Here is a 56,781-nt window from a genome sequence, read left to right on the forward strand (position 1 = left end):
ACCTCCTGAGCCGTTTTCACGACCACTGGACTCAGCCGATCCGGCAGCGAAAGAAAAATCGGGTTCACTTTGTCACGGGGAACGCGAGGCTCTTCGCTGATGAGCGCGAGATACGAATCCAAGAGCGACTTGCCGTCCCGCTCGACGATTCCATTGGAATCCCGCTTCACCGATTTGCAGTCACACGCCAGGACACTCGTTCCCAGCGGAAGAAAGAAATGCGCCGAGGAAAACTCGTCCAGCGGCCAGACCGTCATGGTGGAGTAATCGTCCGGCCATCTCTTCTGAAGCAGGTACACGGACTCATCCGGATACAAGGCGCGAATAGGAGGAACCTCCGCCTGCGGAGTGAGAATTTCTGAGGGCTCGGACGCCTGCCAGTTCCGATACGAAAACTGAGTGAAGACCCGGCCGCGCAGATACCCTGGATAAAAAGAGGCATCAATCTTCAATGCCACTTCATCCCCGCCCATCTGCTTCAGATGCGAGATATCGTGCAGCCCCCCTTTGCCGGAAAACCCGTTCCCCGGGTGCCCCACCCGTCCCTGGTAAAGATATTCCGACATCCAGAATTCCAGGCGGTTGGCATATTTCAGATACAGGTTCGCCAGAAACCAGCCCGACGCCAGGGAGGAGAAGATGACCCCCGTGAGCGCAATGCGACGCAACCACTCGCGACGACCGGCCGCCGAGGGGGTCTTCGTGCGGCAACTGATGGCAAACAATGACCAGCAGGCAAAATAGACCAGCACCAGCCAAAGCATCCAGGCACTGTTTTGGTAGCTGACGCGGATGTCGCCCGCGAACACCAGACTCGTTCCGGAGATCGCCAGATACCAGATGGGGAGCTGGCGTTCATACTTTTTGATAAACAACAGGATCAGCTGGCAGGCCGTGCAACATAACGTCACCTCATAGGCCACGTTGCTGCCGATGAACCCCATCGCGACAAACTCTTCTTCGCGAAACTGGTGCTGAATCACGAAGTACGTGATGACGACCGCAAACGCGATGCTCACAGGGATGGGGAACTGCAGTCGCAGACGGGGAGCGATCCATCCCAGCAATGCGAACGCTGCAATGGGCATCAGCACCGACTTCATCAGCAACGTGATCGCCGCACCCTGAATCAGCAACAGGGCCACCGCGGCCGTCCGATTCAAGTTCGGCCAGATCGAACGCGAACTCGCATCCATTACAATGTACACACTTCCCCCTGGAGAACCTGTCTCGACTGGAAGTGTGAATAGTATTCATCAAGCGGGAAGGGGCGAGTCGGGGGACGGTCACGCACCAGCAAGACCCGTAATGCACAGCCGCTTTGAATGATGCGATTGACCAGCTCTTCCCGGGATTCATCCCAGTCCAGAAAAACGCAGACAATCACAGAGATCGATTCCAGCGATTCTCCGATCGCCGGCGTGAGCTTATCGAACGGATTAACGTTTGTGGGATCGACTGCCGCCAGGATTTCCAGAATCGATTCCAGAAACGTCTGGGAAGCGTCTCCCGACTGAAAGAAAAACAGGTCGGGCCCAGCTGCGAACAATTCAATGGTCGTTCCGATGCGGTCCAGCGAATCCGCCACCGCGGCCGTCAGACTGATTGCCGCTTCCAATTCGTTAGTCGCGATCTGCCTTTTGAAAAGCGGAGTTTTGGAAACATACGTATCGAGCACGATGGCCACGCGCGAGCAGAATTCGTCCTGATACTCACGAACGATCGGCTTCCCGACGCGAGCCCAGGCTCGAAAGTCCAGCCGCTTTGTCGGCTCGCCGGGAATGTAGTCCCGGTTCCCGACATACTCCGCTGCGTTTCCGGAATGTGAATCCAGCAGAATTCCCCCGTGTTGATAGCGGTGAGAAATCGGAATATCGAGTTCTTCGAGAGAATGAAAAGCTGGAACAACACTGAGCTTGTGCGGGGGAACCGGTGTCGCCCCGGTGCGCATAATGTTCAGCGGGAATGTGCTGTGAACATAGACGTCAGAGAGAAGAAATTCGCCCCGCTGATTGGCTCGCAGCTGAACCGGCAGCGTCGCAGATTTTCCTCGCCGGATCATGCGGACCGTAGTATCCGGAGCGATGTGCTGAACCCCGGAAGGAAGGATGAAGCAGCCGCAACAGATATCAAAGACCGGCAGGAAACCACGATTCTCGACTGTCAGCAATCCAAGCGCGGTATCGCCGGCAGTCATTTTCTCCGGAAGCGAGCCCGTGATCGTCAGCCGGGGGCGAACCATCGCTCCGCAGATTTCCGCGACACCGAACAGCGCAACGATTCCACAGAAAATCTGATAGATCGGAATTTCGGTGGTGATGATTCCGATGGCACTCAGAAACATCAGAAACACTGCCATCCGCCCGACAGGGGTCAGCTTGAACTGGAAAAAGAATGCGATTTTTCTTGCCAGCCAGCTGGGCTGCCGTTTCATGTGGGCACCGGAAGCTGTTTCACGATTTCCTGAATAATCTGATCCTTGGTCACACTTCCATAGCGTGCCTTGGGAGTCAGAACCAACCGATGCGCCAGAACGTAACCGGACATCCGCTGCACATCATCGGGAACGGCATAATCCCGTCCCGCGAGATAAGCACATGCCTGCACCGCACGGAAGAACATTAACGATCCACGGGGACTGACCCCGAGTTTCAGCAACGGGTGGATGCGGGTTTTGGCGACAAGGTCGACCATGTACTCCGCAATCGAACGTTCCACTCGAACATTGCGGACTTCGGTCTGCAGTTGAATCACAGACTGCATCGAGAGAATCGGTTCGATCTCGTGCTCATCCACCTCGACAGCACGGTCATAAAGGATTTCAACTTCCATGTTCCGGTCCGGATACCCCACTCTCAACAGGACGAGAAAGCGGTCCAGCTGGGCTTCCGGAAGTGGATAGGTCCCATGAAAATCGACGGGATTTTGCGTCGCCAGCACCAGGAATGGATGCGGCAGGCGATGGCGGACCCCTTCAATCGTCGCCTGCTCTTCACTCATTGCTTCGAGCAGTGCTGACTGTGTTCGGGGAGAAGCGCGGTTGATTTCATCCGCGAGCAGGATGCTGCAGAAAATCGGCCCCTTCTTGAAATTGAAAGAGCCGTCTGCGGGATTGTAGATCGATGCTCCAAGAATATCCGAGGGGAGCAGGTCCGGCGTGAACTGCACACGGCGGAACTCCGCATCCAGCGCCTTGGCGAGTGTTTTTGCCAGAGTCGTCTTCCCCACCCCGGGAACGTCTTCCATCAGGACAGAGCCGCCAGCCAGCAGGCTGATCAGCAGAATATCAATGGTGTCTTCCTTTCCGCGAATGGCTGCATTGAGCCGATTTCGCAGAAGATCGATCGCCCCTTGACGTGAGCCTGGCTGAGGTGGGCCGGCATGACGCGGCAGACCGGTAGCATGATGCGGCTGTTTGGGCCGCGAGTGCGCCAAGTCAGGTGAGTTGCTGGAAAGCGCAGAAAATTCCATTCAGACCGACTTTTCCGGTTGGACTAGGTTCTATCGCGGGCCCGTGACATTCACAGCAGATTGCATGAATGTTAGCCGAAGAGACGCCGACGTTTCCAACGCTTGCGGTGAATTTCATGCAGAAACGACCGAAAACTGGCGCCATGACATGACAACTTATGAAACATTCTGAAACATACTGCTTGAAAATGCCACCAATGGGCGATATCATTCTCTGATCACTTGTGAATATACGGGCCTTGCGGGGACAGGAGACTTCGGATGTTGCTGGACCAACGCCGCACGAGCGTCCTCGACATCATTGAAAACAAAGGATTTGCGTCCCTCAAGGAGATCGCGGACGCCATTTCCGTGAGTGAATCCACTGTCCGACGAGATTTGGAACATCTTGAAAGTATTGGGCAGGTCCGGAGGACGCGAGGTGGAGCTGCCTACGTCGGAGAGTCACTTTCCGGTTTTGAGGATCGGCGCAGTCAGGCGCTTCGGGAAAAACAGAGGATTGGCCGCTGCGTCGCTGAACTGATCGGGTCCGGCGAGACGATCATTTTGGATGGGGGAACAACCACTCTGGAAGTGGCGAAACATCTCTCGGGAAAGTCGCTGCAGGTCGTGACGAACTCACTGCCGATCGTCAATCACCTCGTCAGCGTGTCCGATATCGAGCTGGTGTTTCTGGGAGGGTATCTCTATCCCAAGACCGGGGTGGCCTTGGGGGGATTGACGGTTGCGGCGCTGAAACAGATTCAGGCGCGGCGACTGATCATGGGGGTTGGCGGGATCACCGAGGCGGGGTTGTTTAATTCCAACTCTCTCCTCGTGGAAGCAGAACAGCAGATGATGGCTTCTGCCGATGAAGTCATTGTCGTGGCAGACAGCAGCAAACTCGGTCACTCCGAACTGACCCGGCTTTGCGGACTGGACAGCATTCATCGGCTGGTGGTGGATTCCGGAATTTCCGCCGAATGGCGGTCACGGATCCGGGATTTTGGAATTGAACTGATTGTTGTTGAAGAGTGATCGCACTTTGTGCGGGACACGGAGCGGATGGAATGTCAGCAGTCGAAGTGAACGGCCTGTCCAGAAGCGACATCGAAAGCGTTGTGCGCGCGGTCCTCTCCAAGCACGCGCCCGCTTCGGCGAACAAGTCTGCCCCGGCAGCAAAAAATCAGGCTCCTAACCCGCTCGTGGTCAATATCTCGGCCCGTCACTGCCACCTGACGGATGAACACATCGAGATCCTCTTCGGCAAAGGGCACAAGCTCAATCCGACGAAGTGGCTCTATCAGGAAGGCTACTACGCTGCGGAAGAAACCGTGGCCATCGTCGGCCCGCGCCGCCGCATGCTGCCGGAAGTGCGCGTGCTGGGACCTTCACGCGGTGCTTCCCAGGTGGAACTCGCGTTTACGGATTCAATCTCTCTGGGACTGGACCTGCCCGTCCGCATCAGTGGTGATGTCGCGGGGACACCCGGTTGCCTGCTGGTCGGCCCCAAGGGAAGTCTCGAACTCAAAGAAGGTGTCATCCGCGCGATGCGGCATGTGCACATGTCCCCCGCAGACATGGCCTGGTACGGCGTGAAATCCGGTGAAGCCATGCAACTGCGAGTGGAATCTCCCGCCTGTACGACGGTGCTCGAGAATCTCGTTGTGCGTGGCGGAGACGACAAGATCAAACTGGAAGTCCACCTGGACACCGATGAAGGCAATGCAGTGAATCTGACCAAGGCCACGAAAGTGGACTTGCTGAAAGTGACCGGCAGCGAATGTGGCTGCCACAAATAGTTGTCGGCCCACAGCGATCAGCTGTCAGCAAGCCGACCAGAGATGCATTGGCTGCTGACTGCTGAAAGCCGACCGCTGATATCCCCCTTTTAACTCTTCGGAGAATGACAAGATGGCTCGCGTGAATGAAGCGCTGGGAATGATTGAAACCAAGGGTCTGGTCTGCCTGATCGAGGCCGCTGATGCAGCTCTCAAGGCTGCAAACGTGACGATGGTCGGCTGGGAAAAGATCGGAAGCGGAATTGCCACGGTCTTCCTGACCGGTGACGTCGCTGCCGTCAAGGCTGCTGTGGACGCAGGTGCCGCTGCTGCCAGCAAGATCGGTGAAGTGCAGAGCGTGCAGGTGATTCCTCGCCCGCACGAAGATCTGGGATCGATCCTCCCGAAGAAGAAGGAAGGCTAAGTCCGGTCGCTGTTCCAAGGATGGACCTGTGATTTCAGAAGTTCCGTGGATTGCGCCGAAGCCGTCTTCGCCCGCGCCCCCAAGCCCTCGCACGATTATTGCTCCCTTAGGAAGTCGTCCCATGAATGAAGCCATTGGTCTTGTCGAAACGAAAGGACTGATCGCGGCGATCGAAGCCTCTGACGCGATGCTCAAGTCCGCCAACGTCACTCTTGTCAAACAGGTCAACATCGGCAACGCCTTTATCACCACAGTGATCCGCGGCGATGTCGGTTCCGTCCGCGCCTCGGTCGACGCCGGTTCCGCCGCCGCCAGCCGGGTCGGCGAACTGATCTGCGCCCACATCATCCCCCGCTCCGCCGACGGACTGATGGAAAACTTCTAAGAGCCCGAAGAGCATTCAGCGGCCAGCTGTCAGCCAGATATGCCAGGTGCGAGATCGGTGAAAGGTTGTATTCGCGGAGTTTTTAGAATGAGAGACTTCCGTCAGTTCAGTGTGTGGCGTAAATCGCACGAATTGACTTTGTCTGTCTACCGCGAGACCGCATTTTTCCCCTCCCATGAAGTCTATGGTCTGACAAGTCAGCTGCGACGGAGCAGTGTCAGCATTGCTGCCAATATCGCGGAAGGATGCGGGCGACATTCGGATGCCGATTTTGCTCGTTTCCTTTCACTGTCGGCAGGGTCTGCGTGTGAAAACGAGTATCACCTTTTGCTCGCAAGAGACCTTGAGTACCTGCCTGCGGATACTCACTCTGCACTGGGCGACGTTGTCGTCGAAGTTCGAAGAATGCTCGCCGGGTTAATCAAGAAACGCAGATTCATCCATAAACTTCCTCAGGAGCAGCTTTCAGTTTTGCTGAAAGCTGACCGCTGAAAGCTGACCGCTAATGAAGGTGCTCGTTGCCAATCTGGGGTCTACCAGCTTCAAATACCGGCTGTTCGACATGGAGTCGGAAGAACAGCTGGCACGTGGAGCCATCGACCGTATCGGCCAGCCGGCGGATTCGGTCTGCGTGGCCGAGATTGGCAGTCACAAGCAGGAATCGACGCTGCGAATTCCGGATCACGCTGCTGCGGTACGAATGTGCCTGGAGCAGCTGACCCATCCGGAATTTGGTTGCCTGATCTCCGTGGATGAAGTCTCAGCGATCGGGTTTAAAGCCGTTTTCGCAGGTCGCCTGAGCGGGATCCGCCTGGTGGACGATGAGCTGCTGAAGACCATGGAAGACCTGGCGGATGTGGCACCTGCTCACAATCCGCCCTACGTCAGAGCCATGCGGCAGCTGCGGGCGTCCTTCCCCGAGATGCCGCTCGTGGCAGCTCTTGAAACAGCGTTTCACGAGACGATTCTCCCGGAATACCGGACCTATGCGGTCCCGTACGAATGGACGGAACAGCACGAGATCCGACGTTGGGGGTTTCACGGCGCCAGTCATCGCTTTATCGCGACCCGGACAGCTCAGCTGCTGGAACGCGAAGACGCGAAGATCATTTCCTGCCATCTGGGGGGAAGCAGCTCGATCTGTGCGATCGAGGCAGGCCAGTCCCGATCGACATCGATGGGGATGACTCCGCAATCCGGATTACCGCAGAACAATCGGGTCGGAGATTTTGATCCCTTCGCCCTGCGACTTCTGAAGAGCCGGACAGGCAAAGATTTCGAGACTCTGCTCAACGAACTTGCCAGCCAGGGTGGACTTCAGGGTCTGAGTGGAATTTCTCCGGACCTGCGGGACATCGAGAAAGCAGCTGAGCTCGGAAACGAACGGGCCCAGCTGGCGATTGGAGTTTATGCAGCGGACATCAAGAAGTACGTCGGGCAATACCTGGCGGTGCTCAACGGTGCAGACGCCCTGGTTTTCACGGGGGGGATTGGAGAAAACAGCTCGCTGATCCGCCGACTGGTCTGCGAGAACATGACCTACGCGGGCATCGAGCTGGACGTCATCAAGAATCAGACATTGAAAGGAGAGGTCAACCTCTCAGCACTCAACAGCCGCGTGCAGATCTGGATCGTGCCGACGAACGAAGAACTCGTCGTCGCCCGCCAGACGGCGAGGGTGGTTGAAGGTTGAGGGGTTTAAGGTTGAAGGTAGAAGGGCCGCTGCGATGTTTGGTTTTGAACGACTGGAAGCATGGCAGTTGGCGATCGAACTCTCCGATTCCGTTTACGCCGCGACTCGATCCTTTCCGTTGGAGGAACGGTTCGGGATCACAAATCAGATGCGACGTTCATCTGTTTCAATTGCAGCCAACCTCGCAGAAGGGAGTGGTAGAGGAAGTAACCGTGAGTTTGTTCGATTCATCCAGATTGCTTTTGGTTCACTCATGGAAACGATTTCGCACCTAACCATTGCTCGGCGCCAGGAGTTTCTACAAGAGTCCGACTTCGAACGTCTCTACAGTCAAATGCAGAGGCTCGCCAAGGTCCTTTCTGGCTTACGAGCAAGTCTTTCCAAAGAATAAGCCCCCTTTCCTAACTCAACTTTAAACCTTCAACCATAAACCCTTCCACCCATGTTCCTCGCAAAAATCACCGGCAATCTGACAGCCACTCAGAAGGTCCCCAGCATGGTGGGGCAGAAGCTGTTCATTGTCGAACCGCTGCGGGTGGATGAGCAGGCACAGGATTCACTGAAGTCGACCGGCCGCACGTTTATCGCTGTCGATACCGTCGGGGCCGGCGAAGGAGAAGTGGTGCTGATCGTTCAGGGATCGAGCGCCCGCTTCACCGATGAAACCAAGACACTCCCCATCGACTGCGCGATCATCGGCATTGTCGACAACGTGCAGATGGGGACCAATTCAATTTACAAGTCAAACTCGTAAACGTTAATCGTCGAGGATTGAGCGTTTCACGAGATCGAACCCCGTCCATCGCATGAACGGGAATGAAGGAGCAAGAGATGCAAGCGAACGAAAACACCATCCGCGCCGTTGTGGAAGAAGTTCTTTCGGAACTCGGCAAGAAGCCCAAAGTCAACGGAATCCCCGGCCGCATTTACGGCCAGGGTCCCAAGAAAGACAGCGGAATCCCCGTTCTCTCCGCCGGGACAGCTCTCCCCTCGGGCGGTTACCACTCCAGCAGCCGCGGGAATTACGGCGTTTTCGACAATGTGAATGACGCTGTCGCCGCCGCCAACGAAGGCTACGCACAGCTGCAGAAAAAGACGATGGCCGACCGCGCCAAGGTCGTGCAGATCGTCAAAGAGATGTGCGAGAAGAACGCGGAAGCCTGGGGACGGGCCGAGATCGAAGAAACGAAAGTCGGCCGACTCGATCACAAAATCGAGAAGCTCAAGATCATCAAGCTTGTTCCGGGAACCGAGTTCCTGAAGACCGACTGCTACAGCGGCGACAACGGACTGATGATCGAAGAGTACGCCCCGTTTGGCGTGATTGGAGCCATCACACCGGTGACTCACTCTCTGCCGACGCTGGCTGGGAACATCATCAACATCGTGTCCGCTGGAAACTCGGTGGTGTTCAACCCGCATCCCAGCGGAGCGAAGATTGCCTGTGCCGGCGTCCAGGCGTTCAACAAAGCTTTCGCTGAAGCGATCGGCATTGAAAACCTCGTCACGATCATCAGCAAGCCGACCATCGAAACCGCGAACGAAGTGTTCAATCATCGCGGTGTCAAAGTCCTGCTCGTGACCGGCGGACCGGCTGTGGCTCGTGCCGCCCTGCAGGCATCCAAGAAAGCGATCGTCGCTGGCCCCGGCAATCCTCCGGTTGTCGTCGACCATACAGCGGATCTCGAAAACGCTGCCAAGTGCATTGTTCAGGGTGCCTCTTACGACAACAACCTGCTGTGCATCGGTGAGAAAGAAGTCTTTGCTGTCGAAAAGATTTTCGAACCACTCATGGAAGCCATGAGCCGTCATGGCGGATACCGGCTGAATGCTCAGCAGGTCGAAGCCCTCACCAAAATCGCGTTCATTCCCGCCAAGGAACCGGGCGCTCACCCCGGTCTCAACCGCGAGTTGCTGGGACAGGATGCTTCCGTGATGGCAGCCAAGATCGGCATCAAAGTTCCAGCGGGAACTCAGCTGCTGTACGGGGAAACGGACACCTCGAATCCGTTCGTCCCGGAAGAGCAGATGATGCCCTTCCTGCCGTTCGTGCGGGCGAAAGATACGAATCACGCAATCCAGCTGGCTCACGAGTTCGAGCATGGATTCGGGCATACCGCCATCATCCACTCACGTGACGTCCACACGATGACCCAGATGGGCCGACTGATGAACACCACGTTGTACATCAAGAACGGCGCGAGCATGGCTGCCCTGGGCCTGGGCGGAGAAGGCTACCTGTCCTTCAGCATCGCCACTCCGACCGGAGAAGGGGTGACCACCCCGCTGACCTTCACACGCAAACGCCGCTGCTCGATGGTGGGAGAGCTGCGAATCGTTTGAAGTGTTGAGTGACGAGAGTTGAGAGTTGAGTGTTGAGTGTTGAGTGTTGAGTGAGGGCCAAATGTCTGGAAAGTTTCGTTTTTATGAGCTCGATGTCTGGCGAAAAGGCATTGACTACGCAGAGCTCATTTACCAGATCACCTCTCGCTTTCCGCAGGAGGAGAAGTTTGGACTGGTGAGTCAATTGCGTCGAGCGGCTGTTTCAATTTCTTCAAATATCGCCGAAGGAAGCAGCCGGTCGTCAAAGGCGGACTTTGCAAGGTTTATAGAAATTGCATACGGGTCGACAATGGAGTCCGTTTCGCAACTTTGCATCTCTGTGAAGTTGAATTTCATCGGCAGAGAGGAATTCGATCACGCGACACGCCTTGCGGAAGATGTTTCCCGAATGCTGAGCGGCCTGCGAAAAAATCTTCAGACCTCTAAATGAGACCTGTATCTTCACACTCAACACTGATCTCTCAACACTCAACTCTCCATGAACTTAGCCCTTGTCATCGGGAACGCGACTTCCACCGTCAAGCATTCATCCATGAATGGCTGGCGGTTGCTGGTCGTTCAGCCTTTGACCGCTGACGGGGGAGATGACGGTGAACCGTTGCTGGTGATCGACAGCCTGGGAGCCCGCATCGGCAGCGAAGTCATCATTACCTCCGATGGCAAAGAAGTCAGTGAAGCCATGAAATCGAACAACACCCCCGTCCGCTGGATCGTGATGGGTCAGCCGGATGGTTGAACAGAGAAACGCATTCCCTCGGGATTGCAGCTCAACGAAACACACTCAACGAAAGATCTGCAGTTTCGAGATTCGAATTCCGAGTTTCGAATGTCCCTAAAATGTCTCTTTCTTCAGAAGCGATCGACCGGATTGTCGCCAACGTGCTGAGTCAGCTCAGCCCGGCCACTCCCGCTGCCACTCCCCGGCCTCAGCCGTCAGCAACACCCGCCAAGCCAACAGGCGGACAGATTTCATTCACAGGTTCTGTGATTACTGCTGACGTTCTGGAACAGGCTGCGGAACGAAGCATTGTCACGGTCCACCCGAAAGCGATCATCACCCCGGCTGCCTGGGACACCGTCAAACTTCGTCAGCTCCAGCTGCAACGGGGAGTGGCGTCCGGATCAAAATCACAATCGGTAGGCGACGCAACGGGTGTCACTCCCGCTGAGACTGGCATTCAGCCGTTGCTGATCGTCGTTCGCAACACGAAGCCGGTCGAACAGCTGTGGGAAGGGCTTGCGGGAAGATGGAAGAAAGAGCTGCTGGGTTGTCCGGACGATGCAGCCAAGCTGGCGATCAGTGAAATCAGCCGCGGTGGTGCCCAGGCTGTCGTGATTCTGGCCGAGCAGACCCATCGGGCCGCCTGCCTGGCCAATCGTCATGAAAAAGTGAAGGCAGTGGCGGTCCGGGATGTCAGCGACGTGAAAGCGGTTCGAAAGGAACTCCGGGCGAATGTCTGGTGCATTGATTCCGGAAGCCGTTCCTACTTCGAATTGAAGAACTTGATCCAGCAGATTCAGAACGAGCCCAAGAAGTAAACGCGTCCAGGTGGGACTGCGGCTGAACAGCGATACGAACTCCTTATTTCAAAACATCAAAAATGCGAATCGGCGAAGTGATCGGACGAGTGACTCTTTCCCGCTGTCATCCAGCGGTGCAGGGAGCGGTCTGGAAACTTGTCGTGCCGCTGAGCCGAAGTGGACTCAAGGGAGATGTTGCGGGCCGCGGCGAGCCGATGATTGTGTACGACGAACTGGGTTCCGGACCGGGATCGTTGATTGCCATCAGCGACGGAGCAGAAGCCTCCGCCCCGTTCTACCCGGAAGTCAAACCGTTGGATGCCTATTGTGCAGCGTTACTGGACGAAATTCGAATCCCGTAAATGAAAAATTTGAACCGCAGGCACAACGCGCATACAATGCAGGCATGAAACGCATGCAGTACACAATTCGATCCGTACCAGAGCACGTTGACAGGGCGCTTCGAGAGAAAGCCGAGCTCGAGAAGAAGAGTCTAAATACCATTTTGTTGGAAGCGCTGGAACAGGCAGCACATCAGCCAGAGCGACCAGTCATTCACCACGATCTCGATTTTTTGATCGGGAGCTGGGTCGATGATCCCGAGTTTGACGAGGCCATGAAGCAATTCGAAAAGATCGATGAGGAGATCTGGAAGTGAGACTGGCGCTGGACTCAAACGCCTACACTGACTACGTCCGGGGAGTTCCGGCGCGAGTTCAGGCAGTCCAATTTGCCTCCGAGCTCCTTTTCCCTGTGATCGTGCTGGGAGAGCTGCTTTCAGGGTTTCGAATGGGGAAGCAGGCAGCAGCAAATGAGTCAGCATTGCAGCTTTTCCTTCGATCGCCTCGAGCTTCCATACTGCCAGCGGACCAGGAGACAGCGAAGCATTACAGCTACCTCACTGACCTGCTTCGAAGACAAGGAACACCCATTCCGACCAACGACATCTGGATCGCAGCCATCGTGCAACAGCATGGGCTGGTCCTCTGCACCTCGGACACACATTTTCGGCACGTGCCGCACTTACCGACCTGTTAGATCAAATCAACCTGAATTCACCATTAACGACCCCGGGCAGTTCGCCCGGACAAGCAAGGACAGACGACATGTATCACCCCCTCTTCAATAATCCGGAGATCAAGGAATGGATCTGCGAGATTGGTCGCCGCGTTTACAACAAAGGTTTCGCTGCTGCCAATGACGGCAACATCTCCTATCGCGTCGGCGAGAACGAAGTGCTCTGCAGCCCCACCATGATCTGCAAGGGGTTCATGAAGCATGAAGACATCTGCATGGTGGACATCGACGGCAAGCAGCTGGCTGGAACCAAAAAACGCACCAGCGAAATCCTGCTGCACCTGACCATCATGAAGCATCGTCCGGACGTGAAAGCGGTCGTCCACTGTCATCCGCCTCACGCCACAGCCTTTGCCGTCAGCCGGGAAGCCATTCCTCAGTGCGTGCTGCCGGAGATCGAAGTGTTCATGGGCGAAGTGCCTCTGGCTCCCTATGAAACTCCGGGAGCACAGGGTTTTGCAGACACCGTGGTCCCATTCCTGAAGTCCTCGAACACGATCATCCTGACCAATCACGGGACCGTCACGTTCGGGAAGACGCTGGAAGAAGCCTACTGGAAGACAGAGATTCTGGATGCGTACTGCCGCATTCTGATTCTCTCGAAGCAGCTGGGTGGCATCACCTACCTGAACGAGCAGAAGTCCCGCGAGCTGCTGGACCTGAAGAAACGCCTCGGGTTCGACGATCCGCGATTCCATCTGGAAGACTGCGACCTGTGCGGAAACACCGCCTTCCAGGAAGGGTACAAGTCGGTCAACGCTCCGCAGCCGCAGACGGTCGCTTTTGATCCTCCGCCGAAGTTCCCGGGCTATTTGAAATCCGCATCCAACTCTGTGGGTGCAGATCCCGAACTGCTGGTCAAAGCGATTACTGATGAAGTGCTGGCGGCCCTGCGTTCGAAGTAACGTAGCCGAGACCTGAAGGAACAAAAAAAGCCGCACACGTCATGGTGTGCGGCTTTTTCGTTTTATCTTCAGTTCCGTTACGCAAACTCGGGTCGGCGTCGGCGAAGTTGATCTTTCAGGCGGGCGACGATGCTGGAGTGCATCTGGCTGACGCGGCTTTCGGAAAGTCCGAGCGTCTGGCCGATTTCCTTCATCGTGAGTTCTTCGTAGTAGTACAGGATGATGATCAGCCGCTCGTTCCGGTTGAGCCCTTTGGTGACGAGCTTCATCACATCCCGCTTCTGGATCCCCAGAGTCGGGTCTTCACCCTTCATGTCTTCGACAACGTCGATTTCCCGCACGTCTTTGTAGCTGTCGGTCTCGTACCACTTCTTGTTGAGACTGACCAGACCGACGGCACTGGCTTCGGTCTTGAGCTTCTCGAAGTCATCGAGGCTCATTTCCATCTTGCGGGCAAGTTCCGGATCGGTGGGGGGACGTCCCAGACCCGCTTCCAGTTCTTTTCGGGCGGCTTCCAGCTTGCTGGCTTTGCTGCGAACCAGACGGGGAACCCAGTCCATGGTGCGGAGTTCGTCCAGCATGGCCCCGCGGATACGTGGCACGCAGTACGTCTCGAACTTGACTCCACGGTCCATATCGAAGGCTTCGATGGCGTCCATCAGTCCGAAGACTCCCGCGGAAATCAGATCGTTCAGATCGACTCCGTCAGGAAGTTTGGCCCAGACACGTTCGGCATTGAAACGGACCAGCTGGAAATAGTTCTCAATGAGACGATTCCGCAGATCCTGATTCATCTGGTCTTTTTTAAACTCTTGCCAGACCGTCTGGATGTCTTCTTTGACCCTCATGGTCATAAAACTCCTCCGTGACCTCATGTCGTCGCCGGAACCGAAAAGATCGACGCACCCGGTTGCCCGACGAAGTTCGTCGCAGCGAGCGCAGGCATCCTTGATCCTAATATCGGTTCAGCGAGAAGAGCAGTTGAATGCGATTGTTACAATTGTTGTGATCGTTACAGATTGACTGAAAACGCCTGTATGAACGACTGGTTGCGGGATGGAATTCCGAGGTGGGGTTGCGATGGACTTCCAGCGCCAAATTTCGGGAGGTCAAGTGCCGACCGCAGGGCTGCCTCTGGTGAGATGCAGTCACACGGTCCTCATCTGGATTCGAAAATGCAGGGTGGAACGGCACGTTCTTGTGCCTTTGGCCCGTCTCGTCGATTCCGCAACAGGTTGTGTCTGGCGGAGGCGGGTAGATATCGGAAGCAGCGGGCGGCTGTCCAGTTGCCTCGTGAGAAATTCGTTACGGACCAAAGCGGGTCCGCAAAAGCTGCCGACCCGCAGATCCAGAAAGGACTTGCGGGTCGGAGAACAAGCGAAATCTGCTGGTTGAACGATGGGGGCTGCCGCACTCAGCGGGCGGCCCCGTCGTGATCCTAATAGCGGATCCGGACAACGCCCCGGCGGGGGTAGACCCGGACGCGGGCATAGGGGTCGACCACTGGCACGACCGGGGTGACCACGGTCGGGACGTAGTAGCTGGTCTGGGTGACGACCGGGACAGGAGCCACCACCGGGCTCGCCACGGTCGTGGTGGTCGTCGTGACAGCTTCAGTCGCGACGACCGGAGTGATCGTCTGAACGTTGTAGCTGTAGGCGGCCGGCGTCACGTATCGATAGGCAGGTGCGTACTGCACGCCGGTCGGAACCGGTGAGTAGACCGGGCCGGCGACCACCGGGAAGCCGATGTAGCCGCTCGGAACATAGTAGCCCTGGGCATTTGCCTGCCCCGCCCACAGACCGACGACTGCTGCACACAGCCACAATTTCGATCCTCGCATTGTCTCTCTCCTCAACTTGTGAAACTCGGGTGTTTGAGCAATTTGTATCGCTCAGCAGGATACTCCGGCAACTTCTGCCTGTCGAATCTGAAATCGCCCCTGCCCAGGAGATTTTCACGGATCAAATCGAGCCTCTGTGAGATCGACCGTTTTGCCACGCACTTGAAATGTGTGGCAAAACGGCATCACGTTCCGGACAACTCAATTCCCTTCCGCAGACTTCGGGAGATCTTCAATCCGCAGCTTCATCTCGTCCGAGTTCGCTCGCAGTTCCGGAGCGTACATCGCGTGGGCCTGGGTCGGCAGCGCGCTGAACTGTCCCGGGATTTCCGCACGAACACGGTAAGAGACGGAATGTTTCCCGCGAGCCAGCTGGCGGAGGAAGAACGCGACCTTCTGATCGCGAAACTCCACGTAGGCTCCCAGTCCCCCGGAGGTATAACCGCTCTGCAGGTCGACCGATTCACAACCGGCAGCCTTCATGTCTTCGAAGACCACATACTCGTAATCGTTCTTGGAATCGATCTCGAGTTCGATCTCGATCAGGTCTCCGCTGACGACTTCCTCCAGACTCTTCAGTTCCTCCCGCTTGTACTTCAGGATCGACTGATCGATCACCTGGCCCCGGTCGCCCGCAACCGCTTTGGTGGCCTCTTTGTCCTGAACCAGCCGGTAATACTTCCGCCCGACCTTGATCTCCAGACCCGCAGCGGTGATGAATTCTTCCTTAGTGAAGTTCGTCACGTAGGCGTTGTAGTAGAGAGGAGACAGGGAATTGGGGTCAGGGGTCAGGGATTTTCGTTTGAGTTCCAGCTTGTGTTTGCCGGCGGTAACTGCTTCCCCTTCCAGGATGAAACCGTTCTCAAAGGTGAAGAGGACTTCCGGGGTGATCTCAACGGTCTGTTTGAGTTCCCCATCCAGCCAGACTTCAACCTGCATGTTCGGTTTCCCTTCCCCGGAAGCAACCAGATATTCCGCCAGAGCTTCGATGCAATAGGCGGTGTCGCGAGTGCTGTTCCAGTAGGTCCCGTGCCGGCGGTTGTTGATCAGGTATTTGACCAGTCCGGAAGCTTTCGGGTCTTTGACATTCACCCGGGTGAGCAGCTTCAGGTACTGGGCATTCGCTTCGACGGTATTCCCGTACCAGTACCACCAGTAGTTGTTGTTCGGCAGATCGAGGAACGCGGTCTGGTTTTCCTCATCCACTTTGATGAACTGATCGATGTTCTTGACGATCATGTCCCGCTGTTCGATCGCTCCGATCTCGTGCAACGCCAGCCCGAGCAGAGCCTGCGAGTACAGTGAGACCTTCAATCGATCACGGTACAGGAACCGCTGCATCTCGGCTTCCACCACTTTGCCGTCGACCAGCACGGAGAAGACCATGGCATCCATGTCGTCGCATTGAGTCTTGAATCTCTCTTTGCGTTCCGGATCCTTCTCATGGCGTTCCCCTTCCTGCAGCAGTGCGATCTGCTCAGCCTGATACTTCTTCAACCAGGCGATCCCGTTTTCCAGCACCCCTTCGGTCAGGGCGACGTCGTTCTTCACCGCCAGCTGCAGACCGTGGACGACCACAGCTGTCGTGTGGGCGTACGATTGTTCCTGGAATCCGGAGAACCAGCCCCACCCGCCGTCGCTGTTCTGCATGGCGGTGAGGTCTTTCACCCCGGTCTTGACCATCGCTGCCACCTCGTCGGCATCAAACACGGGATTACGATCGAACCGTTTCCACTGCTTCGCCCGCTCAGCTGGATCGCCGATCTCTTGAGCGTTCAGATTCGTTCGCTTTTCCTGAATCGCTTTCAGGTCGAGTCCCATATCCAGCAGGATGTGCTGCGTGATCACCGTCGGCACGAAGCGATTCAATGTCTGCTCGGTACAGCCATACGGATAATCCACCAGATACGGCAGAGCGTCCACCATCGCCCCGGCCAGTGTCGGCAAGTACCGAACTTCGATGCGGGACTGCTCCGGCTGTCGGTCTTCCGGCACGGTGAATTCCACAACGCCAGTCTCAACGTCTGGACGAATCACCCCGCTGAACGATTCTGTCTTCAGGATGCCATGCACGATCACGGGGAAAGTCATCTGCATCGCGTCCGACTCTTCATCGGTGAGCGCCTTCATGGTGATGGTCGCGTTGCCGGGTTGAACTGCTTTGACTCTCCAGTCCACGCGGTGTTCGCCACCAGCGGGAATGGTGATGGTGGTTGAAGGTTTAAGGTTGAAGGTTGAGTCGCCTACAGCGTCCATCAGCGTCAGCGTTTCCCCTTCCAATGCCAGTTCGACTTTCACTTCCTTCTCGGTCTTCAAGTAGTTGTGAACGACGGCGGAAAGGACCACTTCATCTGTTTCCACGAAGAATCGCGGAGCCTGCAGACGGACCACCAGATTCTTGGCGGTGACGACTTCGCGGGTTGCTTCACCGACGTCGGTTCCGCCGCTCAGTCCCCAGGCGCGGATCTTCCAGCTGGAAAGATTCTCCGGCATGTCGAAGGTCACCTTCGCGATGCCGGACTTGTCCGTGACGATGTCTGCCTTCCAGAACGCGGTGTCTGCGAAGTTGGTGCGGACCGTCGGTGCGACCATGTCGCCTCCCCCACCCGCAGCAGCTCCGTTGGCGGATTTCTCCATGGCAGCGTCGGCGGCGAAACTCGCCAAAGGAGCGGCTGCTGGGGCTGCCATTTCGTTCATCATCTGCATGCGGCCGCTGATCCCTCCTCTCAGACTTTTATCGAGGCTGCGAACCGGAACTCCGGCCATGGCGATGTTTTGATCTCTATCAGCAACCTCTCCTCCGAACACTCCCAGGTTCTGCATGCCCGTCTCGTTATTCGCGAGCAGCTGGTGGAACCAGTGCTGCAGGTTCGTTTCGGAATTGGGATTCGTCGACCGACGCCATTTCCAGAAGAACTCCTTGATCTCCGTGACGTTCGACCCGCCGGAGATGTATTCGACAGCCCGGTCATACACGCTGAGCAGCACCGCTCCGACGACCGGTTCCCCTTTGAGGTCGGTCACTTTGACTTCCACTTCCGCCTTTGCTCCGGGCAGATAACTTTCGGAAGAAGAGACCACTTCGACATTCAGAACTTTCTGAGTCGGCGGGACCATCAGCTCCTGAATCTGATCGTAAAGTTTCCCCTGGCTGACGGTGATCGCTTCCACGAAGAAGTTCGGCATGTAATTCGCCTCAACGTCGATTTCCACCAGCGTGCTCTTGCCGGTCAGGGTCAAGACCTTCGGCACCGTTTTGGCAATGCCGTTGGTTGGGCGCACGAACAGCAGCACGGTCGAACCGACACGATTGGTGTTGACCATCAGCCGGACTTTTTCACCCGGAGCATACGTCTTCTTGTCAGCGACAAGCTCGAGATCGTTGAATTCGAACTGTGATCCGTCGAAGCCTTGTCCGCGAATCACGAACAGGTAGCCCCCTTCGATGAACTTCCCTTCTTCACCGCTGGGGAGTTTGAAAGAGAGTCGATACTGCCCCCCCTCGCTGGCAGTGATTGTCTGTTCGGCGAGCCCCTCATCATTGGTGGAAAGATCCCATTCCTGGGCCACGGTCTCGACCGGCTTGTCGTCCTTGTAAGTAATCTTCAACAGCTGCAGTTTTCCGGCACCAGCGATTCCTTTCCCGTCCAGCGAACGGGCCTGGAACTTCGCTTCGATCTTGTCGCCGACGTTGTAGTAGCCGCGATTCGTCCAGGCGAAGATCTTGAATGGCTCACGAGAGACCAGCACCTTCCCGCTGCCGACAATCGTGCGGCGCGAGGCATCCGTCACTTCCGCGGAGATGGAATACTCATGGTCCTGATCGCTGTGCAGAGCCTTGGCAAGCGACGTGTCGATTTCAATCTGGACGGTTCCATCCGGCCCGATCTCCACTTCCTGATCGAGGATCAGTTCCGGCGGATTCTGATTCCAGTGGATCCAGCTGGGGCGGGGAGCAATGCAGCCCCACGCACGGAAGCCGGGGTACCAGTTGTAATCCGGGGAGAACCACCAGTACCCATTGCCGTACAGCCAGTCCCAGGGGTCATACGGGAACCACGTCGTGTCGTGCGTCGATCGTTCGACTTTGTATTTCACACGGGCGCTGGTGACCGGTGCCCCGTAATAGTATTTCGCCTTGATCGTGGCGGTGATCTTGTCCCCCAGCTGCACCGGCTTCTCTGGAGCGTCAACCGTCACTTCAAATTCCGGCTTCTTGTATTCCTCGACACGAAACTGGTTTGAGCCATGGACCGGTTGCAGACCAATTCCTAAGCCCGTAAGTCCATTTCGAAAATTGGGATCCAGGTAGATCTGATAGCTTCCCAGCGCGGCCTGTTTAGGAAGTGCATACTCACCAGCCAGCCCACCGAACTCATCCGTTTCGAACACCTGGCTGAAGACTTCTGTCCCTTGCGGGTCGTTGATCTTCACCTGGAACTTCTGTTTGGCGAACTTCGAACCTTGGTTCTGATCGTACTTCACCTCACGGATCCAGAATTTGAACTGCACTTTCTGGTCAGGACGGTACACCGGTCGATCAGTGACAATGTAGGTTTTGGCTTCGTTGTAGCGAGGATCATCGATCTTCGAGTACCAGATTCCGCTGAAGCCCAGATATGCAAATCGTCCGTCATCAGTCTTCGCCGTCGCGAGCCACTGGTAGTTCGGCTGGGCAATCTTTTCGTCCAGCACGATCATGCCGTCCGGATTGGTGAACTCCGCGAATTTCTGGGTGAGTATCCGGGGCTTCTTGGCGTTCTGGTCATATTCCTGCTTCCCGCCGAAGAACTGCACGTGAGCATGGTTGACCGGTTTGCCGGTGACGGCGTCCGCTACGTAGTAAAGCATCTTGTTGGAGAGAGGCTTCTTGACGATCGCGGTATCGTTCAGCCAAAGAATGATGCGGGTCGTATTGCCGTCCGCAATTTTGGCGGTGACGAGATAGGCTCCCGCCTTCTGCAGCGGAGTCGTCACGGTGATCCGACGATCGAAATGATTCTCACGCGGCTGAAGTTCAAGAGACCAGTCGGCAACTTTCTCGCCCAGATACTTCCGGTCGTTCTGATTCACCAGCTGGTAGCCGATGTTGCCGATCTGCATCTTCTGCCAGTCGAGTTCCTGCGGCTTCGTCTCCAGATACTTCTGAACGTCGCCGATCAGTTCCGGGATCTTGATGCGGTGGGCTTCGAAGGAAACAGACTTCGCATTTCGAAACTTGAAGTCGACAGTCGCCCCACTTCCGGCAGCGGTACTCATCACCGGTTCGAACTGTCCCCAGGCTTTGATGATCTGGTCAAGACGGGCCTTGCGTCCTTCAGGCTGCTGGGGGAAACGTTGCAGACTCGCCTGCCAGTATTTGGCGGCTGTGGGGTACTGCTGCCGGTTTTCGAAGATGCTGGCCAGAGCATCCAGCGACTGCTGCTGATAACTCTGGTCCGAGCCGTTCGCGTCTCCAGCGATGTCCTTGAAGATCTTAATGAAGTTGAACTCATCCGGCAGAGAAAATCGCTTCACACCATTTGCCAGACGGGCAATCGTTTCATCATCTTTCAGACCGGGAAGTGACCATGTCCCCTCATCGTCTGGTTTGCTGCTCTCGGAACTTCTCGGCAACGAGATGCCCCACTGCTGCAATGTCTGGACACCGAACTGTCCATGAAGAAATGTCGCGAACAGATACCGGGACTGGTTCTTCATGGCGGGGTTGAATTCCGCCATCTGCTGCAGGCACCAGCGCCATCGTTCACCATCTGTCTTCGCAGCATCGAACGATTCGGGGATCTGAATGAAGATGGGGTTGCCTTGCTCGTCGACCGGAGCCCCGCGAGATTCGCCTCCTCCGTAACCTCCGAATCCGCCGCGGAAGCGCCCACGTCCAGTAATGGCTTCCGGGTAATCGGGGAGCGTCTCAAGACTGGTCAGGTCCTGCAGCTGCCAGGCCTGCTGCCCTTGCAGTGCGAGCAGGTTCGCAAACTGGAAGTAAAAGTTCGCCTTTTCGTTTCCAGGGAGATCCTCCGGGAGTTTGAGTCGCGCTTGATTCATCCAGATGATGGCCTGAGCGCGATCCCGCTCCCAAGTGTTCACAAACGCTCCACCCCCACGCTGATTTCCCCGGGAGAATTCCCCAGCCACGATGAAACCGTAATGTTCGGCGTTGTCAATGAGAGATGCTGCCTTGGCATAAATCCGCCAATCCTCAGGATGAGCATCGATGGCCTTCTGGAATAAGGCATCATACTCCGACTGTCGCTGAAGCTGTTGAAGACAGTTCACAGCCTGCCGCAGATCTTCGGGAGCCAGGAGTGGATCGGTTTTCGGATCGAGAGCGAGTTTCTCGAAGATGACATAAGCATCCTGGTAGTTCCCGTCCTTCTGGAGCTTCTCCGCCTGTTGACGTTGATCCTGAGGTGAGGGCTCGGCAGCCATGAGGAAGATCATCCCGGTGCAGGCAAGGGTCAGGGTGACAGCAGACAAGCGGACCCAGGCAGTTTTGAATCCCGGGAAACTGAGCAGCAGCGACATGGCTTTCCTTCGCAATTCGACTCCATCACAACGCGAAAACGCGACTGGTCACGACTTGAAGCGATGTTCGCCTGCCCGCGTTTCACCGTCGCCGGGAAGCGGACGGGAAACGGTCTCTTCAGTCATGACGGCTCCAACAGCCGCGCACTGACCTCTTAGATAAACCTTCCCGCCGAAAAGTTCCATGAGTTCGTGTCGGATGCGGGAAAGAATTTGGGTGAAATCCGATTCTGCGTCCGAGCCCTTGGATACAGAATTTTCCCACGTATTGATTGACATCGTCGTGATTGTCGGCGACGATTGACGAACGAACACCCACAGTCTGTCTCGAGCTTGACGAATATTCCGGCAAATCATGATCGCACGTTGATCAGCTGTGGAGCAGAGTCAGGGAGACTCATGACATCACGCCGATGAGGGCCCCCTGCCGGTCGAAGTCACTCGATTCACCAAACTGGATCAAAGTCAGTATTGTTCCCGGCCTGCGATGGCGGATTCAATCTGACGGTTGTGCGTGAGAATCAAAACCCATCTCGTTTCACTCCGTTTCGATATCCCCACTCCCCACTATTCAATAAAGAGGCAGATATGTCCGCCGCGCGGATTCCGGTCATCGGAATCGTTGGTGGAATCGGTTCAGGCAAGTCCGCCCTCGCGAATGCATTGATGCACCATTTTCAATGCGGTCGACTGGATGCGGACAGTGCCGGTCATCGTGCGCTGGCCCGGCCAGACGTCATTGCAGCGTTAAAGACGGCATTCGGCCCGGAAATCTTTGACGAACATGGAAACGTCGTCCGGTCAAAGCTGGCCCAGCGGGTCTTCGGGGCGGAAAGTGAGCAACTGGCAGCGCGCAAACAGCTGGAGTCAATTGTTCACCCGCATATCCGACGGGATATCGTCGAACAGCTCGAAGGGCACCAGAGCCGGATGGATTGCGACATTATTCTCCTGGATGCCGCTTTACTCATTGAAGCGGGATGGTCCAATGATTGCGACGCCGTCATTTACGTCGACGTCCCGGATGCGGTCCGCCAGGCTCGGGTCGCCTCACGAGGCTGGTCACCTGCGGAACTTGCCCGTCGCGAGTCCAGTCAGTTGAGCCTGAAGGAAAAGCAGGCCAGGTCCGACCTGATCGTCAAAAACACAGGGGACATTGAAGCAGCGGCCACCACCGCTGCAAACTGGATCCGTCAACGGTTTCACCTCGTGAATGAGGCCGAAGCCGAGCCGGCATCCCGCGAAAGATAAACAACACAGACATTTCAACTCATTCAACACTGATGTTTCCGGGGCAGTTCTTCAGCAGCTGACCGAACACCCGCACCTCAAGACTCCTACCGATTCGAATTGTCGAGGACGACATGCCTAAGACCACATCTTCCAACAATCCGCGTCCCAAACCGACTTCCACGGAGCAGCCTGCTCACTCGACGCTCGAACAGACTCAGCACGACGGAGATCTCGAGGGGGTATACGACCCCGCCGACGAGCGCTATGAAGACGCCAAACGGGGGGACATCCATATCGCTGCGCTGCAGCGGATGACGATGAAGGAACTCATCGACCTGGCCCGTCGTGAGAACGTCAACGAAGTCGCTGGTCTGAAGAAACAGGACCTCATCTTCCGCATTCTCAAAGAGCGGACAAAGATGAACGGCCTGATGTTCGGCGAAGGAACGCTCGAGATCCTGCCCGACGGTTTCGGCTTCCTCCGCAGCCCGGACTATCATTACCTCCCCTGCCCGGACGATATTTACGTGTCGCCCAGCCAGATTCGACGGTTCGGACTCCGCACCGGAGCGACTGTCGCCGGACAGATCCGTCCCCCTAAAGAAAACGAACGCTACTTCGCATTGCTGCGGGTCGAAGCGATCAACGGAGCCGATCCGAATCTGGTTCCAGAGAAAGTTCCGTTCGATGACCTGACACCGCTGCATCCGAAGGATCGCTTGCGCCTTTCGAATGATCCGGCCGAACTGAGCACGCGCACGGTCGATATCGTGGCCCCGATCGGACTGGGCCAGCGTGGACTGATCGTCTCACCTCCGCGAGCCGGAAAGACGGTGCTGCTGCAGAAACTCGCCAAGGCTGTGCTGGAAAACCATCCGGACGCCTACGTCATCGTTTTGCTGATCGATGAGCGGCCCGAAGAAGTGACCGACATGGAACGGCAGGTAAAGGGAAGTCACTGTGAAGTGATCTCCAGCACCTTCGATGAACCGCCGAGCCGGCACATTCAGGTCTCCGAAATGGTGATCGAAAAAGCCAAGCGCATGGTCGAGTACGGACACGACGTCATTATCTTTCTGGATTCGATTACACGCCTCGCCCGCGCGTACAACACGGAATGTCCCAACTCCGGAAAGATTCTCACTGGGGGGGTCGATGCCAATGCCCTGCAGCATCCCAAGCGGTTCTTCGGAGCAGCGCGGGCTGTTGAAGAAGGGGGCAGCCTGACCATCATCGCGACTGCTCTGGTTGACACCGGATCCAAAATGGACGAAGTCATCTTCGAAGAGTTCAAAGGGACCGGCAACACCGAGCTGCACCTCGATCGACGCATGGTCGAGAAACGCATCTGGCCGGCAATCGACGTCAACAAGTCGGGAACACGCCGGGAAGAACTGCTGATGGGTGAAGACGAACTTCGCCGCGTCTGGATTCTCCGCCGCGTGCTCAACGATATGTCCCCCGTCGAAGCGATGGAACTGCTGACCAACCGCATGCGGCGCAGCAAGACCAACGACGAGTTCCTGAACTCGATGAATCTCAGCTGAAGCGAATGTTCTGCTTTTCAGAGCACGCTGCGTCAGCAAGTGCATTTCACGTGGAGGTGCACTCGCTCACGCTTCGTGCTCTGATGAGCATTTTCTCTCACGAGACTATCGGTTCGCGGGTTCGGCCCGGCCGGCGGCATCGGCGATGTCAATCACCTCGACCTGCAACGGGGACAACCGACCGGCTGGAATCTCGACTTCAAAGCGTTGACGGCCAGCCGGCAGATCGACTTCCACGACTTCCCCTTGCCAGGTCTGATCCAGTCCCGGACGAGTCAGCTTCAGTCCCGCAGGATCATGCACCTTCAGGCCAATCTTTCCGGGAGTCGAAACTTCCACTTCAAAGGCGACTTTCCCCCCGGGTAGATCAGACATCGGCAGCGACCCGTTCACGCGGCTGAGCACGACGTTCTGATCTTCTGTCAGCCACCGACGAATGAACCGGTTTTGCGGGACCTTGTAAGGACCTTCTTTCCCCAGCGAGGACAGGAAGACCACAAGATCGAGCAGTTCGTTCCGGTTCAACTTGGCGGTCAGGTCAGCGGGCATCAGTGAGGTTGGGCTGGTCGCACGCTCATCGATTTCATCCTTCGGAATGGCGATTTCCTTGTTCTGGGCGTCGCGGATCACGATCTCCGTGTCCCCTTCGCGAACCATGATTCCGGATACGATCTTGCCATCTTCCAGGGCGATGGTGTTGGTGTGATACCCTTCCTTGATCTTCGCTGAAGGATTGAGGAGTGATTCAAGGATGTAATCGACCGGCGAACTTGCTCCCAGTGAAAGCATGTCCGGTCCAGCCTGCCCCCCCGCTCCGCCAATGGAATGGCAGCTCAGGCAGGCCAGATCCTTGCGTCGATACAGGACTTCACCGTTGGCCGCGTTTCCGTGCGTTTTCACTCGTGCCAGAAGTTCGGCAATCTCCTCTGGAGTCATTTTCGGGGCAGCGGCAGGCATCCCTGCTCCCCCATTGAGGGCTCCCTTGAGCTTCTCACCACGAGCCCCGGCGGAACTTGCCTTCCGCAGCACGGTTGTTGTGACAGCTTCCGGCAACTGAGTCCCCTGCAGCGCCTTCGCGAGTTGATCCGGTCCATCCTTCGGAGCCAGGATGCTGTCGAGAAACGCGTTCAGTTCTGCTTCATCATCCGGCGTTGCAGCTGCCAGCAACTTCACAGCCAGAGCAGCTCCGGCAGCCGTATCGAGTGACTGGATACCAGCGACGGCTCGCTGCCGGACGGCAAACGAAGTGGCAGGATCCGCAGCCAGCTTCTCCAGTGTTTCACGGGAGTTCATCGAGATGAGGCCGCGAATGGCGGCGAACCGCTGTGGCAGCGGAGCAGTGGCATCTTCCGCCAGCGCGATCAGTCGTGGCTGCAGCTTTTCGAGCTTCCAGAGTCCAGCCAGGACAACAGCCTGTGGATTATCAAACAGGGTTTCGATTGCAGACAGGTCTTCTGCTGGAGTGATCTGTCTCTTCTCGGAGAGTGTGATCAAGGCCCCCAGCAGCGAATCCCGCTCTTCAGGGGTCGAGACAGCACGGTCGAACAGAACACGAGCCTCACCCGCTCTGGCGTACTTGCCAATCATCCCCAGAACGGCCCCTTTCTGATCAGCGGGAACTTTCCCGGATGTGAGGAGGTCCATCAGCACCGGTGTGAACTTCGCTTGCTCGGTCGACTTCAAGGCGAACAACAACTTCGCAGGTTCGCTGGAGAAGGCTGCTGTCCCTGCGATGACCTGTGGCCCCCAGACCGGTTCGAGTGTGCGAATGGTCGACCAGAGTGCAAAGTCGAGCCAGCTGTCCATAGGCTGATCGAGAACCGCCAGGGCGAGAGCGGCTGACTTCGCATCGGGAATCTGGCGCAGTGCGTTCACGGCTTCCAGTCGAACCTGAGGATGCGAATCTTTCACCGCCTCCTGCAGCAAGGAGAGTGCATCAAAATCAGCGGGAAGTCCGTAGTTTTCGTACGTCGACTGAGAGAGCACACGAACGGCCGCCGCGCGGGCGTGGTGATCGGATGACTTCAGAATCGCCAGCAGGAATTCCTGCGGAACACTCCCCTGTGACTGGTAGGTCCACAGCCCTTCGAGGCGAAGCTGTTCAAACTGGGGATCGTCCGGCTTGATCCCAGCCAGCCATTTTCCAAGAGCCTTTGCGACATCCTCTGGATCCTTGTGTCGCAGATAGACCCGGGCCAGATGACGTGTCCAGGTCTCAGGAGACTTGAGGAGTTCAACCAGTTGATCGACTGTTGCGTCCGAGAAGTTCGGACGGGCGGGAGTCTCCCGGCCTTTCTCTGTGATTCTCCAGATGCGGCCATGCCGGTCGTCGCGACGTGGATCACGGAAATCGACTTCGCCGTGGTTGATGATGGGGTTATGCCAGTCCGCGATATACAGTGCTCCATCCGGTCCCATCTTTTCATCGACGGGACGAAACGCGCGGTCCTCGCAGGACAGCAGATCGTCCAGCTGACGAGACACGTAACCCGAACCTTCTTCGGACAGGCGGAACCGGCAGAGTCTGTTCCCCCGGAAATCGGCCGCGACGAGCGTGTCTTGATATTCGTCCGAGAAATGACGCCCGTTGATGATCTCCAGCCCGCAGAACTTCGGCTGTCCTGGATTGAGCCCCGGCATGATTCGGTCAAAACCGACTGCCGTCTGGTAGGCCGCTCCGGGGAACACGTAATAAATCCCCTCGCCACCGGCCCCGTCGGTGGACTGACTCTGACCCCAGCGGTCGAAGATCAGCCCCCAGGGATTCACCATTCCGAATGCCACGGTATTGGCGCGAGCTGTCTCCGGGCGGTAACGCCAGATGCCGGATCCCAGCATCGTTTTCACCCCATATGGAGTTTCGAGATGGCTGTGTATGTAGATCGATTGATTGAAACTCAGCAGCGCATCGGGACTCCAGCGGAAGGTATGGAGAATGTGATGCGTATCTTCGGTTCCGAAACCGGAGAGGAGCACGCGTCGCTCATCAGCGCGGCCGTCGCCGTCACGGTCCATCAGATGCAGGAGTTCGGTGGAATTCGCGACGTAGGCTCCCCCCTGTTCATCAGGCAGAACCGCGGTGGGGATCAGCAGATCGTCGGCAAAGACCGTGCACTTGTCCGCAACGTGATCCCCATCGGTGTCTTCCAGAATGATGATCTCGTCGCTGGGCTGAGCCCCCGGGCGGATCTGCGGGTAGATCGGACTGGTGGCAACCCAGAGCCGCCCCTTCCCGTCAAAATTCATATGAATCGGATTCTTCACCATCGGCTCGGAAGCAAACGGTGCAATCTCCAGACCTTCAGCAATCTTGAACTGCGCCTGCTGTTCCTGCGGCGTCAGAGCTTTGAAATCCAGTTCCCGTGGAGGAAGCGTGGGAGCTGTCACAGGAACCGACTTTCCTTGAACGTAATCTGCAATTCTCTCTTCGGCAGCTTCAATCAGCGGTTCAAAGGCAGCAATGTCTTTTGCATTCTGCCCCTGCTCATGCTTGCGGAATCCCCGCAGATACGTTTCGTTCTGCGGCCGGTACTGATGAAAATACAGGTCATTCTTCAGGCGGATCAGTTCCCGCAGTTCTTCCTGCGAATCCGGACCGGCAAACCCGCTTACGAGCAGCGCGCCGAGTGTGGCATGGGCGGCTGCGGCATAGCCTTCCCGATTGTATCGCAGCGTATCGGTGGTGAGATGATCCCCACCCGCTTCGCTCAGGGCGCGTTGCAGCGGAGTGAAGATGTCGATGTATTGCAGTTTTTCTTTCTCGGCAATCTCCTTCAGGACCGCCGCATAGGCTGCGCGGTTCTGGTTGATCTGCTGTGGATCCGGCAGTGGAGCTGCCAGTTTCTCAGCCGGAGGTGGAGAGACCAGAATGATCCGGTCGGTCAGTTTCCTGAGATCCGCGATCAGTTTCTGCATCTGCTCTTTGAAGGCAGGAATCCCTGCCTCTCCGTCATAGGCAGAAGTTTCCCCGTATTCCAGGAAGATCACGGTCGGCTTGAGACGGGTCAGCTCTTCCTGCAGGCGTCTGTATCCTTCTTCCGCACCGTTGAAGTAGCCGCGCGCGACTGCGGTCGGGTTGTCGCCCGCCCAGCCAAGATTGCGGAAAGTGATCCGGCGTTCCGGCCACCGGGCTGTCAGAGTCGCTTCGACGAAGTTGTGTTTCGTGGCCTGTTCGGTGAATTCCGAGCCGATCCAGACGACCCGGTCACCATCTTTCAGTTCGAAGGGGGTTTGAGCAAAAACGATCCCGCTGGAAACGAACACAGCTGCCACAGCAGCCATCAGCACACTTCGGAAACACTTCATGGACACATCCGCTTCGAACTCAGTGCAATTTCAGAACTCATACAATATTCTGCGTGTCGACTGTATGAGGCAATGCAAGAAGGCGTCAACAAACCCCACCGGGGGATTGAAAGATTGCACGTGCATTCAAATCTCATCACACTTTCAAGTCTCCCCCGTTCACCGGGGTTTCGGTTCAGTTGAAGGAATTTTTCGATGCAAGTGCTTTCCGGGATCCAGCCGACAGGTCGCTTTCACCTGGGAAACTATTTCGGCGCCATCCGGCAGTACATCGACCTGCAGCACAATGACCAGGCATTCTATTTCATCGCGGATCTGCACGCGCTGACAACCGTCCGCAATCCGGCAGAACTCAAGCAGAACACGCTGGACGCTGCTCTGGACCTGCTGGCACTGGGTCTTAACCCGGCACAGGCGACGCTGTTTCGCCAGTCGGATATTCCCGAGGTCTCCGAGCTGATGTGGCTGCTGATGACGGTCACACAGATGAGCCTGCTGGAGAAATGCCACGCGTACAAGGACAAGATCTCCAAGGGACTGGCTGCGGACGCAGGGCTCTTCACCTATCCGGTCCTGATGGCGGCCGACATTCTGGCCTACGACAGCAATCTCGTTCCCGTCGGACTCGACCAGGTCCAGCATCTGGAAGTGACCCGCGACCTCGCGTTGCGTTTCAACCACATTTACGAACGCGAAGTCTTCGTGCTGCCTGAAGCCCATGTGATCGCTGCCACCTCCAAAGTGCCAGGAACCGACGGCGAAAAGATGTCCAAGAGCTACGGCAACACGATTGGAATTTTCGAAACTCCCAAACAGCTTCGTAAGAAGTTCATGTCAATCAAGACCGACTCTACCCCCGTGGAAGGAGCCAAGGACCCGGACAACGACTCCATCTTCGACCTGTACAAACTCTTCGCAAATCCCGAAGAACAGGCAGCCCTCGCAGCCAGATACCGCGCTGGGGGAATGGGCTATGGTGATGCGAAGCAGACGCTCTACGACAAAGCGATGGAATACTTCAGCGAAGCCCGTGAGCGCAGGGCCCAGCTCGAAGCCCGGCCGGACGAAGTGGAAGACGTACTCCGAACAGGTGCCGCCAAAGCCCGGGCAAAAGCCCAGGAAGTGCTCGCCCGGGCCAGAGCTGCGTGCGGCCTGCGAGTCCACGAAACGAAGTAGCAGCCCGCCATCGCTTCCCTGACCTTCGCCCGCAACGAGACCGATTTCGAATCACTCGTCTGCAGGCGTTGGTGCGGTGAGTGTTCTGGCCAGTTCCAGAAACAGCGGCTTCAGAGCAGCGTAGTAGTCATCTTCGTTCATCGTTGATTTCCGTTTCTTCAGCTCCGCAATCTGTCGCTCGAGTTCATGACGTTTCGCCAGAACTTCGGGAGAGAGAGACAGATCGTCCGCGCCGGGAGCAAGAACCCATTGGTGTGCCACCACTCCATCCTCGAACACTCCGGCAACGGCTTTTCGACTGACCGGATGAATTCCCTTGAAGCTGCTTCCGGGAACTGGCTGAGCGTCGCCGTTGTCATCCAGAACAGCATGTTCTGTCGCCAGCCGCCCATCGGCCGTATAGAAGTTCTCCGTCAAACGTGTTGCCCGGAGAAATGCTTCCAGCAACGAGACCTGTCCATCTTTATCCACATCCGCTTCCGGATGCTGAAGTGACTCTGCGAGGAACCCTCCGAATCGCGAAAAGTTGATCTCATTCCCGTTGCTGGTAGAGGTGATCACGACCCGCCCCGGCGCCGACAACTGATTCACGAACGGAGCACTGGCAGAAGCACAATTGAGAATTGCCAGCGGACGCTTGAGCGGCTCGATCATTTTTTGAAGGTCTTCGGGCTGCAGGTCCGCTTCGGGAAGATTGAACTTGCAGACGAGGCCGTCGAACGTCCCATGTCCGAGCAACACGATCCACGCAGGCAGCTGTTCTTCTTCCTGCAGACTCGCAATCGCTTCACGCAGCCGGGGGAGCGTCGCCTCATCCGCTCTTCCGCCCAGAAGACGAAATCGCATCTGCCCGGCACTCGCCGCCTCCTTCCAGTGATCTGCCCAGCGCAGAAACTCAGCGTGATATTCATCCGTTCCAGGCGAGCCGATGATCACCAGCACATCTCCACGCTGCGATGGTTTTTCGTCTTCGCAGGACCCCGGTGACGATAGCGAAAGCCAGAGAAACAGCGTCGCAAACAATGTCCGCAGGCAGGAATGAAGTGAGAACATGTGCTGATTCATGCCAGTCCCTTCCAGCGGCGGATTCCCCATTCGCCTGCCAGCAGTCCCACGACGATCGCCAGAAGCCAGGGCCTGTGCCACAGCGGAACCGTTTCGGTTTCCATGACGGGGAGATCACGTTTCTGAAAGTTCGAGACAAACGCATCCATCTGATCAGGAGCGATCAGCTTGCCCCCAGTCTTTTCAGCGAGTTCTCGGAGCAACGGAAGGTTCACTCTGGGGCTCGCAAATTCGTCGGCAGTGGGATCGCTGGCCCAGCCGACCGCGCTGGTGAGTTGTGGGTCCCCCTCATCAGCAGCCACCATCACTTCAGCCACATAGGCCCCGGGAAGTCTGGGAACATACTGGGACTGATACAGTCCCGGTTCTTCGGAACTCAACTGCGTTTCCAGCTCCACCTGCGTTCCATCAGGCTGCGTCACATTCACGGTCACCTGACGTGTCTCACTCGGCAGGAACTCTCGATCACGCACCCGCACTTCAATGGACTTTGCCAGGGTCCCTTCGTGATCAGAGTCCCCGAGCGTGACGGCGAGCCGTCTTGGAACGTCGCCGACCAGCCATCGGGCCAATTGCCGCCAGCCTTTGGCAAGGTCATCCTGACTCGACTCCGATGCATGCAGGCTCCACTTCCACAGATCCCCCACCAGAAGAGCCCCGGATCGACCTTGTCCATAACGCTGTACTACCACGGCTGGGACCATGTCTCCGTTCCGGTCACGAAGTTCCGCCAGCAGACTTGCTCCCGGTTTAATCTGAGTCACCGGGTTCATAACGGCAAGCTCCGGCAGTTCGCGAATTCGATCCTCTTCAGCCTGCTCCGTCTGGCGGAGCCGCATCCAGGATTCCAACCGGCCTTCTTTCGACAACTTCCAGCGCAGTGGACCCACTGGCGTTTCTTCGGTCCGATTGAAATAGACAGGCATCGCATCCGCAACGGGAGTTCGCTCCCATTTCCCGTTCCGAAAACTGTCGACGCCGCCGAGCATCAGCAGCCCACCCCCTCGTTCCGCGACAAAACGGTCCATCAGCGACTGCTGCTCGTGTGTGAAGAACGCAGCTTCCACATCATCCAGAATCACAGCATCATACTCGAAGAGCTTCGACTTCTCCTTCGGAAACCCTTCGCTCAATTCCTGACCGTCGCGCATGTTCAACCGGATCAACACCGGCTGGCTGTAGTCTTCTGTTCCCTCATCGGAATCCGATTTGAAACCGCGAAAGAGCGGGTTGCTGGAATCCCCGGTGCGTCCCCGAAACTCGAACCGGGCTTCCTTCCGGGCAATGCGAATCAGCGTCGGCAGCTGTAATTGCGGGTCTTCCGCCAAAGCCCGGTTGAGGAATTTATACTCCCAGTTCGGTCGCCCACCGACATAAAGAATCCGCGACACGTGCCGATCGCGATTCACAGCGATCCAGCGTTCGTTGTTCTTGAGAGTTGCTTCACGACTGCTTTCCGGTTTCTGAAACGCCTCAGGCTCGGACTGATCACGAACCTGCAGCCGGTAAAAGAGTGTCCCGGCCTTGGACGGTTTCACCGAGAAACGGACTGTCCCCTCCGTACCCGGACTCACCCGCAACGACTGCGTGAGCCGTTCCGCGGAATTTAATCCCTCCATCGGTTCGAGACTGACGATCACATCTGCAGGGCTCTCACCTGTGAGCGTGACAGCGGCCTGCACGGTGACAGGTGCATCTTCGAAGTTTGTCTGGCTGACGAAGAGTTTTCCCACTCCAATGTCGAACGGGGCAGCCTGCGAATCATCGATGACCGGAAAGATGGGGACCCCAAGCTGCTCCAGGTTTTCAGGAAGCGGGTCTGTGCTGTTGCCATCGGTCACCAGCAGGATGCCCGCCAGCGGCTGATCCTGAAACCGGTTGAGAACACCCCGCAGGGCGGCCCCGAGCAGAGAGGAAGTGCTTTGGGGCTCGAGCTGCTGAAAGTTCTCCGCCCGTTCCAGCGACGTTCCGAAGGTATAGCTTCGGACTTCGAAATTCTGCGACAACGATTCTCGCCAGGACTGATTGGGATCCAGCAGAGACCTGGCGAACTCCGCCCGGGTGATGTTTCCCCCGGGAGACTGGCGTATCCCCATGCTCGCGCTTTGGTCGGCCAGCAGCACGACAAGATTCTCCCCGGGCTTGGCTCGACTGCGAGAGACCATCGGGTTCAGCAGGCAAAGCAACAAGAGCAGAACAGCGGCCGCCTTGAGCGAAAAGAGTCCCCACTTCACGCCAGAGGAGACAGGCGAACGAATCGCGGAAACGAGCAGCAGTACAAGAAAAAGACCACCGACCAGCAGCAGGAATCCGATCCAACCGGGACTCTCGAACATCACCGAGCCGGCTGCAATTCCGCTTTCTGAATTCGTAAGCCCGTTCAAACGTCGGCACCCCCGCCTGTCTTTGCGAACTCACAGAAAGAGCGAACAGGGATGGCACTGCAGCGAAGCTGGAACACCTGCACCGCACGCTTTGGCGAACGGACGTCGCCGACCATCTGATTATGATTCGGAACCGACTCAGGATTCAACCTGAACGCCGCATTTGCCTTGTCCGAATCATCAGGACTTCTTGGCCAGTGTCCTGGCGAGTCCGTTGATCACCCCCGGAAGAAACGCGCCCAGATGCTCGGAAGCGTCAATCGCTTTCTCGCGCATGGACCACAGGTCTTTGACACAACCCGGCCGTTTCAGGATCGATCCGAACAAGGCACCTGCCCTCACGGTCCCCTTCGGTCCCAGCAGTGCCAGAACTTCCCGGGGAAGGTCCTCCGACAGGTCGTCGGAGATGACGCGCACGGACATGAAGCGGGTTCGTCGTTCCTGGCAGACTTCAGCCACTCCCAGCGATTCCATGTCGACGGCAATTGCTCCAGTGGCAGCAGCCAGATCCCGCTTTTCCTGCACCAGCCTGACAATTTCATCAGTCGCACACAGGTGCCCCACGTGCAGCCCTTTTTCCGGGGCAGGCTGCATTTTCAAATCGATCGCGAGTCGCTTTGACCCGGTCCGATCGGTCACGCCGTCAGCGACAACAATGTGACCAATCTTCAGATCATCGACCAGGGCACCTGAAAATCCGACGGAGAGGATCCAGGGAGGCTGAAAAGCGTCGATGAGAGCATGCGTCGCCTGACGGGCACGGTTCCTTCCCGTTCCCCCTTCGACGACACAGATGCGGGTGCCGTTCAGCCGGCAACCGCGAAAGGTGAACCCATTGCCTGACTCCGCCTTGAACTGTTCCGTCCGCTTCAAAAACGGAGCCACTTCCAGATTCAACGCGCAGACGATGCCAAGCACCGGCTCCTGATCTTCCTGGGATTCCACTGAAGGGGCTTCTGCAGAATTCACGAGTTTGAAGACTCCCGCTGGGTCGCCAGCCTCTCCAGATGCTCGATGCGACTGACAATGAGATCGATCGCATCGCGCCGCTCAAGGAACTTCGCAAACACTTCATACGCAGGAGCGTCGAGCACGGTTGTCACCATCGGCGAGAAGAAGTGCATCGCCTGCGAACCCAGAAAATTCAGAGGACGCGACATCTCCAGAAACGTGAGCGCCGGTGTCGTCAATCGTCTCCGGACCACCTCGTGTGCAATGCGCTCGACGACCTGCAGCTGCTCCCGCGTGGGAGGCGGCAGCGGAGTGTTAACAGCAAACGCGTGTCTGAGGATTCGAAACATATCTGGCGAGCGGGAGACGTCAGTCTCCCGATAAAACGACGTTTCATAACCATTTAAACTCAAAGTGCTTGCCGGCATTCTAGCGTCTGTTCGACCTACTTGCTCGCATGATGGTTCAACCAGTCACACGGAACTTCACCGTCTTTATATCGGGCCAGCCAAGCCTGCTGATTCCAAACATAGGCGACGGCGTTTTTCACCGCCTGTTCACCCGGCAATTTTCTTTTCGAACCAGACTCCGTCCACCAGATCGGCCTTACCTCTGCTGGCCATTGTTGATTCAGCGCACGACTCGCATAACCTTTCAAGTCTCGCAGCAATGTGGCCGGCTCGGGATCACCGGAAACGGAGAGAACCGCATGGAAATGATTTCGCATGCAGGAAGTGGCGACCAGCGTCCAGTTACGGAAACGGCACGTCTCAGCAAACTGCCTCACAATGGTGTCTGCCTGTTGCTGATTCAGGTAAACAGGTGCCGACTTCAAAGTTGACCGAGAAACTCGCTGAAGTCGCGGGTGATCAGATTCGATGGGTGACTGAAAAACATTGCGCGTGACCAAACTCCCATCAACGTCTCGAACGGGACTCACGAATCCTCGTTGATCGCCGGGAAGCCATGTTCCGTACGTCGTGGATGTGATTAGCCAATTCCGATCCAGCAGACGAATCATTCATAACCCCGGCGAGCGGGAGACGTCAGTCTCCCGATTGAGCTGAACGCTGCGATTCCATTCAAACAGATTCCGTTGGTTCACAACAACGTCATCGGGAGGCTCACGCCTCCCGCTCGCCGAACTCTATTGTTACTTCTTCGCAACGATCCGATCGGTGCCCACCCACTTGCGGAGGACTTCCGGAACGACCACGCTGCCGTCGGCCTGCTGGTAGTTTTCTAAAATCGCAATCAGAGCCCGCGTGCAGGCGACGGCAGTTCCGTTCAGCGTATGCACGTACTGCGTTCCCTTCCGGTCCGGCGACTTGCTTCGCACTCCCAGCCGCCGGGCCTGATAGTCGGTGCAGTTCGATGCGGAGGTGACTTCCCCGTATTCCCCTTCAGTGCCCCGACCGGGCATCCACGCTTCCAGGTCAAACTTGCGATAGGCTGGTCCGCCCAGATCTCCGGAAGCAATATTCAGAACCCGGTACGGAATCCCCAGCCCCTGGAAGATCTCTTCTTCAATCCGCACGATCTGTGCATGAACTTCGTCTGAAGCCTTTAGATCACCTGCTGTGAAGGCGAACATCTCGACCTTGGTGAACTGATGAACGCGGTAAATCCCGCGAACCGCTTTGCCGTGGCCACCTGCCTCAGTCCGAAAACAATGCGAGATCCCTGCCATCCGGATCGGAAGGTCCGCTTCATTGACGATCTGGTCCCGCAGCGATCCCCCCAGCGTAATCTCAGCTGTGGCGACCAGCGAGAGATCCGTTCCATCCACAGAGTAGATCTGTGTCTCGTTCCCACGCGGCGAGAACCCGATCCCTTCCAGGACTTCGTCCCGGGCCAGGTCCGGCGTGGTGTACAGCGTGAACCCTTCCGACCGCACCTTCTCGATCGCATATTGAACCAGTGCCAGTTCGAGCAGCACTGCTTCGTTCTTCAGGAAGTAGAAGCCGGATCCGGCGACCTTTGCTCCCGCTTCGAAGTCAATCAGATCGAGCTTCGCAGCCAGTTCCACATGGTCCAGCGGCTTGAAATCGAATTTCGGCTTGCGGCCCCATTCCCGTACGGTCACCGATTCCGCTTCACCGCCGATCGGAGCATCGGGGTGCGTCAGGTTCGGGATCCGTGTCTGCTCTGCCCTCAACTCGGCTTCGACTGTCCGCAGAGCTGCCTCGTTGACAGCCACCTTGTCTTTGAGCTGCTTCCCCTGTTCAATCAGCGCCGGACGCTCGGCAGCAGTCGCTTTGGGGATCTGTGCAGCGATCTCCTTCTGCTCATGGCGCAAGCGGTCCCCTTCGGTGATCAGGGAACTGCGGCTGGCACGCAATGTCAGCAGGTCAGCCAGATTCATCGCCACGCCCCGGTCGCGGCAATTCTTTTCGATCAGTTCCGGGTTGTCGCAGATGAATTGAAGGTCAAGCATGGAAGGTGAGTGTTCTGAAAAGAAGGTAAAGCCGCTCACGGCGGACAAGTGTTTTCTGTCGAAGAGTTTAGCTGCAAGCTGTCAGGAATGCGCTGGTCGCTGTGGGAAAACGAAATCTTCAGACGCGTCTAAAATCGAATTCATTGCCTCAAGCTGAATCAGAACAATCTCCCTTGATCTCTCGCCTCGTGGAGGACTCGCACAACTTCGACAATTTGGGGAGCTGACCTGAGGCGGTAAAACACGATATAACGACCTTTCGAGATTCCACGCAGCCCTCTCAGCAGATCATCGCGACTCTCTCCAATCAGAGGCTGTCGTTCAATCATCGAGAAAGTTTCGAAGAACTCTCGCAAAGTGTCTGAAGCCGCCGCGCGACTGTCAGCAGCAATGTATTTCCAGATCGCCACCAGATCTTGCCGGGCAAGTTCGGAAATGTGGTACCTGGCCATTAATTCGCGGCTGAATTCAGAGGAGTTTCCGTCGCTCGCTCGAGTTCCTGGATGAAAGCATTCTGGGCTTCGATGGAACTGATTTCGAGATACTTTCCAGCATCCAGTTGATCAATTCCCGACTGGAGGTCCTGCCTCAACCGATTGGACATCACCTCGCGACGACGCAGCAACATCAGAGCTTCCTCAACAGCCTCGCTCCGCGAACGAAATCGGCCTGAAGCAACCTCTTGGTCAACGAATTGTTCTAACTCGGTTGGAAGGCGAATGTCCATACAGCTGACTTTCCGGCGAATGCTGAACTCGGAATGTGCCCGCAACCAGTTTACCAGACGTTCTTCAAAGTCGAAAATCCGAGAGCATTGTCAAGCGGAAAGCTCCGACCATCGGTCACTCAAAATCTCACTCACCCAGCATCTGCCAAAGCCAGGCGCTGGACAGAATCCCGCGATGGTAGGCGTCCAGGCTGAAGTGCTCGTTGGGGCTGTGCAGGTTGTCCGTATTCTGTCCCCAGCCCAGCAGAAGCGTGTCGACACCCAGCAGTCGCTTGAATGTGGCGACCACCGGGATGGAACCTCCCTCACGGATCATGACCGGAGCCTGCCCGAACCCTTTTTCAATCGCCCTGCGGGCCGCATCCATGTAAGGACTGTTCAGATCACACAGAACTGCTTCGCAGCCATGCCACTTCTTAAATTCGAGCCGCAGTCCCCGCGGACAGTTCGCACGCAGAAACTGTTCGAGCCGTTCCATCAGCGTATCGGCCTGCTGATCCGGGACGAGCCGGAATGACAGCTTGGCCGTCGCTTTCGCGGGGACAATCGTCTTGGGGCCTTCTCCGGTATAGCCGCCGAAAATACCGTTCACATCACAGGTGGGCCGGGCCCAGCGGCGCTCCAGAGTCGAGAAGCCCTCTTCCCCGAACGTTTCCGACGAGCCAATTCCACTCAGGTATTCAGTTTCATCAAACGGAAGAGCGGCGAACGCACTGCGTTCTTCATCCGTCAGCGGAATGACGTCGTCGTAGAACCCGGGAACCTGAATTCGTCCCTGCTCATCCTGCAGCTTTGCGATCAGCCGAGCGAGTCCATTCACCGGGTTGGCAATGGAGCCTCCAAAGACTCCGCTGTGCAGATCCTGTTTCGGGCCATGCAGCGTGATCTCACAGGCCATAATGCCCCGCAGCCCGTAAGTGATCGCTGGCATCCCGGGGCCGTACTGGGCGGTATCGCTGATGACAGCAACATCACACGCACAACGTTCCTTATTCTGTTCGATGAAGAGATCGAGGTTATTGCTGCCGACCTCTTCCTCCCCCTCGATCAGGAGTTTGACGTTGATGGGAAGTTCGCCCACCGCTTTCAGCCAGGCGGCAACGGATTTCACATGGGTGAACATCTGGCCTTTGTCGTCAGTCGCTCCCCGGGCATAGATCTGCCCGTCCCGAACGGTCGGCTCGAAGGGGGGAGTGATCCACTGATCCAACGGGTCAGGTGGCTGGACGTCATAGTGGCCGTAGACAAGGACCGTCGGCCGTCCCGGCTTGTGATTCCACTGGGCAAAGACAATCGGGTGCCCTTTGGTCTGCACCAGTTCCGAATCGCAGCCGCAATCGGCCAGTTGTTCCCGAATGTAGTCCGCGGCGCGAACGACATCGCTGCGGTGCCGCGAGTCTGCACTCACGCTGGGAATTCGAAGCAACTGCTTAAGGTCTTCGACATTGATCTCAGCCTGCTGGCGGAGATAGTTCTCGACTGCGGACATTTGCTCAGACATCATGCATCCATAGCCAGGCTGACAAATGGTTTCGCCACGTACGAACTGTACGTGGCGACGTTTCATTGAAGGATTCAGCGATCAGCAGGAGCTGCCCCATGCTGCTACAAAGATTCGCACTTAGCGACGTTCGATGAATCCGCGTCGGCGGAGCGTACTGTAGGCTTCCAGTGCGTTTTCGATGATGGGAATGGCCGCGCTGACCGGCTGGAACTCATCCACTTCCACGGACTTTCCTTCCAGAAGTTTGTAGTCCTGGAAGAAGCGGCGGACCATCTGCAGGCGATGGGCGGGCAGTTCGTCGAACTGCTCGCAGTCGTTGTATTCCGGATCGTACTTGGCGACGGCCAGGATCTTATGATCCTTCTTGCCGGCGTCGACCATGGTCATCAGCCCGATCACGCGGGCTTCCACCAGCGTCAGCGGAGCCACCGGTTCCTGACACATGACCAGCACGTCCAGCGGGTCGTCGTCTTCAGCGTAGGTCTGGGGAATAAAGCCATAATTGGCCGGGTAATACACGGCGGAATACAGAACCCGGTCGACCTTCAGCAGTCCGGTCTTTTTGTCGAGCTCGTATTTGACGCTGGAGCCCATTGGAATTTCGATCACAGCGGTGAATTCCCGGGGAAGATGTTCGCCGGGAGTGACATCGTGCCAGCAATGGGTCATCGCAAATTTACTTTCGTTGTAGTTCGTCTCAGTGAGTGTTCAATTTCAGGCAAGCTTACCATCGAATTTGCGAACGAGACGGATTGATTCTTTTGCTGAACTAATGAGTCCTCAAGTGCAAAAAGCACGCTCACTGGCGTGCTTTAGCATCTGGAATTCAAAGTAGCGGTTGCAAGACCGACCTAGCCATTCATGACTTGGTTCATGCGGGCGCGGTTCTTCGCACGACGCTTCTCGCGGCGACGCTGCTCACTCGGCTTTTCGTAGAATTCCCGCTTGCGCAGTTCCTTCTTCACGCCGCTGTGCTCAACCAGTTTTCGAAAACGACGCACAGCATCATTCACCGACTCATTATCTCGCAAACGCAACCGAACCACACAATCCTCCAAGCTGCAAAATGTTGGGCGGCAAGCCCTTAATTCGATATCGCCGATGATTTTCGGCGTCAGTTTTTGATCTCAAATCGTTGCAAAGAACAGACAGTATATCGACTTTCGTCGCTTCGACAAGTTGAGGAAGCGAGAAACTTTGTCGGTAATCGGCGTCAGCTATTGACCAGCAAACTGGCAGATCTAGACTAGTTGAAGACCAGTCCAAACTCACCGCCGACTTGAATCATGATGTCTGACTCGCCCCTGCACACCTGCGGCGCCTACGAAGCCAAGACGCACTTCTCCCAGCTTCTCGAACGGGTGGCTGCAGGCGAAGAAATCACGATCACCCGCCATGGCCATCCCGTTGCCCGGCTGGTTCCAGCAACTCCAGGGACATCTCTTCAGAGCCGAAGGAATGCGATCGACCGCATGCGGCAGCTCTCCTCGGGACAACGACTCGACGGGCTTCGCATTCAAGACCTGATCGCAGAAGGCCGGAAATGAGCCCGACGCTGATCCTCGATTGTTCCATGACAATGTCCTGGTGCTTCGCAGATGAAGCAACTCCGCAAACCGCAGCAATTCAGGATCGCCTCATCTCCGAGGCGGTTCTGGTTCCGTCACTCTGGTACCTGGAAGTGGCGAATGTGCTCCTCATGGCGGAAAAGCGACAGCGAATTTCCGCTCAGGCGTCGGAGGAGTTTGTCCAGCTGCTGGGCGTCCTGGAGATTCAGGTGGATGAAGGCCCTCCGCGTCGAGCGTTCGAGACTCTGATGCCGCTCTGCCGCAATCACGGACTCACCATTTACGATGCCGTTTATCTGGAACTTGCTGTCCGTCAGCAACTCCCTCTCGCGACGCTCGATGAATCACTGCGGCGCGCCGCGTCCGTGCTGAACATTCCACTGCTAGGCAAATGAGCCTGGCACGAAGCCAGCTTGGCACATCGTGCAACGGGTGGTCCCCGGCAATACTGCGCTAATCGTTAATTCACGCCGAAACGCTGTGAATTAACCGCTCGCCCTCAATTCTCTGTTTTGAATCGAGCCGGGTCCGGATTCAAAACACTCACACATCCAGAGCGGCCGATAACAGAAAAGATCCCCCTGGTTCTCCAGGCTACTTTTGTTGGACGTCCGAGATGGTTGAGTTGCAGCAAACGATCACTCGATCACTGGCGCTGATCGCATTTACAGCGATCTTCGCTGGGGTCTGGGCCAACGATCAGCCTCCCCGGAAGATGGCTCAACGGACAGCTCCCATTCAGCGGGGAATCGCGGAAGTCGAGCCGGAATGGGTTCCGGTTGAAGAATCGGAATCGCTTTCTGTCATTGCAGATTCCATCCCCTCCCCTGCTCCTGAAATGCGAGTCACGCTGGGACGCCAGGCCAAGAGCTTCAGCGTGGAAGCGGATGGACTCCTCATTGCAGAAGTAATCCTGCAGGCACATCTCGATCAGCTTCCGCTCGGACTGGATGTCGGAGATTACCGGATTGTTGATCCCCTCGGAGGCGTCGGCTGGCTGTACGTCCGAGTGGAAGGCGAAACTCCACAAAAGATGAAGTCGGGCAGAATGCTCTCGACGACCGTCGGCGAGGAGAGCGTGCGATTCATTCAAGTCGGAAGCACCGCTATGGGTTCAAGACCAGCCAATCGAATCCAGTAACGCCCCAACATCTTCTCAATGACAAATGACCATTGAGAAATGACCAATGACAAATCTTTCTGCCGGAGAAGCTCGCCTCTCTGGTCACAGACCGGTCGCCCCGAACAGCCGCCACCCGATCGCGAGCAACCCGCCGGCAATCATCCCCGCCACCGCATCATCCGCCATGATCCCCAACCCTCGGGGAAGCCACTCCAGGCGACGGATCGGCCAGGGCTTCAGAATATCGAACACACGGAAGAGCAGAAATCCGCTCACCGCAGTTCCGATGTTGATCGGCACCAGCAGAAAGACCCAGAAGAACGCGACGATCTCATCGAAGACGACCTGCTGAGGGTCCTTCGCATGCAGCACCCGGATCCCCGCGTTGCAGATCGGGATTCCGATCAAAAAGAAAACGATCCCGCATAGCACGGTGATGAGCGGGCGGGTTCCGTCCGTCCCCAGCAGCCAGATCAGCGGCGGGCCGAGCAGACTGCCAACTGTCCCGGGTCCACGCGGGAAATACCCGGTGCCGAATCCGGTCGCCAGAATGTTCAGTGCACGGTCCCCGAGGCTGGCTGGGGCGGTCGAGGTCGCTGCCGGCTCGCTCACGGCAGCTCCACGAAGATCTCTGAGCCTTCCACCTTGACCGGAAAGCAGGCCTGGCGGATTTGCGAACTCAAACAGTGTTTGCCGGTCGACACATTGAACTGCCAGCCGTGCCACGGACACGTGACCACTCCGTTCTGCACAGTCCCTTCTCCCAGCGGTCCGCCGGCATGCGGGCAGATCCCGTCCATGGCAGTCAGCACACCGTCGGAATTGAAGACCGCCACTAGCCGACCATCAATCACGAACTCCCTGGCCCCGGTCTCGGGGAAGTCTTCCAAAGTTGCTACACGATGCCACATGAATTTGAACGATGCAGGTCAGAACGAAGAGTTAAGAAATATTGAGAAACCGCGAATAGGTCGAATCAGGCGAATTCTTTCCAACCGAACACTGACCATCAATGAACTCACCACGATCCCAGATGAGTGTAATCTCTCACATCCATTCGCGACATTCGCCTGATTCGCGGTGACAATCCTTCATGACTCTTTCAGGGAAATCCGTGGTTCCATTCCACGAATGATCAGCTTGATTCTCGTCTCAGCTGCGCAATCCCGCAAGCCGCCATTTCAGCTACAGGTGGATTCCGATCACAACTGGAACATAGCGAATCCGCGGATGATGTGCTTCCAGCTTCCTCAGCCAGCGGTGATCCGTCCCGGGAGAGCTGTCTTCATCTCCCCACTTCTCCTGGTACGCGAGTTCTCGCGTCACACAGACGCACATCGTGTCGATGTCTCCCGGGCGAAACGTCCCGTTCCAGCTTCTCGGAAGAGTCACGAATCCTGTTCGCTTATGAAGCCGGTGTTCAGCACGAACGACTCCGATATCCACTCCACGAGCAGCAGCGAACATCGAGCTCACAGCGTGGGACTCGTAGAGATTGTCATCATCCCAGAAGCCGACATATTCACCACGTGCTTCTGCAATTCCCAGATCTTTGGCGAACGCGCCAGCGTGTCCCCGCTGTGCGGGCAACTCGAAATAACGCGCCCCCCACCGTTTCGCCAGACTCCGGGCGACCGGATCGGGCCCGTCGGAGACAACAATCTGCTCGCACTTTAAACAGCCCGTGGATTGAGTTCGAAACTGGTCGAGGCAATGGGCGAGGAGTGCGGGCCGCTGGCAGGTGGCGGTGATGATGGAAAGCTGCATGGCGATTCAAATTCTCCGCGGAGTCTCCCGAAGGCGAGCCGTTGCGCAGCGGAGGCCGAACGGAACATCTGCATCTCATCCACGATACCCGGTCATCGATCCGTTTCCCCCGGCGCCCCCTGCAGCTTCTTCATTTTCTTCTGGAGCTTCTCATTGATCCGGGCGAACTGCTTGAGCCAGCGGTCGTAGTCCTGGGTCTTGAACGCGAAGAACTCGCCAATCTCCGGATGCGGCAGCAGCAGGAACTGTTCATCGTGGATTCCCTGCAAGATGCAGTCGGCCACCACTTCCGGAGTGACAGCGTTCATGTGCAGGAACTGGTGCACGGGATCGCTCATGTCGAGGAAGTCGGTCGCGACTCCAGCGGGGCAGACGCACGAAACCCGGATCCCCTGCTTTTGATAATGGACCGAAAGCCATTCTGCGAACGACACCGCAGCGTGTTTCGTCACCGAATACGGAGCAGAACCGATCTCCGTAAGAATCCCCGCAGCGGAAGCGACCTGCACGAAATACCCATGCCCCCGTTCGAGCATCTTGGGTAGGGCCGCCCGGGCAGCGTACACATGGGCCATGAGATTGACGTTCCAGAGTCGCAGCCAATCCGCATCAGGAACCTCCGGTCCTCCTTTGGTGGTGATGCCGGCATTGGAGATCAGCAGGTCAATTCCCCCGTGGGCCTCTTCGGTCATTGAGACCAGTCGCTGAATCGCCGACTCCTGCGAAACATCGCACTGCACAGCGGTGCCGCCGATTTCCTTCGCCACTTCCTGCGCCCGGCCCACATCGAGATCCGCGACCATCACATGCCGCGCACCAGCATTCGCCAGAGCTCGGCAGATCGCTTTGCCGATTCCGTTTGCTCCGCCGGTGACGATGGCAACTGTATCCCGAACTTCCATGATTCGCTCTCGTTCCTCCGGGGGACACTTCTGCGGAACCGCAAGTAAGAACACGCACTCTCACGTTTACGGCTCGGCAGAAGCCTCGCCCTCCCGGCATTCAATCACGTTCTTCGATTCAAAGCTCTCAATCTGGCTGCACAGTTGACCGCATGACGTGCGCTCCGTCAAATGATTCCGGCCGTAACAAGGAAAGACCTTTGAAATCCTGTGACATCGCGATCGTTGGTGGAGGGATCGTCGGACTGGCGACAGCCTGGCAGCTGGCGGGTCGTTTTCCCCAGGCCCGTCTGTTGATTCTCGAAAAGGAATCGCATGTCGCAGCCCATCAAAGCGGCCACAATTCCGGCGTTCTGCACAGCGGAATTTACTATCGCCCCGGATCCCTGAAAGCTCTCAACTGCCGGCAGGGGAAGCTGGCGATGGAAGCCTTCTGCCGGGAACATGGCGTCTCATTCTCGATCTGCGGGAAAGTCATTGTCGCTGTCGATGAAAGCGAACTCCCGCAGCTGCAGACGATTTTCGAACGGGGCCGGGCAAACGGCGTCGCGTGTGAACTGATTTCCGCCGAACGACTGCATGAGCTGGAACCGTATGCTGCGGGTATTGCAGCGATTCACGTTCCGGAAGCAGGGATCGTCGATTACCGGCAGGTCTGCGAGAAACTGGCAGAGCTGTTGCGATCATCCGGTCATGAAATTCAGCTGGACACCGAGGTCCGGGGAATTCATCAGGAGTCATCGGACGTCGTCGTGATCACCTCGCGTGACGAGATCCGGGCCAGAACGTTGATCACCTGCGGAGGACTCTGGGAAGACCGGTTGATCAAACTCTCCGGGGAGCAGCCGAAGGCTCAAGTGGTTCCGTTCCGTGGTGAGTTCTATCAGCTGAAGCCGGAAGCCGAGCACCTGTGCCGCGCCCTGATCTATCCAGTCCCCGATCCGCGCTTCCCGTTTCTGGGAGTGCATTTCACACGCATGATCGACGGCAGTGTCGAATGCGGTCCGAACGCCGTGCTGGCACTGGCTCGCAACGGATACCGCAAAGGGGACGTCAACCTGCGTGACCTGCTGGGAACGCTGGGCTATCCCGGATTTCGAAAGATGGCTGCAAAGCACTGGAGAATGGGACTGGACGAGATGTGGCGATCGTGGAACAAGACCGCCTTCGTCACCGCGCTGCAACGACTTGTTCCCGCCATTCGCAGCGAACATCTGGTGGCAGCCCCTGCAGGCGTCCGGGCTCAGGCACTGGGAAAAGATGGTGCCCTCGTCGACGATTTCGTCATTCAGCGATCCGGCCGTTTGATTCACGTGGGGAACGCCCCATCGCCGGCAGCAACGGCCTCGCTGAACATCGGCAGCCTGATCGCTGATCAAGTCTCCGAAGCCAATATCGAATTCGTGAACTGAGAGCTGTCCAAAAAACCAAGTTCCCGCGTCATCGTCATGAATGCGGCTTCTTGTGGACGTGAGACTGATCATGTGCCACTTCAACGCAATCGCAATCCGATTTCCCCTTCCGCAGCAAACTCCGTGACTCCTCGGCAAGCTGTTCGTAACGAGACCGCATCTCTTCCAGCTCTTCTTCCTCGAGCTCTTCAAGATCCAGGAGAGCATTGTGAGCTCCGGAAATCGCACGGATCAGTTCATCGAGTTTGATCTGCGTGGCAGCGATATCCCGGTTCTGTGTGTTCTGAATCAGAAAGACCATCAGAAATGTGACGATCGTCGTTCCGGTATTAATGACCAGTTGCCAGGTGTCGCTATACCCGAACAACGGTCCGGTCACCATCCAGAGCAGGACGACAAATGCTGCCAGACAGAAGGCGAGCGGATGGCCGGTGAACCGCGAAGCAAACTTGGAGAACTGGTGAAACGCTCTGGAGAATTTCTTCCACAGCGACTTCCCGGGATGTGGAAACTCAGACTCCACATCCGGTTGACTGGTCAATTCCGAGACAATTGAGCGATCATCAGGCGAAAAGCGGTCCGTGGACATGACAAACTCCACATTTTCTGTAAGAAATCAGTTCCGGATCCTCACTGAGTTCAAAGCAAACCGGACGCCAAAGCGCCGGGCCCTCCTGAAATTTCGTCATGAACATTGCTCTCCGCCTGACAGAGATGGCCCGCAAATACGCCCAGCAGCGGGCGATCGTTGCTCCACAGGGGAGAGACGCACAGGGACGAGTCCGCTATCGGGAAATGACGTTCGCCCAGCTCGATGAAGAGTCGACCCGGATCGCTGCGGGACTTCGGCAACGGGGACTGATCCCGGGCATGAAACTGGTGCTGTTTGCGCCGTTCGGGATCGAGATGATCTCCCTCACGTTCGCCCTGTTTAAGGCAGGAGCGATTGTTGTACTCATCGATCCCGGGATGGGACGTCGGAACATTTTCAACTGCCTGAAGGAAGTGAAACCGGACGGCTTTGTCGCCATCCCGGCGGTCCATCTGATTCGACTCTTCTCCGGACGGGAGCTGCGGAGGACGCGCTTCAATATCTGCGTGGGACCGAGACTTCCCGGGACGCTGGCGACGTATCGACAGCTCGTGCAGTCACAGACCGACGGGTTTGTCCCCGTGCAGTCACAAAGCCGGGATGCCGCTGCAGTGATCTTCACCAGCGGTAGTACCGGGGCCCCCAAAGGGGTGCTCTACGAACATGGAATGTTCGATGCCCAGGTCGACCTGATCCGGGACTTTTACGGGATCCAGCCGGGGGACGTGGATCTCCCCGGGTTCCCCCTCTTCGGCCTCTTCAATGCCGCCATGGGAGTGACGACCGTCATTCCGGACATGGATCCGACCCGGCCTGCACAGGTCGATCCGAAAAAAATCATCGAGGCCATTAACGATCAGACCGTCACCCAGGCATTCGGATCACCCGCATTCTGGAACCGGGTCGGACGATTCTGCACGGAACACAACATCACACTGCCGACACTGAAACGGGCACTCTCTGCCGGCGGGCCGGTCCCCGTTCACGTTCTCGAACGGATGAGCAAGATTCTCACACGCCCCGGTGCAGACCTGTTCACTCCTTACGGTGCGACCGAAAGCCTGCCGGTCAGTTCCATTTCCGCCAGTGACGTGCTGCAGCGAACCGCCCCTCTGACCCGAACCGGAAAAGGAACCTGCGTCGGCCGTCCGTTCCCCGGAGTGCGGGTGAAAATCATCGAGATCACCGACGGGCCGGTCCGGCATTTGTCAGAAGTGAAAGAACTACCCGCGGGTGAAATTGGAGAGATCATCGCCAGCGGCCCCTCCGTGACCCGCGAATATTATCAGCGGCCAGAAGCGACTGCCCTTGCGAAGATTCCCGATGGCGACGCATTCTGGCATCGAATCGGAGATGTCGGCTCGCTCACTCCGCAAGGCGAACTCTGGTTCTGCGGTCGGAAGGCCCATATCGTCGAAACCGCCGGGCGAAAAATGTTCTCGGTCTGCTGCGAAGCGATTTTCAATGAACATCCCCGGATCTACCGCTGTGCCCTGGTGGGGGTCGGTTCGAAGCCCAATCAGCAGCCGGTGATCGTCGCGGAACCGGAAGCGGGTGAGTTTCCAAAGTCAGAACATTCGGCAGCTCAACTCCGCTCCGAATTGCTCGCGCTTGCCCGTGCCAACCCGCTGACGGAAGCGATCAACGAAATTCTCTTTCACCACAGCCTGCCGGTCGATACGCGGCACAACGTGAAGATCAATCGCGAACAGCTGGCAATCTGGGCCGCAGAGCGTCTGCATCGCCCTTCTCGCTGAGAATCTGCTTGAGCTGCTGACGGGCGTCTTCGGTCGCCGGGTAGACCAGAGGAGCAGCATTCGGAAGCCGGGTGGGGGTCACAATGTACTCACCCGGAGCCGGCACCCTGCCATGATGTTTTGCGAGCGGGAAGAAGTAAGACTTCCCCTGCGTTGCCCCCGTCTCCGGGAGGTTGGAAACTTCGATCGGGTCGCGACTCGGAAACGGCCAAGGCCCCTCCGACACAGGTTCAATCAGATAGCGAACCGGGTTATTGGTCCGATCGATGACCATCTGCCCTTCGACGACAACCAGCGAGTCCCGAATCTGCTGACGGTTCAACGTGACGGGGTTGGCTGTCAGCCAGGCAAGAACGGCGACCAGACCTACCCAGACAACAACGATCCCCACTGCCAGCCAGAGGTATTTTGGCGACGGCCTCGCGGACAGCTTGCCCTGCGTTTCGCCGGCGGGAGTGGCAACGGTTGAAGTCATGTCGGCGGGGCGAGTGCTTGCAGGCTCAGCGACGCCGGATCAAGGTCGTCGCTGAACGGCTTCCGAAGGTCAGAGCGCTTTCGCGATGTCGATCTTGTAATCGCGATCGAGTGCGTCATCGAAGTCATAGACATCGATGAAGTCGCTGAGCTGATCACGGTCCGTCTTCCGCATTTCGCCGCGCTCGATCAGTTCGAAAACGATCCGGCCGAAGTCCGCAGTCCCTTTGATGCCCCAGTGCTGAAACACGTTCTTGCTGAGAAGGCCGTAACGCTCCAAAGCCAGGTCACGAATTCCATACAGGAGTTCGGGGCCGGTAATGTGCGCACGATCATCGTCAACGTCGCCGGTAGAGGGACGTTTGAGCTTCTGCTGGGTGTGGTGCAGAGCTTCGAAAACAAATCGGTAGGCGTCGCCGTGAAACTTCTGTCGCGGGGCAGCCGTCTGGCGTGTGGCACTCATCGCGTCGCTCCGCTTGATTGACCGCGTTCGGTGTTCTTGAGGAGCAATTCTCCAGGTTCTCCTCACCCTGAAATCATAGACCGCAAACCCCCTGCAGGGAAAGATCTCTCTTCCATCATTCTTCTAAATCGTCACCATCCCGGTCGCCCCGTGACGGTTTGGCTTCGGGACCACCCTTTCCGCCAATGACAGTGATCACATCAGCCGCGTCTATCATTAGACGGCGGTTATCTTCGAAGCCAACGAGCACTTTCTGGGCCAGTATCTCCTGAGCGAGAACCTTCCCCTGCCCTTGTTTAGTCACCACCATTTTGCCGACTTTGGGGAGCTCTCGCCGATATTCTTCGTAAGTGTCGTACTCATACCGCAGGCAGCATTTCAGACGACCGCACCGCCCGGAAATCTTGTTCGGATCCAGCGACGCCTTTTGCATCTTGGCCATCTTCATCGAGACGGGGGGCATTTCGGTCAGATGCGTATTGCAGCAGGTCGGCTTTCCGCAGTCCCCGTAGTCCGCAAGAAGTTTGGCCTCGTCACGGATGCCGATCTGACGCATTTCGATGCGGACCTGAAATTCCTTGGCCAGAGCTTTGACCAGCTCGCGGAAGTCGATCCGGATTTCCGAGAGATAATACACGATGATCTTCTCGCCACCGAACAGGTGTTCAATATCGACCACCTGCATGGCGAGAAGCTGTTCGCCGGCAATCCGCTGGCAACCGAGAAAAATCTCCTGTTCGCGGTGCCAAAGATTGTCCCGGAGACGTTCATCTTCGGGAGTTGCTTCCCGGAGAATGCGACCGGTCGCATCGACGCGGCCCAGATACTGGCGGGTTCGATCGGTCGCTTCGCAGAGCACTTCGCCCCATTCCGTCCCGCGATTGCTCCGGACGATCACCTGCGCCTCGCGCGGGTAGTCCTCTCCCCCTTTGGTGGAGAACTCCGCGATCTGACGGGTGGAACCGTATCGGACTACGTAGCGTCTGGCCATGGATTCTGACGATCTCAGAAGACCGACCGGCTGCCCGCCCGAAGCGAGCAGCAGATCGGCTGATTTCAAAACGTCGCGCGAATTCCACAGAATCGGCGATCCTGCCCAGACTAATGTGCCCGGCAGTCCATGGCTAGAGCGCGTGACCGAGAAGTCCGCTTCGCCCGATCAGAAGCGGGCGTATTCGGCGTGGATCTGCTCCGGGGTCACATTCGGCCCGTGAATCCACGCTCCGTACTTGAAGCTCAGGGATTCCCCTTTCTTCAGGGTGCGTGAATGCTTCGCTTTCTTCTCCGTCCCTTCGGTGTAAGCCCCGTCCCCAAACGGATTGATGGCGAACAGCCCGTAGCCGCGCACGTGATATCGAGAGGGCCAGGGATTCTGGGCACCGTCCATCAGAGTCACGCCGAACACATGACCGTCAACCGGACCATCATAGTTCACCCACGCTGACGTCTTTCCCCAGGCTTCGGCCGTCCCCTTCAAGCCATCTGCGTTCGTGACCGGACCTCCTTTGGCATCTTCCCGCATTGTCCCCGCCAGCCGGATGGCAAAGAATCCCTCCTTCGTGTCTCCGATATGTATCTCTTTCCGGGCCGGGGTCAGAACGGTTTCGTACGTCAGCAGACGTTCGGGCCGGAATGAAGCGACCGTCGTCTCCAGCAACAGCGGCTGACCATCTTTGTCCAACCAGAGATTTTCAAACTGAATTGCCGGAACTCCGCCCTTGGTTTCAACGATTTTGACGCTCTGAGTTTTGACGGGACTTCCTTCCATCCAGTGTCGGTGTTCGTTGATCTCGTCGACCGAAAACCAGATTCCCTTGTGATGGGGGTGGTCGTACTTGTCGCCGGAATACTTGTCGATCGATGGCCCCTTTTCATCGTTGATCAACCGGGTGACGACAGCTGCCATCGGAGCAACTTCCGTCCGGGCAATCCAGCCCTGCTTTTCGTCAATCCACAGACGGTCCCCGTCAACTTTGCTGACCTCCAGAACATCCCCGTAGTGAACATCGACCGGCCCCCCGGTCCCTCCGCTCAACGTGGCTGTCTCGCTGGCCACGAACACCTTTCGTCCCACGGAATCTGGCTTCGCCTTCGCGACCGCTTCCTTCAGCAGCTCATATCCACCCGGGCCAGTGACCGGCTGAAAAAACGGCTTGTTTCGATCTTCGCCGTAGTAGAAGACCGTGAAGACATCGTCGCCGATCAACACTTTCACGGACTTTTGCCCCTGAACCAGCGTCACTTTCGGCTCAGCGGCCCCGGCCAGCTGCGAGAACAGCGAGAGTGCCATGACCCACGCGACGAGTGATTTCATCAAATTCTCCAATCCAAGGAATGTGATCTGAGATGTCCATTCCACTCTCTCCAAAGGGTGCGGTCAACCGTTCGGAGCGAAATGCGATCCCGTATTTTCTAAAAAGTGGCGTAAAATCACGAGTTATCAGATGATCGTGACCACGCTGAATCGCCATCAAACCCCACCAGGTTGCGGATCGATGTCCTGTCAGAGAGGCCGAAAAACCGCAGGATCAATCGCACGCCGATAGAAGTCATCATCCGCTCCATCCTCGACGGGAAGGTCTCCCTGCGGGAGGAAATCCAGAACCGGGATCCCAGCCAGCTTCAGGAAATTTCGCAGAAGCTGATGCCCCTGCTTTGTGAGAATGGATTCCGGATGAAACTGAACGCCGTACACAGGCCACTCCCGGTGCTGAAGGGCCATGATGGTTCCATCGCGTGTCCGGGCTGTGACGCTCAAACAATCGGGAAGCGTGGCAGAATCGACCACCAGCGAGTGATAGCGGGTCACCCGAAACGGATTTTCACAGCCGGCAAAGATCCCCCTCCCACCATGTTCAATCATGGAGGTCCGTCCGTGAACTGGTTCATGGGCCCGGACGACGTCCCCTCCGCACGCTGCACCGATCGCCTGATGTCCCAGGCACACCCCCAGAATCGGAATCCGGCTCCCGAGTTCCTTCACCACATCCAGGCAGATCCCAGCTTCATTTGGCGTACACGGCCCCGGTGAAAGCACCACAGCCCCCGGAGCCAGCCACGCAATTTCAGCCACGGTCACCTCATCGTTCCGGCGGACGACGGCGGTCACCCCCAACTCTTCGAAATAGCGCGCAAGATTGAAGACGAAACTGTCGTAATTATCGATCAGCAGCACCCAGGGACGCATCATTCACCTGCGACGTCCTGCGGATTGACTCGCTGTGCATTCAGCTGCTTCCAGAACGGCAACAGCTGCCTTCGACATCAGGTGCAGCACCTGATCCGTCACTCCCGCAATCTGATAGCGTTGCAGGACTTCGGCGATCGCTGTTTCGCATTCCTCTTCCAGTGCACGCACAAGATCGGGATTCATAATGGAAGTCCTGTCAGTTGGATTTCGCGGAACGCGAGAATTGCCCGAAGCAAGTATTCTAGGGGATCACCCACCCACCTTCCACGCGACCGCCTTCCACGCGACCACTCTTTCGAGGCGGTGATTCTTCGAGCTGCCCCCCGAATGTCTTTAGACTGGCAGTTCCATACCGAAATCACGAGGAACTCCCGCCATGAACACAACCGCCCCCTGGCTCGAACACAATTGGCTGGCACAAACGCAGCTGATCCTGCGTTCCTATCGTCACTGGCTGGGGGAGGAGCTGATTCCTCGAATTGGCTCTGAAGAGGAGCAGGCCCGGGCGCTTTACGAAGCCCCCTTCGTCGTTCTCTCCCACGGAACTCAGGCCGACCCCGTATTGAACTATGGCAATGCCATCGCACTTCGACTCTGGGAAATGGATGCTGCCACGCTGTTGCAGATGCCCTCACGTTTAACGGCCGAGCCGATGCACCGCGATGAACGGGCCAGACTGATGGAGCGCACGACACGTGACGGCTACGTCGACGACTACTCCGGAATTCGCATCAGCAGCACGGGGAAACGATTCCGCATCGATCAGGCATTCGTCTGGAATCTGCTGGACGACGAAGGCCACCTCGCTGGCCAAGCTGCCACCTTCAACAACTGGGTCGAACTTCCTCCGCAGAGGTGATTGCGAGGACTTCACCAATGAGTTTTTGAACCACGGAATGCACGGAACTCACGGAAGAAGAACAAACCGCGAATCAAACGAATATGGCAAATACGGTTTGCTGATTCCTGCTGATGAGACAATAGGCGACACATGACAGAGTGAAACACTTTAAATGTGTCTCACTTATTCGCCTTATTCGCGAGATTCGCGGTTAAAACTCCTTCTTCCGTGCGTTCCGTGCATTCCGTGGTTCAAATCCTTCCTCAATCGCAACCGTCCTAATACACCCCGACGGTGGTTGTCTTCGCGAAGACGTGGAAGGGGCGGGTGCCGCTGATGCCGTCCCAGGGATATTTCGGGTGCGGCTTTTCGCGTTCCCCTTCATCCCGCTCCATGAAGCCGGGCACGAAGAGTTCATCGGTCAGCGTGTACAGCTTCACCCGGCCTGTCTGGCCGTAATCGACGACCTTCGAGTAGTCGTCGAAATCGACCACTTCAATGGCAGCGCGGGGCTGTGGAGCGTGATAGGTGATCTTGTAGTTGTCGGCAGGATCGAACGGCTTTCCACAGGCCAGTCCCATCAGCGTGTTACCGTATGTCGGAGTGATGTAGACATCATCCCCCAGCAGTTCCTCCTTGCAGAACCGGAACCACTGCGGCGTGAACTCTGTTCCCCCCGCGAAGATTCCCTTGATCCCGATTTCGGAGATGCTGGTCCCTTCGTCCATCAGACGTAGCGCCAGGGCTTCCAGGAGCTTGGGGGTCGCGAACATGCACTGGATGTCGTGACCGGCAGTCAGAATCGTATAGGCCTGATCGATGACGTGAGCAGCGTAGGCTTTCGCCCCTTCGACATCCCCTTTCTTGATCAGTTTAACGACCCAGCGGGGATCGAGGTCAACGCAGAAGCAGATCCCGCCCCGGAACTGGCAGAGATGTTCAACAGCCAAACGCAATCGCCGCGGCCCGCTCGGTCCGAGCATGAGCCAGTTCGACCCGCGCGGGAACGATTCATCCGGCAGCGTCTTCGAAAACTCTTCGTAGTCAATCCAGTGATCATTGACGACACAGCGTGACTTCGGGATTCCCGTCGTCCCGCCAGTTTCGAAAGTGTACTTGTATTCGTCCTTCCACTTCTGCGGGAGAAACTTGGTCACCGGGCCGCCCCGCAGCCACTCATCTTCGAAAAGCGGAAACTTCTTCAGGTCTTCGAAGCAGTTGATATCCGTCAGCGGGTTGAAGTCGTAGGACTTGGCCTGCTCCAGCCAGAACGGTGCCCCCAGCTCCGGATGAAAATGAAGCTGAACCGTGCGAACGGTCTGCTCATCCAGTTTTCGCTTTGCTTCGGAAACCAGCGTCTCGAGTTGGTCGCTCACGGGAATGATCCTTGTTGATAAACCGCCGTTTAGCCGCGCACCTGAAGTGCGCGGCTAAACGAAAATCTTCACATCCCAACTTTCAGCCGTTCTGCTTCTCGAAATCCTTCATGAATTTCACCAGTTCTTCGCAACCGGCTTTCGGGAATGCATTGTAAATGCTCGCCCGCATTCCGCCGACGCTGCGATGCCCTTTGAGGCCATCAAAGCCTGCCTGCTGGGAAGCCTTGATGAACTTCGCATCAAGCTCATCCTGTCCTGTGACAAACGTGACGTTCATCAGCGAACGGCTGTCCGCATCGGCGGTCGGCCTGAACATCTGGCTTGTCTGCAGGTAATCGTACAGAACAGCAGCCTTCTCTTCGTTGGCCTTGCCGATTGCTTCCAGTCCACCCTGCTTGAGAATCCACTTGAAGACCAGGCCCATGAAGTAGATGCCGAAGGTCGGACAGGTGTTGTAGCAGGAGTCGTTCTCCGCGTGCGTGCGGTACTGCAGCATTTCCGGCAGATCGAGCTTGCCCCGTTTGACCAGATCATTGTGAATGATCACGAGCGTCACGCCCGAAGGCCCCAGATTCTTCTGAGCACCGGCATAGATCATCCCGTACTTCGAAACATCGATCGGGCGGGAAAAGATGTCGCTGCTGGCATCGCAGATCAGAGTGCTGCCGGCGGGAACGTCCGGCTCCTTGGCGAACTGAGTCCCGAAGATGGTGTTATTCGAGGTGAAATGAATATACGCCGGTTTCTCGGAGTAGCTGGCCTTGGAAGGAATGTACGAAAAATTGCGATCCTTGCTGCTGGCGGCTTCATGCACCTTGCCGAAGCGGACAGCCTGCTCGACCGCCTTCTGGGACCAGCTGCCGGTGACCAGATAGTCAGCGGTATCGGCCGGAGTGAGGAAGTTCATCGGAATGGTGAAGAACTGCGACGAGGCTCCCCCTTGAAGGAAGAGAATGCGGTAATCGTCGGAGATGTTCGCGAGTTTCCGGCAGTCCGCTTCGGTCTGGGCCAGCACTCCGATGAACGCCTTGCCGCGATGGGAATGCTCCATGACGCCGATGCCGGTTTCTCCCAGCGACAGCATGTTTTCGCGGGCTTCTTCCAGGACTTCCACTGGCAGAACAGCTGGTCCGGCCGAGAAATTGAAAATACGTTGGGTCATCGCGTCCTCGATTTTTCACTGACTACTGAAAACTGAACTCTGAAAACTTCTCTACAGCCACAACTCCACGCGATTGCGGATGCATTCCGGCAGGCGTTTCATCACAGCTTTGCGAATCTGGTCTTCATGGTATCGCGTGCTGAAATGCGACAACACGATCAATTCGTTCTGAAATCGGTCCGCCCGGGCGACGATGTCGTCCAGGTGAATATGCCCGAACTTATGGATCTTTTCTTTGCGGTGTTCCGGCCGGAAGAACGTCGTCTCCGTAATCAGGACGCGGGCTTCGTAGGCAGCGGCACAGGCATCCAGCCCCGCAGGTGATGTATCACCCGTATAACAGACCAAGGGTATGCGGATTTCCGCGCTGACATCAACTCCGCTCCGCCGCAAATCACGGATCTGGTCGCCGGAAAGAGTCTGATATTCCGGCTTGAGTTTCTTGCGTCGCTCCCAGACCACATAGCCCAGCGAGGGAACCGTATGTGTGGTCTGAAATGTCGTCACCACGTGTTCACGCGAAATCTCGAATTCCTCACCCGCACTGGCGGGAATGAGTTCGCACAGCATCCTCCCTCGATCGAGTCGCTGCCAGGCACGCAACATCTTTTCCACCGACTCCGCGACAGCTGCCGGAACGTAGATCGTCGGCGGGGACATTTTCATCATCCGGCGACGGGCCACATACGCAGGAAGTGCCGCCATGTGATCCAGATGCGCGTGCGTGATGAAGAACGTCTGCGTCCCCATGAACGACCAGGGACTCCCCCCCATGTCGAAGCCAACCTTCAGCTCGGGAATTCGCCAGTAACTCTGAACCGCAGCGCGGGAGTACCCTTCGATCGTCAGATCTTTATGCGTCAGCGTTTTGAGGG

General features: G+C 56.9%; 57 protein-coding genes (2 of these 57 cut by a window edge). 25 read left to right on the plus strand and 32 right to left on the minus strand.

Features of this window, described 5'->3' with window-relative positions; all coding sequences use genetic code 11:
• The 3 genes in view from SH661x_RS20855 to SH661x_RS20865 are tightly spaced (each overlapping or abutting the next) and all read right to left on the minus strand, a layout consistent with a single transcriptional unit that may run on beyond the window.
• Positions 1-1,196 carry the 5' portion of a transglutaminase-like domain-containing protein gene (locus SH661x_RS20855; protein WP_437225660.1) on the minus strand. Its footprint begins 856 nt before the window's first position, so only the first 1,196 of its 2,052 coding nucleotides appear in the window; it begins with the start codon at positions 1,194-1,196; its stop codon lies beyond the left edge, outside the window.
• Positions 1,196-2,434, minus strand: a complete 1,239-nt coding sequence (locus SH661x_RS20860) for a DUF58 domain-containing protein (protein WP_437225662.1) — start codon at positions 2,432-2,434, stop codon at positions 1,196-1,198. The genes SH661x_RS20855 and SH661x_RS20860 overlap by 1 nt, the downstream gene beginning before the upstream one ends.
• Positions 2,431-3,471 carry an AAA family ATPase gene (locus tag SH661x_RS20865; protein ID WP_437225664.1) on the minus strand — a complete coding sequence of 347 codons (1,041 nt, stop codon included), beginning with the start codon at positions 3,469-3,471 and terminating at the stop codon, positions 2,431-2,433. Before SH661x_RS20865 ends, SH661x_RS20860 begins: the two co-directional genes overlap by 4 nt.
• Before the next feature lie 261 nt (positions 3,472-3,732).
• Here SH661x_RS20865 and SH661x_RS20870 point away from each other — a divergent pair, with 261 nt between their 5' ends.
• The 16 genes from SH661x_RS20870 to SH661x_RS20945 all read left to right on the plus strand — a co-directional run bounded on the left by SH661x_RS20870 (position 3,733) and on the right by SH661x_RS20945 (position 13,579).
• Positions 3,733-4,488: a DeoR/GlpR family DNA-binding transcription regulator gene (locus tag SH661x_RS20870; RefSeq protein ID WP_437225666.1), complete on the plus strand. Its 756-nt coding sequence runs from the start codon at positions 3,733-3,735 to the stop codon at positions 4,486-4,488.
• 32 nt (positions 4,489-4,520) lie between these two features.
• On the plus strand, positions 4,521-5,252 hold the full coding sequence (pduL, locus tag SH661x_RS20875) for a phosphate propanoyltransferase (RefSeq protein ID WP_437225668.1): 732 nt from the start codon (positions 4,521-4,523) through the stop codon (positions 5,250-5,252).
• 112 nt (positions 5,253-5,364) lie between these two features.
• On the plus strand, positions 5,365-5,655 hold the full coding sequence (locus SH661x_RS20880) for a BMC domain-containing protein (protein ID WP_437225670.1): 291 nt from the start codon (positions 5,365-5,367) through the stop codon (positions 5,653-5,655).
• A 121-nt stretch (positions 5,656-5,776) separates the two neighbouring features.
• Positions 5,777-6,040: a BMC domain-containing protein gene (locus SH661x_RS20885; protein WP_437225672.1), complete on the plus strand. Its 264-nt coding sequence runs from the start codon at positions 5,777-5,779 to the stop codon at positions 6,038-6,040.
• Positions 6,041-6,127: 87 nt separating this feature from the next.
• A complete protein-coding gene (locus SH661x_RS20890; protein ID WP_437225674.1) occupies positions 6,128-6,532 on the plus strand; it encodes a four helix bundle protein in 405 nt (134 codons plus the stop codon).
• 13 nt (positions 6,533-6,545) lie between these two features.
• On the plus strand, positions 6,546-7,733 hold the full coding sequence (locus tag SH661x_RS20895) for an acetate/propionate family kinase (RefSeq protein ID WP_437225677.1): 1,188 nt from the start codon (positions 6,546-6,548) through the stop codon (positions 7,731-7,733).
• A gap of 34 nt (positions 7,734-7,767) precedes the next feature.
• Entirely contained in the window at positions 7,768-8,124 is a 357-nt protein-coding gene (locus tag SH661x_RS20900; protein WP_437225679.1) for a four helix bundle protein, read from the plus strand.
• A gap of 51 nt (positions 8,125-8,175) precedes the next feature.
• Positions 8,176-8,487: a EutN/CcmL family microcompartment protein gene (locus SH661x_RS20905; protein ID WP_437225681.1), complete on the plus strand. Its 312-nt coding sequence runs from the start codon at positions 8,176-8,178 to the stop codon at positions 8,485-8,487.
• 77 nt (positions 8,488-8,564) lie between these two features.
• On the plus strand, positions 8,565-10,076 hold the full coding sequence (locus tag SH661x_RS20910) for an aldehyde dehydrogenase family protein (protein WP_437225683.1): 1,512 nt from the start codon (positions 8,565-8,567) through the stop codon (positions 10,074-10,076).
• Positions 10,077-10,137: 61 nt separating this feature from the next.
• Entirely contained in the window at positions 10,138-10,506 is a 369-nt protein-coding gene (locus SH661x_RS20915; protein ID WP_437225685.1) for a four helix bundle protein, read from the plus strand.
• A 48-nt stretch (positions 10,507-10,554) separates the two neighbouring features.
• Entirely contained in the window at positions 10,555-10,812 is a 258-nt protein-coding gene (locus tag SH661x_RS20920; protein ID WP_437225687.1) for a EutN/CcmL family microcompartment protein, read from the plus strand.
• 101 nt (positions 10,813-10,913) lie between these two features.
• Positions 10,914-11,615, plus strand: a complete 702-nt coding sequence (locus SH661x_RS20925) for a hypothetical protein (protein WP_437225689.1) — start codon at positions 10,914-10,916, stop codon at positions 11,613-11,615.
• Positions 11,616-11,677: 62 nt separating this feature from the next.
• On the plus strand, positions 11,678-11,959 hold the full coding sequence (locus SH661x_RS20930) for a EutN/CcmL family microcompartment protein (protein ID WP_437225691.1): 282 nt from the start codon (positions 11,678-11,680) through the stop codon (positions 11,957-11,959).
• 53 nt (positions 11,960-12,012) lie between these two features.
• A complete protein-coding gene (locus SH661x_RS20935) occupies positions 12,013-12,255 on the plus strand; it encodes a hypothetical protein (protein WP_437225693.1) in 243 nt (80 codons plus the stop codon).
• Positions 12,252-12,635 carry a type II toxin-antitoxin system VapC family toxin gene (locus tag SH661x_RS20940; protein WP_437225695.1) on the plus strand — a complete coding sequence of 128 codons (384 nt, stop codon included), beginning with the start codon at positions 12,252-12,254 and terminating at the stop codon, positions 12,633-12,635. The genes SH661x_RS20935 and SH661x_RS20940 overlap by 4 nt, the downstream gene beginning before the upstream one ends.
• A gap of 68 nt (positions 12,636-12,703) precedes the next feature.
• Positions 12,704-13,579: a class II aldolase/adducin family protein gene (locus tag SH661x_RS20945; RefSeq protein ID WP_437225697.1), complete on the plus strand. Its 876-nt coding sequence runs from the start codon at positions 12,704-12,706 to the stop codon at positions 13,577-13,579.
• A 77-nt stretch (positions 13,580-13,656) separates the two neighbouring features.
• On the opposite strand, the gene SH661x_RS20950 is transcribed toward SH661x_RS20945, so the two are convergent.
• From SH661x_RS20950 to SH661x_RS20960, 3 genes are all read right to left on the minus strand, one after another.
• A complete protein-coding gene (locus SH661x_RS20950) occupies positions 13,657-14,433 on the minus strand; it encodes a FliA/WhiG family RNA polymerase sigma factor (protein WP_437225699.1) in 777 nt (258 codons plus the stop codon).
• 584 nt (positions 14,434-15,017) lie between these two features.
• Positions 15,018-15,422 (minus strand): hypothetical protein, encoded by a 405-nt coding sequence (locus SH661x_RS20955; RefSeq protein ID WP_437225701.1) that lies wholly within the window; start codon positions 15,420-15,422, stop codon positions 15,018-15,020.
• Between the two features lie 201 nt (positions 15,423-15,623).
• Positions 15,624-21,947, minus strand: a complete 6,324-nt coding sequence (locus SH661x_RS20960) for an alpha-2-macroglobulin family protein (protein ID WP_437225703.1) — start codon at positions 21,945-21,947, stop codon at positions 15,624-15,626.
• 588 nt (positions 21,948-22,535) lie between these two features.
• On the opposite strand from SH661x_RS20960, the gene coaE reads away from it, so the two are divergent.
• Both coaE and rho read left to right on the plus strand, forming a co-directional pair.
• A complete protein-coding gene (coaE, locus tag SH661x_RS20965) occupies positions 22,536-23,198 on the plus strand; it encodes a dephospho-CoA kinase (protein ID WP_437225705.1) in 663 nt (220 codons plus the stop codon).
• Between the two features lie 113 nt (positions 23,199-23,311).
• Positions 23,312-24,727: a transcription termination factor Rho gene (gene rho, locus SH661x_RS20970; RefSeq protein ID WP_437225707.1), complete on the plus strand. Its 1,416-nt coding sequence runs from the start codon at positions 23,312-23,314 to the stop codon at positions 24,725-24,727.
• A 105-nt stretch (positions 24,728-24,832) separates the two neighbouring features.
• Here rho and SH661x_RS20975 read toward each other — a convergent pair whose 3' ends face one another.
• On the minus strand, positions 24,833-29,032 hold the full coding sequence (locus tag SH661x_RS20975) for a PVC-type heme-binding CxxCH protein (protein ID WP_437225709.1): 4,200 nt from the start codon (positions 29,030-29,032) through the stop codon (positions 24,833-24,835).
• Positions 29,033-29,227: 195 nt separating this feature from the next.
• Here SH661x_RS20975 and trpS point away from each other — a divergent pair, with 195 nt between their 5' ends.
• Complete coding sequence (gene trpS / locus SH661x_RS20980) at positions 29,228-30,208, plus strand: tryptophan--tRNA ligase (protein ID WP_437225711.1); 981 nt, start codon at positions 29,228-29,230, stop codon at positions 30,206-30,208.
• 51 nt (positions 30,209-30,259) lie between these two features.
• On the opposite strand, the gene SH661x_RS20985 is transcribed toward trpS, so the two are convergent.
• The 11 genes from SH661x_RS20985 to rpsU all read right to left on the minus strand — a co-directional run bounded on the left by SH661x_RS20985 (position 30,260) and on the right by rpsU (position 40,322).
• Positions 30,260-31,261, minus strand: a complete 1,002-nt coding sequence (locus SH661x_RS20985) for a hypothetical protein (protein ID WP_437225713.1) — start codon at positions 31,259-31,261, stop codon at positions 30,260-30,262.
• A gap of 8 nt (positions 31,262-31,269) precedes the next feature.
• Positions 31,270-33,609 carry a glutamine amidotransferase gene (locus SH661x_RS20990; protein WP_437225715.1) on the minus strand — a complete coding sequence of 780 codons (2,340 nt, stop codon included), beginning with the start codon at positions 33,607-33,609 and terminating at the stop codon, positions 31,270-31,272.
• A gap of 228 nt (positions 33,610-33,837) precedes the next feature.
• Entirely contained in the window at positions 33,838-34,626 is a 789-nt protein-coding gene (locus tag SH661x_RS20995; RefSeq protein ID WP_437225717.1) for a phosphorylase family protein, read from the minus strand.
• Positions 34,623-35,036, minus strand: a complete 414-nt coding sequence (locus SH661x_RS21000; protein ID WP_437225719.1) for a hypothetical protein — start codon at positions 35,034-35,036, stop codon at positions 34,623-34,625. The genes SH661x_RS20995 and SH661x_RS21000 overlap by 4 nt, the downstream gene beginning before the upstream one ends.
• Positions 35,037-35,053: 17 nt before the next feature.
• Positions 35,054-35,629, minus strand: coding sequence for a transposase (locus tag SH661x_RS21005; RefSeq protein WP_437225721.1), 576 nt, complete (start codon positions 35,627-35,629; stop codon positions 35,054-35,056).
• 132 nt (positions 35,630-35,761) lie between these two features.
• Positions 35,762-37,045, minus strand: coding sequence for a serine--tRNA ligase (gene serS / locus SH661x_RS21010; RefSeq protein ID WP_437225723.1), 1,284 nt, complete (start codon positions 37,043-37,045; stop codon positions 35,762-35,764).
• A gap of 158 nt (positions 37,046-37,203) precedes the next feature.
• Positions 37,204-37,497 carry a type II toxin-antitoxin system RelE/ParE family toxin gene (locus SH661x_RS21015; RefSeq protein ID WP_437225725.1) on the minus strand — a complete coding sequence of 98 codons (294 nt, stop codon included), beginning with the start codon at positions 37,495-37,497 and terminating at the stop codon, positions 37,204-37,206.
• On the minus strand, positions 37,497-37,772 hold the full coding sequence (locus SH661x_RS21020) for a type II toxin-antitoxin system ParD family antitoxin (protein WP_437225727.1): 276 nt from the start codon (positions 37,770-37,772) through the stop codon (positions 37,497-37,499). Before SH661x_RS21020 ends, SH661x_RS21015 begins: the two co-directional genes overlap by 1 nt.
• 127 nt (positions 37,773-37,899) lie before the next feature.
• Positions 37,900-39,273 carry a dipeptidase gene (locus SH661x_RS21025; RefSeq protein WP_437231229.1) on the minus strand — a complete coding sequence of 458 codons (1,374 nt, stop codon included), beginning with the start codon at positions 39,271-39,273 and terminating at the stop codon, positions 37,900-37,902.
• 120 nt (positions 39,274-39,393) lie between these two features.
• The gene (locus tag SH661x_RS21030; protein WP_437225729.1) at positions 39,394-39,945 is read right to left on the minus strand and encodes an inorganic diphosphatase; all 552 of its coding nucleotides are present in this window, start codon (positions 39,943-39,945) and stop codon (positions 39,394-39,396) included.
• Positions 39,946-40,127: 182 nt separating this feature from the next.
• Positions 40,128-40,322 carry a 30S ribosomal protein S21 gene (gene rpsU, locus SH661x_RS21035; protein WP_437225731.1) on the minus strand — a complete coding sequence of 65 codons (195 nt, stop codon included), beginning with the start codon at positions 40,320-40,322 and terminating at the stop codon, positions 40,128-40,130.
• Between the two features lie 240 nt (positions 40,323-40,562).
• On the opposite strand from rpsU, the gene SH661x_RS21040 reads away from it, so the two are divergent.
• The 3 genes from SH661x_RS21040 to SH661x_RS21050 all read left to right on the plus strand — a co-directional run bounded on the left by SH661x_RS21040 (position 40,563) and on the right by SH661x_RS21050 (position 41,985).
• Positions 40,563-40,823, plus strand: coding sequence for a type II toxin-antitoxin system Phd/YefM family antitoxin (locus SH661x_RS21040; protein WP_437225733.1), 261 nt, complete (start codon positions 40,563-40,565; stop codon positions 40,821-40,823).
• Entirely contained in the window at positions 40,820-41,239 is a 420-nt protein-coding gene (locus tag SH661x_RS21045; protein ID WP_437225735.1) for a type II toxin-antitoxin system VapC family toxin, read from the plus strand. The genes SH661x_RS21040 and SH661x_RS21045 overlap by 4 nt, the downstream gene beginning before the upstream one ends.
• A gap of 221 nt (positions 41,240-41,460) precedes the next feature.
• Positions 41,461-41,985: a hypothetical protein gene (locus tag SH661x_RS21050; RefSeq protein WP_437225737.1), complete on the plus strand. Its 525-nt coding sequence runs from the start codon at positions 41,461-41,463 to the stop codon at positions 41,983-41,985.
• 84 nt (positions 41,986-42,069) lie between these two features.
• Here the strand turns inward: SH661x_RS21050 and SH661x_RS21055 are convergent, their stop codons facing one another.
• From SH661x_RS21055 to SH661x_RS21070, 4 genes are all read right to left on the minus strand, one after another.
• Positions 42,070-42,579 carry a phosphatidylglycerophosphatase A family protein gene (locus SH661x_RS21055; RefSeq protein WP_437225739.1) on the minus strand — a complete coding sequence of 170 codons (510 nt, stop codon included), beginning with the start codon at positions 42,577-42,579 and terminating at the stop codon, positions 42,070-42,072.
• Entirely contained in the window at positions 42,576-42,878 is a 303-nt protein-coding gene (locus SH661x_RS21060; protein ID WP_437225741.1) for a Rieske (2Fe-2S) protein, read from the minus strand. Before SH661x_RS21060 ends, SH661x_RS21055 begins: the two co-directional genes overlap by 4 nt.
• Before the next feature lie 274 nt (positions 42,879-43,152).
• Entirely contained in the window at positions 43,153-43,734 is a 582-nt protein-coding gene (locus SH661x_RS21065; protein WP_437225743.1) for a glycosyltransferase family 2 protein, read from the minus strand.
• 92 nt (positions 43,735-43,826) lie between these two features.
• Positions 43,827-44,636, minus strand: a complete 810-nt coding sequence (locus tag SH661x_RS21070) for an SDR family oxidoreductase (RefSeq protein WP_437225745.1) — start codon at positions 44,634-44,636, stop codon at positions 43,827-43,829.
• A 200-nt stretch (positions 44,637-44,836) separates the two neighbouring features.
• Between SH661x_RS21070 and lhgO the strand changes: the two genes are divergently transcribed.
• Positions 44,837-46,048: an L-2-hydroxyglutarate oxidase gene (gene lhgO / locus SH661x_RS21075; protein WP_437225747.1), complete on the plus strand. Its 1,212-nt coding sequence runs from the start codon at positions 44,837-44,839 to the stop codon at positions 46,046-46,048.
• A gap of 34 nt (positions 46,049-46,082) precedes the next feature.
• Here lhgO and SH661x_RS21080 read toward each other — a convergent pair whose 3' ends face one another.
• Positions 46,083-46,637 carry a low affinity iron permease family protein gene (locus tag SH661x_RS21080; protein ID WP_437225749.1) on the minus strand — a complete coding sequence of 185 codons (555 nt, stop codon included), beginning with the start codon at positions 46,635-46,637 and terminating at the stop codon, positions 46,083-46,085.
• Between the two features lie 98 nt (positions 46,638-46,735).
• Between SH661x_RS21080 and SH661x_RS21085 the strand changes: the two genes are divergently transcribed.
• Positions 46,736-48,397, plus strand: a complete 1,662-nt coding sequence (locus tag SH661x_RS21085; RefSeq protein ID WP_437225751.1) for a fatty acid CoA ligase family protein — start codon at positions 46,736-46,738, stop codon at positions 48,395-48,397.
• Here the strand turns inward: SH661x_RS21085 and SH661x_RS21090 are convergent.
• The 6 genes from SH661x_RS21090 to SH661x_RS21115 form a co-directional block, all read right to left on the minus strand.
• Positions 48,339-48,872, minus strand: coding sequence for a hypothetical protein (locus tag SH661x_RS21090; RefSeq protein ID WP_437225753.1), 534 nt, complete (start codon positions 48,870-48,872; stop codon positions 48,339-48,341). The two genes, SH661x_RS21085 and SH661x_RS21090, sit on opposite strands and share 59 nt — an antisense overlap.
• 69 nt (positions 48,873-48,941) lie before the next feature.
• The gene (locus SH661x_RS21095; RefSeq protein WP_437225755.1) at positions 48,942-49,334 is read right to left on the minus strand and encodes a Minf_1886 family protein; all 393 of its coding nucleotides are present in this window, start codon (positions 49,332-49,334) and stop codon (positions 48,942-48,944) included.
• A 115-nt stretch (positions 49,335-49,449) separates the two neighbouring features.
• Positions 49,450-50,394, minus strand: coding sequence for a PSP1 domain-containing protein (locus tag SH661x_RS21100; RefSeq protein WP_437225757.1), 945 nt, complete (start codon positions 50,392-50,394; stop codon positions 49,450-49,452).
• Positions 50,395-50,493: 99 nt separating this feature from the next.
• Entirely contained in the window at positions 50,494-51,648 is a 1,155-nt protein-coding gene (locus SH661x_RS21105) for a PmoA family protein (RefSeq protein ID WP_437225759.1), read from the minus strand.
• 189 nt (positions 51,649-51,837) lie between these two features.
• Entirely contained in the window at positions 51,838-52,521 is a 684-nt protein-coding gene (locus SH661x_RS21110; protein ID WP_437231230.1) for an anthranilate synthase component II, read from the minus strand.
• Between the two features lie 3 nt (positions 52,522-52,524).
• A complete protein-coding gene (locus SH661x_RS21115) occupies positions 52,525-52,707 on the minus strand; it encodes a hypothetical protein (RefSeq protein ID WP_437225761.1) in 183 nt (60 codons plus the stop codon).
• 193 nt (positions 52,708-52,900) lie between these two features.
• Between SH661x_RS21115 and SH661x_RS21120 the strand changes: the two genes are divergently transcribed.
• Positions 52,901-53,383: an MEKHLA domain-containing protein gene (locus tag SH661x_RS21120; protein ID WP_437225763.1), complete on the plus strand. Its 483-nt coding sequence runs from the start codon at positions 52,901-52,903 to the stop codon at positions 53,381-53,383.
• Between the two features lie 260 nt (positions 53,384-53,643).
• Here SH661x_RS21120 and SH661x_RS21125 read toward each other — a convergent pair whose 3' ends face one another.
• The 3 genes from SH661x_RS21125 to SH661x_RS21135 all read right to left on the minus strand — a co-directional run.
• A complete protein-coding gene (locus SH661x_RS21125) occupies positions 53,644-54,747 on the minus strand; it encodes a hypothetical protein (RefSeq protein ID WP_437231231.1) in 1,104 nt (367 codons plus the stop codon).
• A gap of 76 nt (positions 54,748-54,823) precedes the next feature.
• Positions 54,824-55,906 (minus strand): 3-phosphoserine/phosphohydroxythreonine transaminase, encoded by a 1,083-nt coding sequence (gene serC, locus SH661x_RS21130; RefSeq protein WP_437225765.1) that lies wholly within the window; start codon positions 55,904-55,906, stop codon positions 54,824-54,826.
• A gap of 51 nt (positions 55,907-55,957) precedes the next feature.
• On the minus strand, positions 55,958-56,781 hold the 3' portion of the coding sequence (locus tag SH661x_RS21135) for an MBL fold metallo-hydrolase (protein ID WP_437225767.1). It continues 16 nt past the right edge of the window; the window shows 824 of its 840 coding nt (coding positions 17-840); its start codon lies off the right edge, out of view; the stop codon is at positions 55,958-55,960.

The sequence above is a fragment of the Planctomicrobium stercoris genome, from assembly GCF_051465655.1.
Classification (GTDB): domain Bacteria; phylum Planctomycetota; class Planctomycetia; order Planctomycetales; family Planctomycetaceae; genus Planctomicrobium.

Excerpts from the sequence above, each read along its gene's own strand:
- serS (WP_437225723.1), bottom strand. The coding sequence starts at position 37,045 with ATGCTTGACCTTCAATTCATCTGCGACAACCCGGAACTGATCGAAAAG.
- SH661x_RS20900 (WP_437225679.1), top strand. The coding sequence starts at position 7,768 with ATGTTTGGTTTTGAACGACTGGAAGCATGGCAGTTGGCGATCGAACTC.
- SH661x_RS21065 (WP_437225743.1), bottom strand. The coding sequence starts at position 43,734 with ATGCAGCTTTCCATCATCACCGCCACCTGCCAGCGGCCCGCACTCCTC.
- SH661x_RS20920 (WP_437225687.1), top strand. The coding sequence starts at position 10,555 with ATGAACTTAGCCCTTGTCATCGGGAACGCGACTTCCACCGTCAAGCAT.
- SH661x_RS21080 (WP_437225749.1), bottom strand. The coding sequence starts at position 46,637 with ATGTCCACGGACCGCTTTTCGCCTGATGATCGCTCAATTGTCTCGGAA.
- SH661x_RS20865 (WP_437225664.1), bottom strand. The coding sequence starts at position 3,471 with ATGGAATTTTCTGCGCTTTCCAGCAACTCACCTGACTTGGCGCACTCG.
- SH661x_RS20905 (WP_437225681.1), top strand. The coding sequence starts at position 8,176 with ATGTTCCTCGCAAAAATCACCGGCAATCTGACAGCCACTCAGAAGGTC.
- SH661x_RS21110 (WP_437231230.1), bottom strand. The coding sequence starts at position 52,521 with ATGCGTCCCTGGGTGCTGCTGATCGATAATTACGACAGTTTCGTCTTC.
- SH661x_RS20945 (WP_437225697.1), top strand. The coding sequence starts at position 12,704 with ATGTATCACCCCCTCTTCAATAATCCGGAGATCAAGGAATGGATCTGC.
- SH661x_RS20860 (WP_437225662.1), bottom strand. The coding sequence starts at position 2,434 with ATGAAACGGCAGCCCAGCTGGCTGGCAAGAAAAATCGCATTCTTTTTC.
- SH661x_RS20960 (WP_437225703.1), bottom strand. The coding sequence starts at position 21,947 with ATGTCGCTGCTGCTCAGTTTCCCGGGATTCAAAACTGCCTGGGTCCGC.
- SH661x_RS21105 (WP_437225759.1), bottom strand. The coding sequence starts at position 51,648 with ATGAAATCACTCGTCGCGTGGGTCATGGCACTCTCGCTGTTCTCGCAG.
- coaE (WP_437225705.1), top strand. The coding sequence starts at position 22,536 with ATGTCCGCCGCGCGGATTCCGGTCATCGGAATCGTTGGTGGAATCGGT.
- SH661x_RS20990 (WP_437225715.1), bottom strand. The coding sequence starts at position 33,609 with ATGTTCGAGAGTCCCGGTTGGATCGGATTCCTGCTGCTGGTCGGTGGT.
- SH661x_RS20915 (WP_437225685.1), top strand. The coding sequence starts at position 10,138 with ATGTCTGGAAAGTTTCGTTTTTATGAGCTCGATGTCTGGCGAAAAGGC.
- SH661x_RS21060 (WP_437225741.1), bottom strand. The coding sequence starts at position 42,878 with ATGTGGCATCGTGTAGCAACTTTGGAAGACTTCCCCGAGACCGGGGCC.
- SH661x_RS21025 (WP_437231229.1), bottom strand. The coding sequence starts at position 39,273 with ATGTCTGAGCAAATGTCCGCAGTCGAGAACTATCTCCGCCAGCAGGCT.
- SH661x_RS21095 (WP_437225755.1), bottom strand. The coding sequence starts at position 49,334 with ATGAGTGCCACACGCCAGACGGCTGCCCCGCGACAGAAGTTTCACGGC.
- SH661x_RS21085 (WP_437225751.1), top strand. The coding sequence starts at position 46,736 with ATGAACATTGCTCTCCGCCTGACAGAGATGGCCCGCAAATACGCCCAG.
- SH661x_RS21015 (WP_437225725.1), bottom strand. The coding sequence starts at position 37,497 with ATGGCCAGGTACCACATTTCCGAACTTGCCCGGCAAGATCTGGTGGCG.
- SH661x_RS20895 (WP_437225677.1), top strand. The coding sequence starts at position 6,546 with ATGAAGGTGCTCGTTGCCAATCTGGGGTCTACCAGCTTCAAATACCGG.
- SH661x_RS20910 (WP_437225683.1), top strand. The coding sequence starts at position 8,565 with ATGCAAGCGAACGAAAACACCATCCGCGCCGTTGTGGAAGAAGTTCTT.
- SH661x_RS21000 (WP_437225719.1), bottom strand. The coding sequence starts at position 35,036 with ATGCCGGCAAGCACTTTGAGTTTAAATGGTTATGAAACGTCGTTTTAT.
- SH661x_RS21020 (WP_437225727.1), bottom strand. The coding sequence starts at position 37,772 with ATGGACATTCGCCTTCCAACCGAGTTAGAACAATTCGTTGACCAAGAG.
- SH661x_RS20975 (WP_437225709.1), bottom strand. The coding sequence starts at position 29,032 with ATGAAGTGTTTCCGAAGTGTGCTGATGGCTGCTGTGGCAGCTGTGTTC.
- SH661x_RS20925 (WP_437225689.1), top strand. The coding sequence starts at position 10,914 with ATGTCTCTTTCTTCAGAAGCGATCGACCGGATTGTCGCCAACGTGCTG.
- SH661x_RS21070 (WP_437225745.1), bottom strand. The coding sequence starts at position 44,636 with ATGGAAGTTCGGGATACAGTTGCCATCGTCACCGGCGGAGCAAACGGA.
- SH661x_RS21050 (WP_437225737.1), top strand. The coding sequence starts at position 41,461 with ATGGTTGAGTTGCAGCAAACGATCACTCGATCACTGGCGCTGATCGCA.
- SH661x_RS20935 (WP_437225693.1), top strand. The coding sequence starts at position 12,013 with ATGCAGTACACAATTCGATCCGTACCAGAGCACGTTGACAGGGCGCTT.
- SH661x_RS20880 (WP_437225670.1), top strand. The coding sequence starts at position 5,365 with ATGGCTCGCGTGAATGAAGCGCTGGGAATGATTGAAACCAAGGGTCTG.
- SH661x_RS20955 (WP_437225701.1), bottom strand. The coding sequence starts at position 15,422 with ATGCGAGGATCGAAATTGTGGCTGTGTGCAGCAGTCGTCGGTCTGTGG.
- rho (WP_437225707.1), top strand. The coding sequence starts at position 23,312 with ATGCCTAAGACCACATCTTCCAACAATCCGCGTCCCAAACCGACTTCC.
- SH661x_RS20985 (WP_437225713.1), bottom strand. The coding sequence starts at position 31,261 with ATGTTCTCACTTCATTCCTGCCTGCGGACATTGTTTGCGACGCTGTTT.
- serC (WP_437225765.1), bottom strand. The coding sequence starts at position 55,906 with ATGACCCAACGTATTTTCAATTTCTCGGCCGGACCAGCTGTTCTGCCA.
- trpS (WP_437225711.1), top strand. The coding sequence starts at position 29,228 with ATGCAAGTGCTTTCCGGGATCCAGCCGACAGGTCGCTTTCACCTGGGA.
- SH661x_RS20870 (WP_437225666.1), top strand. The coding sequence starts at position 3,733 with ATGTTGCTGGACCAACGCCGCACGAGCGTCCTCGACATCATTGAAAAC.
- SH661x_RS21115 (WP_437225761.1), bottom strand. The coding sequence starts at position 52,707 with ATGAATCCCGATCTTGTGCGTGCACTGGAAGAGGAATGCGAAACAGCG.
- SH661x_RS21120 (WP_437225763.1), top strand. The coding sequence starts at position 52,901 with ATGAACACAACCGCCCCCTGGCTCGAACACAATTGGCTGGCACAAACG.
- SH661x_RS20885 (WP_437225672.1), top strand. The coding sequence starts at position 5,777 with ATGAATGAAGCCATTGGTCTTGTCGAAACGAAAGGACTGATCGCGGCG.
- SH661x_RS21090 (WP_437225753.1), bottom strand. The coding sequence starts at position 48,872 with ATGACTTCAACCGTTGCCACTCCCGCCGGCGAAACGCAGGGCAAGCTG.
- SH661x_RS20950 (WP_437225699.1), bottom strand. The coding sequence starts at position 14,433 with ATGACCATGAGGGTCAAAGAAGACATCCAGACGGTCTGGCAAGAGTTT.
- SH661x_RS21045 (WP_437225735.1), top strand. The coding sequence starts at position 40,820 with ATGAGCCCGACGCTGATCCTCGATTGTTCCATGACAATGTCCTGGTGC.
- SH661x_RS20890 (WP_437225674.1), top strand. The coding sequence starts at position 6,128 with ATGAGAGACTTCCGTCAGTTCAGTGTGTGGCGTAAATCGCACGAATTG.
- SH661x_RS21005 (WP_437225721.1), bottom strand. The coding sequence starts at position 35,629 with ATGATTCGTCTGCTGGATCGGAATTGGCTAATCACATCCACGACGTAC.
- SH661x_RS21030 (WP_437225729.1), bottom strand. The coding sequence starts at position 39,945 with ATGACCCATTGCTGGCACGATGTCACTCCCGGCGAACATCTTCCCCGG.
- SH661x_RS21040 (WP_437225733.1), top strand. The coding sequence starts at position 40,563 with ATGATGTCTGACTCGCCCCTGCACACCTGCGGCGCCTACGAAGCCAAG.
- pduL (WP_437225668.1), top strand. The coding sequence starts at position 4,521 with ATGTCAGCAGTCGAAGTGAACGGCCTGTCCAGAAGCGACATCGAAAGC.
- SH661x_RS20930 (WP_437225691.1), top strand. The coding sequence starts at position 11,678 with ATGCGAATCGGCGAAGTGATCGGACGAGTGACTCTTTCCCGCTGTCAT.